This window comes from Streptomyces sp. NPDC005374 (assembly GCF_042872225.1).
In the GTDB taxonomy this organism is placed as follows: Bacteria; Actinomycetota; Actinomycetes; order Streptomycetales; family Streptomycetaceae; genus Streptomyces.
The window spans coordinates 111,890-167,855 of the sequence record NZ_JBIAKA010000010.1; the positions used below are offsets into that span (position 1 = coordinate 111,890).

53 protein-coding genes, 4 pseudogenes and 1 riboswitch (2 of these 58 cut by a window edge) are annotated in these 55,966 nt (G+C 70.9%); of the genes and pseudogenes, 18 read left to right on the forward strand and 39 right to left on the reverse strand.

Annotation, left to right across the window (positions count from 1 at the left end):
* The 4 genes and pseudogenes from ACFYRX_RS25630 to ACFYRX_RS25645 form a co-directional block, all read right to left on the reverse strand.
* A pseudogene (locus ACFYRX_RS25630) lies at positions 1-143 on the reverse strand (Lrp/AsnC family transcriptional regulator); its annotated part reaches 63 nt to the left of the window's first position; the annotation flags it as partial.
* Positions 144-145: 2 nt separating this feature from the next.
* Complete coding sequence (locus ACFYRX_RS25635; protein ID WP_389103976.1) at positions 146-1,525, reverse strand: GNAT family N-acetyltransferase; 1,380 nt, start codon at positions 1,523-1,525, stop codon at positions 146-148.
* Between the two features lie 230 nt (positions 1,526-1,755).
* Positions 1,756-3,342, reverse strand: coding sequence for an alkaline phosphatase D family protein (locus tag ACFYRX_RS25640; RefSeq protein ID WP_389103979.1), 1,587 nt, complete (start codon positions 3,340-3,342; stop codon positions 1,756-1,758).
* A 165-nt stretch (positions 3,343-3,507) separates the two neighbouring features.
* The gene (locus ACFYRX_RS25645) at positions 3,508-4,338 is read right to left on the reverse strand and encodes an alpha/beta fold hydrolase (protein ID WP_389103981.1); all 831 of its coding nucleotides are present in this window, start codon (positions 4,336-4,338) and stop codon (positions 3,508-3,510) included.
* A gap of 155 nt (positions 4,339-4,493) precedes the next feature.
* On the opposite strand from ACFYRX_RS25645, the gene ACFYRX_RS25650 reads away from it, so the two are divergent.
* Together ACFYRX_RS25650 and ACFYRX_RS25655 are read left to right on the forward strand one after the other, a co-directional pair.
* Positions 4,494-5,378, forward strand: a complete 885-nt coding sequence (locus tag ACFYRX_RS25650) for an RNA polymerase sigma-70 factor (RefSeq protein ID WP_389103984.1) — start codon at positions 4,494-4,496, stop codon at positions 5,376-5,378.
* Positions 5,379-5,571: 193 nt separating this feature from the next.
* Complete coding sequence (locus ACFYRX_RS25655) at positions 5,572-6,333, forward strand: GntR family transcriptional regulator (RefSeq protein WP_389103986.1); 762 nt, start codon at positions 5,572-5,574, stop codon at positions 6,331-6,333.
* Positions 6,334-6,387: 54 nt separating this feature from the next.
* Here ACFYRX_RS25655 and ACFYRX_RS25660 read toward each other — a convergent pair whose 3' ends face one another.
* The 3 genes and pseudogenes from ACFYRX_RS25660 to ACFYRX_RS25670 form a co-directional block, all read right to left on the reverse strand.
* Entirely contained in the window at positions 6,388-7,545 is a 1,158-nt protein-coding gene (locus ACFYRX_RS25660) for an ROK family transcriptional regulator (protein WP_389104643.1), read from the reverse strand.
* A gap of 142 nt (positions 7,546-7,687) precedes the next feature.
* Positions 7,688-8,310: pseudogene (locus tag ACFYRX_RS25665) on the reverse strand (response regulator).
* Between the two features lie 14 nt (positions 8,311-8,324).
* Positions 8,325-8,468 (reverse strand): annotated as a pseudogene (locus ACFYRX_RS25670) (two-component sensor histidine kinase); the annotation flags it as partial.
* A gap of 34 nt (positions 8,469-8,502) precedes the next feature.
* Between ACFYRX_RS25670 and ACFYRX_RS25675 the strand changes: the two are divergent.
* The 3 genes and pseudogenes from ACFYRX_RS25675 to ACFYRX_RS25685 form a co-directional block, all read left to right on the forward strand.
* Positions 8,503-8,982 (forward strand): annotated as a pseudogene (locus ACFYRX_RS25675) (ABC transporter ATP-binding protein); the annotation flags it as partial.
* A 1-nt stretch (position 8,983) separates the two neighbouring features.
* On the forward strand, positions 8,984-9,733 hold the full coding sequence (locus ACFYRX_RS25680) for an ABC transporter permease (RefSeq protein ID WP_389103989.1): 750 nt from the start codon (positions 8,984-8,986) through the stop codon (positions 9,731-9,733).
* 58 nt (positions 9,734-9,791) lie between these two features.
* Positions 9,792-10,238 carry a hypothetical protein gene (locus ACFYRX_RS25685; protein ID WP_389103990.1) on the forward strand — a complete coding sequence of 149 codons (447 nt, stop codon included), beginning with the start codon at positions 9,792-9,794 and terminating at the stop codon, positions 10,236-10,238.
* Positions 10,239-10,243: 5 nt separating this feature from the next.
* Here the strand turns inward: ACFYRX_RS25685 and mug are convergent, their stop codons facing one another.
* The 13 genes from mug to ACFYRX_RS25750 form a co-directional block, all read right to left on the reverse strand.
* Positions 10,244-10,789, reverse strand: a complete 546-nt coding sequence (mug, locus tag ACFYRX_RS25690) for a G/U mismatch-specific DNA glycosylase (protein ID WP_389103993.1) — start codon at positions 10,787-10,789, stop codon at positions 10,244-10,246.
* A gap of 13 nt (positions 10,790-10,802) precedes the next feature.
* Positions 10,803-12,245 (reverse strand): adenylosuccinate lyase, encoded by a 1,443-nt coding sequence (gene purB, locus ACFYRX_RS25695; protein ID WP_389103995.1) that lies wholly within the window; start codon positions 12,243-12,245, stop codon positions 10,803-10,805.
* A gap of 237 nt (positions 12,246-12,482) precedes the next feature.
* Positions 12,483-13,256, reverse strand: a complete 774-nt coding sequence (locus ACFYRX_RS25700) for an SGNH/GDSL hydrolase family protein (protein ID WP_389103997.1) — start codon at positions 13,254-13,256, stop codon at positions 12,483-12,485.
* 67 nt (positions 13,257-13,323) lie between these two features.
* Positions 13,324-14,337 carry a hemolysin family protein gene (locus tag ACFYRX_RS25705; RefSeq protein ID WP_389104000.1) on the reverse strand — a complete coding sequence of 338 codons (1,014 nt, stop codon included), beginning with the start codon at positions 14,335-14,337 and terminating at the stop codon, positions 13,324-13,326.
* Positions 14,334-15,668: a hemolysin family protein gene (locus ACFYRX_RS25710; protein ID WP_389104003.1), complete on the reverse strand. Its 1,335-nt coding sequence runs from the start codon at positions 15,666-15,668 to the stop codon at positions 14,334-14,336. The genes ACFYRX_RS25705 and ACFYRX_RS25710 overlap by 4 nt, the downstream gene beginning before the upstream one ends.
* A 160-nt stretch (positions 15,669-15,828) precedes the next feature.
* Complete coding sequence (locus ACFYRX_RS25715; protein WP_389104005.1) at positions 15,829-16,248, reverse strand: GNAT family N-acetyltransferase; 420 nt, start codon at positions 16,246-16,248, stop codon at positions 15,829-15,831.
* Positions 16,249-16,435: 187 nt separating this feature from the next.
* Entirely contained in the window at positions 16,436-17,233 is a 798-nt protein-coding gene (locus tag ACFYRX_RS25720) for an SDR family NAD(P)-dependent oxidoreductase (protein ID WP_389104008.1), read from the reverse strand.
* A 79-nt stretch (positions 17,234-17,312) separates the two neighbouring features.
* Complete coding sequence (locus ACFYRX_RS25725; RefSeq protein WP_389104011.1) at positions 17,313-18,149, reverse strand: GntR family transcriptional regulator; 837 nt, start codon at positions 18,147-18,149, stop codon at positions 17,313-17,315.
* Positions 18,139-19,143 carry a phosphotransferase enzyme family protein gene (locus ACFYRX_RS25730; protein ID WP_389104013.1) on the reverse strand — a complete coding sequence of 335 codons (1,005 nt, stop codon included), beginning with the start codon at positions 19,141-19,143 and terminating at the stop codon, positions 18,139-18,141. The genes ACFYRX_RS25725 and ACFYRX_RS25730 overlap by 11 nt, the downstream gene beginning before the upstream one ends.
* The gene (locus ACFYRX_RS25735) at positions 19,136-20,398 is read right to left on the reverse strand and encodes an aspartate aminotransferase family protein (protein WP_389104016.1); all 1,263 of its coding nucleotides are present in this window, start codon (positions 20,396-20,398) and stop codon (positions 19,136-19,138) included. The genes ACFYRX_RS25730 and ACFYRX_RS25735 overlap by 8 nt, the downstream gene beginning before the upstream one ends.
* A 387-nt stretch (positions 20,399-20,785) precedes the next feature.
* Positions 20,786-21,676, reverse strand: a complete 891-nt coding sequence (locus ACFYRX_RS25740; protein ID WP_389104019.1) for an LLM class F420-dependent oxidoreductase — start codon at positions 21,674-21,676, stop codon at positions 20,786-20,788.
* A gap of 48 nt (positions 21,677-21,724) precedes the next feature.
* Positions 21,725-24,292 carry an FtsX-like permease family protein gene (locus tag ACFYRX_RS25745; protein WP_389104021.1) on the reverse strand — a complete coding sequence of 856 codons (2,568 nt, stop codon included), beginning with the start codon at positions 24,290-24,292 and terminating at the stop codon, positions 21,725-21,727.
* A 4-nt stretch (positions 24,293-24,296) separates the two neighbouring features.
* Positions 24,297-25,166: an ABC transporter ATP-binding protein gene (locus ACFYRX_RS25750; protein WP_389104024.1), complete on the reverse strand. Its 870-nt coding sequence runs from the start codon at positions 25,164-25,166 to the stop codon at positions 24,297-24,299.
* 212 nt (positions 25,167-25,378) lie between these two features.
* Between ACFYRX_RS25750 and ACFYRX_RS25755 the strand changes: the two genes are divergently transcribed.
* Entirely contained in the window at positions 25,379-25,603 is a 225-nt protein-coding gene (locus ACFYRX_RS25755) for an antitoxin (protein ID WP_328745401.1), read from the forward strand.
* Positions 25,600-25,974, forward strand: a complete 375-nt coding sequence (locus ACFYRX_RS25760; RefSeq protein ID WP_389104027.1) for a fic family toxin-antitoxin system, toxin component — start codon at positions 25,600-25,602, stop codon at positions 25,972-25,974. Before ACFYRX_RS25755 ends, ACFYRX_RS25760 begins: the two co-directional genes overlap by 4 nt.
* 8 nt (positions 25,975-25,982) lie before the next feature.
* Here ACFYRX_RS25760 and ACFYRX_RS25765 read toward each other — a convergent pair whose 3' ends face one another.
* A complete protein-coding gene (locus ACFYRX_RS25765) occupies positions 25,983-26,672 on the reverse strand; it encodes a class I SAM-dependent methyltransferase (RefSeq protein WP_389104030.1) in 690 nt (229 codons plus the stop codon).
* A 73-nt stretch (positions 26,673-26,745) separates the two neighbouring features.
* Positions 26,746-27,432 (reverse strand): esterase/lipase family protein, encoded by a 687-nt coding sequence (locus ACFYRX_RS25770; protein ID WP_389104032.1) that lies wholly within the window; start codon positions 27,430-27,432, stop codon positions 26,746-26,748.
* 117 nt (positions 27,433-27,549) lie between these two features.
* On the opposite strand from ACFYRX_RS25770, the gene ACFYRX_RS25775 reads away from it, so the two are divergent.
* The gene (locus ACFYRX_RS25775) at positions 27,550-29,787 is read left to right on the forward strand and encodes a LuxR C-terminal-related transcriptional regulator (RefSeq protein ID WP_389104646.1); all 2,238 of its coding nucleotides are present in this window, start codon (positions 27,550-27,552) and stop codon (positions 29,785-29,787) included.
* A gap of 18 nt (positions 29,788-29,805) precedes the next feature.
* Here ACFYRX_RS25775 and bioD read toward each other — a convergent pair whose 3' ends face one another.
* The 3 genes from bioD to bioB are packed head-to-tail and all read right to left on the reverse strand — an operon-like array spanning position 29,806 to position 32,969.
* Positions 29,806-30,522: a dethiobiotin synthase gene (gene bioD, locus ACFYRX_RS25780; protein WP_389104035.1), complete on the reverse strand. Its 717-nt coding sequence runs from the start codon at positions 30,520-30,522 to the stop codon at positions 29,806-29,808.
* A 1-nt stretch (position 30,523) separates the two neighbouring features.
* On the reverse strand, positions 30,524-31,801 hold the full coding sequence (locus ACFYRX_RS25785; RefSeq protein ID WP_389104038.1) for an adenosylmethionine--8-amino-7-oxononanoate transaminase: 1,278 nt from the start codon (positions 31,799-31,801) through the stop codon (positions 30,524-30,526).
* A complete protein-coding gene (gene bioB / locus ACFYRX_RS25790; protein ID WP_389104041.1) occupies positions 31,794-32,969 on the reverse strand; it encodes a biotin synthase BioB in 1,176 nt (391 codons plus the stop codon). The genes ACFYRX_RS25785 and bioB overlap by 8 nt, the downstream gene beginning before the upstream one ends.
* Positions 32,970-33,117: 148 nt before the next feature.
* Here bioB and ACFYRX_RS25795 point away from each other — a divergent pair, with 148 nt between their 5' ends.
* Entirely contained in the window at positions 33,118-34,245 is a 1,128-nt protein-coding gene (locus ACFYRX_RS25795; protein ID WP_389104044.1) for an 8-amino-7-oxononanoate synthase, read from the forward strand.
* 38 nt (positions 34,246-34,283) lie between these two features.
* Here the strand turns inward: ACFYRX_RS25795 and ACFYRX_RS25800 are convergent, their stop codons facing one another.
* Together ACFYRX_RS25800 and ACFYRX_RS25805 are read right to left on the reverse strand one after the other, a co-directional pair.
* Positions 34,284-34,505: a DUF397 domain-containing protein gene (locus ACFYRX_RS25800; RefSeq protein ID WP_328745392.1), complete on the reverse strand. Its 222-nt coding sequence runs from the start codon at positions 34,503-34,505 to the stop codon at positions 34,284-34,286.
* A gap of 9 nt (positions 34,506-34,514) precedes the next feature.
* Entirely contained in the window at positions 34,515-35,375 is an 861-nt protein-coding gene (locus tag ACFYRX_RS25805; RefSeq protein WP_389104047.1) for a helix-turn-helix domain-containing protein, read from the reverse strand.
* Between the two features lie 215 nt (positions 35,376-35,590).
* On the opposite strand from ACFYRX_RS25805, the gene ACFYRX_RS25810 reads away from it, so the two are divergent.
* On the forward strand, positions 35,591-36,049 hold the full coding sequence (locus ACFYRX_RS25810; RefSeq protein ID WP_389104050.1) for an ATP-binding protein: 459 nt from the start codon (positions 35,591-35,593) through the stop codon (positions 36,047-36,049).
* A gap of 70 nt (positions 36,050-36,119) precedes the next feature.
* Here ACFYRX_RS25810 and ACFYRX_RS25815 read toward each other — a convergent pair whose 3' ends face one another.
* The 5 genes from ACFYRX_RS25815 to ACFYRX_RS25835 form a co-directional block, all read right to left on the reverse strand.
* Positions 36,120-36,722 (reverse strand): DUF6328 family protein, encoded by a 603-nt coding sequence (locus ACFYRX_RS25815; protein ID WP_389104053.1) that lies wholly within the window; start codon positions 36,720-36,722, stop codon positions 36,120-36,122.
* Between the two features lie 94 nt (positions 36,723-36,816).
* Positions 36,817-37,290 (reverse strand): C40 family peptidase, encoded by a 474-nt coding sequence (locus ACFYRX_RS25820; RefSeq protein WP_389104056.1) that lies wholly within the window; start codon positions 37,288-37,290, stop codon positions 36,817-36,819.
* Positions 37,291-37,293: 3 nt separating this feature from the next.
* Positions 37,294-37,505: riboswitch (cyclic di-AMP (ydaO/yuaA leader) on the reverse strand.
* Positions 37,506-37,842: 337 nt separating this feature from the next.
* The gene (locus ACFYRX_RS25825) at positions 37,843-38,148 is read right to left on the reverse strand and encodes a hypothetical protein (protein WP_389104059.1); all 306 of its coding nucleotides are present in this window, start codon (positions 38,146-38,148) and stop codon (positions 37,843-37,845) included.
* A 7-nt stretch (positions 38,149-38,155) separates the two neighbouring features.
* Entirely contained in the window at positions 38,156-38,791 is a 636-nt protein-coding gene (locus tag ACFYRX_RS25830; protein WP_389104061.1) for an ATP-dependent Clp protease proteolytic subunit, read from the reverse strand.
* Between the two features lie 1,173 nt (positions 38,792-39,964).
* Positions 39,965-40,549: a TetR/AcrR family transcriptional regulator gene (locus tag ACFYRX_RS25835; protein ID WP_389104064.1), complete on the reverse strand. Its 585-nt coding sequence runs from the start codon at positions 40,547-40,549 to the stop codon at positions 39,965-39,967.
* 259 nt (positions 40,550-40,808) lie between these two features.
* On the opposite strand from ACFYRX_RS25835, the gene ACFYRX_RS25840 reads away from it, so the two are divergent.
* From ACFYRX_RS25840 to ACFYRX_RS25865, 6 genes are all read left to right on the forward strand, one after another.
* On the forward strand, positions 40,809-41,333 hold the full coding sequence (locus ACFYRX_RS25840) for a (2Fe-2S)-binding protein (protein ID WP_389104066.1): 525 nt from the start codon (positions 40,809-40,811) through the stop codon (positions 41,331-41,333).
* The gene (locus ACFYRX_RS25845) at positions 41,330-42,334 is read left to right on the forward strand and encodes an FAD binding domain-containing protein (RefSeq protein ID WP_389104067.1); all 1,005 of its coding nucleotides are present in this window, start codon (positions 41,330-41,332) and stop codon (positions 42,332-42,334) included. The genes ACFYRX_RS25840 and ACFYRX_RS25845 overlap by 4 nt, the downstream gene beginning before the upstream one ends.
* On the forward strand, positions 42,331-44,574 hold the full coding sequence (locus tag ACFYRX_RS25850) for a xanthine dehydrogenase family protein molybdopterin-binding subunit (RefSeq protein WP_389104070.1): 2,244 nt from the start codon (positions 42,331-42,333) through the stop codon (positions 44,572-44,574). The genes ACFYRX_RS25845 and ACFYRX_RS25850 overlap by 4 nt, the downstream gene beginning before the upstream one ends.
* A 46-nt stretch (positions 44,575-44,620) precedes the next feature.
* Positions 44,621-45,865: an XdhC family protein gene (locus ACFYRX_RS25855; protein WP_389104073.1), complete on the forward strand. Its 1,245-nt coding sequence runs from the start codon at positions 44,621-44,623 to the stop codon at positions 45,863-45,865.
* A 228-nt stretch (positions 45,866-46,093) separates the two neighbouring features.
* Positions 46,094-47,392 carry an SNG1 family protein gene (locus ACFYRX_RS25860; protein ID WP_389104075.1) on the forward strand — a complete coding sequence of 433 codons (1,299 nt, stop codon included), beginning with the start codon at positions 46,094-46,096 and terminating at the stop codon, positions 47,390-47,392.
* A 233-nt stretch (positions 47,393-47,625) separates the two neighbouring features.
* The gene (locus ACFYRX_RS25865) at positions 47,626-48,195 is read left to right on the forward strand and encodes a TetR/AcrR family transcriptional regulator (RefSeq protein ID WP_389104078.1); all 570 of its coding nucleotides are present in this window, start codon (positions 47,626-47,628) and stop codon (positions 48,193-48,195) included.
* A gap of 28 nt (positions 48,196-48,223) precedes the next feature.
* Here ACFYRX_RS25865 and ACFYRX_RS25870 read toward each other — a convergent pair whose 3' ends face one another.
* The 6 genes from ACFYRX_RS25870 to ACFYRX_RS25895 all read right to left on the reverse strand — a co-directional run bounded on the left by ACFYRX_RS25870 (position 48,224) and on the right by ACFYRX_RS25895 (position 53,492).
* Positions 48,224-49,078: a hypothetical protein gene (locus ACFYRX_RS25870; RefSeq protein ID WP_389104081.1), complete on the reverse strand. Its 855-nt coding sequence runs from the start codon at positions 49,076-49,078 to the stop codon at positions 48,224-48,226.
* A gap of 30 nt (positions 49,079-49,108) precedes the next feature.
* Positions 49,109-49,369, reverse strand: coding sequence for a hypothetical protein (locus tag ACFYRX_RS25875; RefSeq protein ID WP_389104083.1), 261 nt, complete (start codon positions 49,367-49,369; stop codon positions 49,109-49,111).
* A gap of 168 nt (positions 49,370-49,537) precedes the next feature.
* Positions 49,538-51,355, reverse strand: coding sequence for a GMC oxidoreductase (locus ACFYRX_RS25880; RefSeq protein WP_389104084.1), 1,818 nt, complete (start codon positions 51,353-51,355; stop codon positions 49,538-49,540).
* A 240-nt stretch (positions 51,356-51,595) separates the two neighbouring features.
* A complete protein-coding gene (locus ACFYRX_RS25885) occupies positions 51,596-52,312 on the reverse strand; it encodes a flavin reductase family protein (protein ID WP_389104087.1) in 717 nt (238 codons plus the stop codon).
* Between the two features lie 41 nt (positions 52,313-52,353).
* Positions 52,354-53,142 (reverse strand): enoyl-CoA hydratase/isomerase family protein, encoded by a 789-nt coding sequence (locus ACFYRX_RS25890; protein WP_389104089.1) that lies wholly within the window; start codon positions 53,140-53,142, stop codon positions 52,354-52,356.
* A 44-nt stretch (positions 53,143-53,186) separates the two neighbouring features.
* Positions 53,187-53,492 carry a hypothetical protein gene (locus tag ACFYRX_RS25895; RefSeq protein ID WP_389104092.1) on the reverse strand — a complete coding sequence of 102 codons (306 nt, stop codon included), beginning with the start codon at positions 53,490-53,492 and terminating at the stop codon, positions 53,187-53,189.
* Between the two features lie 323 nt (positions 53,493-53,815).
* Here ACFYRX_RS25895 and ACFYRX_RS25900 point away from each other — a divergent pair, with 323 nt between their 5' ends.
* The gene (locus tag ACFYRX_RS25900) at positions 53,816-54,427 is read left to right on the forward strand and encodes a CGNR zinc finger domain-containing protein (RefSeq protein WP_389104095.1); all 612 of its coding nucleotides are present in this window, start codon (positions 53,816-53,818) and stop codon (positions 54,425-54,427) included.
* A gap of 257 nt (positions 54,428-54,684) precedes the next feature.
* Positions 54,685-55,629: an alpha/beta fold hydrolase gene (locus tag ACFYRX_RS25905; protein ID WP_389104097.1), complete on the forward strand. Its 945-nt coding sequence runs from the start codon at positions 54,685-54,687 to the stop codon at positions 55,627-55,629.
* A 194-nt stretch (positions 55,630-55,823) separates the two neighbouring features.
* On the opposite strand, the gene ACFYRX_RS25910 is transcribed toward ACFYRX_RS25905, so the two are convergent.
* Positions 55,824-55,966, reverse strand: partial view of a TetR/AcrR family transcriptional regulator gene (locus ACFYRX_RS25910; protein WP_389104100.1) — the final stretch only. Its footprint extends 517 nt past the window's final position; the window shows 143 of its 660 coding nt (coding positions 518-660); the start codon falls outside the window, past its right edge; the stop codon is at positions 55,824-55,826.

The window sequence follows — 55,966 nt, forward strand, 5'->3', positions numbered from 1 at the left end:
GATCCAGCGCCGACCGCCGGAGATCAGGTGGAACACGGTCCGCGACTCCGGCAGCGCCCGGCTCCGCTCCACGAACGGCCCCACCAGCTCCGCCCCCGATGCGGTCTGACCCGTACCGAGAGCAACACCTCAAGGCCAGAACCCCTTACGGCGCTTCGGCCCTCGAAACGCCCAGGGCGTCCTCCTGCTCCGCCTGCGGAGCGAGTCGCGCGGTGATCACCAGGGTCCCCTCCTCGATCTGGTAGTCGAGGGGGAGCCCGAGTCCCCGCATCGCCGCCACCATCCCGGTGTTGGACGACTGCGTCACGGCGTACACGCTCTCGCACCCGGCCTCGCCCGCGAGGGCCACCAGCCGCTGCAACAGCTCCGCACCGATCCCGCGACGCTGCCACGCGTCCTCGACGAGCAGCGCCACCTCGGTCTCGTCCCCGTCCCACAGCAGATGACCGAGCCCGACGATCCGCCCCGACGCGGTCTGCACCGCGAGGGTGCGGCCGAAGCGGGGACTGAGCAGGTGGTTCAGATAGCGGTCGGCATCCCCGACCGGCCCGTGGTACCGCAGGCTCAGGGTCCGCGGTGAGCACCGGTCGTGCATCGCCCGCGCGGCCTCCACATCATCGGTGTCGGCCCGCCGCACGGTGATGTCGTTGCCCTCCGGCAGCGTCAGCACGTCATGACTGCGCGGAATCCGCGGTCCGAGCCGGGCGTCCAGCTCGACCAGGGCCCGGGCCCTGGCGAACTCCGTCGGCGTGAACGGCAGATACGGCCGCTCCACGGTGATCACTCCGCCTTCCGGTGCCCGCAACCGCATCACGGTGTCCTCGAGAGCCCCTTCCACGGGCACGCCCTCCGGGCCGCGGCCGCCTCCCACCGGAACGGCGGGCAGGGACTTGATGGTGCACCGGCCCAGCAACTGCCGTAGAGCCAGGGGCAGTTCCGCCGCGTCCAGCGCGGTGCGGGTGGCCAGGCCCAGCACCCGGGTCGGGGCGTCCACCAGGTCATGGGTGTCGCCGCGCTCGATCCAGGTGTCGGTTCCGCCGGCCAGGGCCACGGCCCGGGTGAGCTCGGAGCCCTCCAGCGTGCCGGGCGCGCGCAGCAGGAACTCGTCGACCGTGCCCTCGGCCAGCGGATGCGTCTGGAGGCTGAGGATGTCGACCCGCTGTCCGGCGAGGGCCGTGCAGAGGGCTGCCAGGGAACCCGGTGCGTCCTTCACCGTGGTCCGCATCCGCCACAGCGTGCTCTCCGCTGCCATGGGGCCCTCGGTCCCCGACGGCTGCTCGGACGGCCCGGTCCGCTCGCCCTGGGGCAGCGGCCGGGCACCGGTATCGCCTGTCGGGGGTGCGTGGCCGTGGCGGCGTGCCCACCATGTGTGGAATCCGGCGGTGGCGGCCAGGGCCACCGCCGAGATCACCAGCAGTGCCGTGCCGTCGGGGCCGTGCCCGATCAGGTTCGCCACGGTGTCCGCCACCGCGACGGCCGTGAACAGGGCCGCGAGCTCGATCACGTCGCGTCGCCAGTGGTGCACGGGGCGACCGTGTTTCGCACGCGTCACGTCAGTCATGTCTCGAGTCATGCAGTCACTGTGGAGGAACGGTGTTGCGTGATCACGAACGCATTGTGACTGATCGGTAAAGCCATGTTCTATGCTTTTGTACCTTTTTCAACTGTTCGGTCGTGAGTGAGCCGTGCGGGCCGCACACCGGGGGTCACCGGAGGGTGACGTCGGCCTGCGACCCGCCCGCGAGGATGACGCCGTTACTGGCCCACCCGGCCCGGCTGGAGCACCTGCGTGAACAGCACGGTGCCGTCCACCTCGCGCAGCCGTACCGTCAGCTCGCCGCTGTGGCCGTCGATGTCGACCTCGCCGAAGAACTGGTAGCCGCCCGCGGGGGAGACGTTCGCGGCGGTCGGTGCCTTCACGAACACCCGCTCCGGACCGAAGGTGCCGTCGAGCGCGCTGGCCGGGAAGGCGCCCGCGTTCAGCGGGCCCGAGACGAACTCCCAGAACGGCTCGAAGTCGGTGAACGAGGCCCGCGACGGCTGGTAGTGCTGGGCCGACGTGTGGTGGACGTCCGCAGTGAGCCACACCGTGCCGGTGATCCTGCGCTGCTTGACGTACCGCAGCAGTTCGGCGATCTGCAGCTCGCGTCCGAGCGGGGCACCCGGGTCGCCCTGTGCCACCGCCTCGATGTTCGCCCTGCCCTCCGTGGCGTCGGGCACGACCAGGCCGAGCGGCATGTCGGAGGCGATCACCTTCCACACCGCGCGCGAGCGCGACAGCTCCCGCTTGAGCCAGTCCAGTTGCTCCCGGCCGAGGATGCCCTGCGGGTCGACGGTCTGGTCGTCGGGCGAGTTGGCGTTGCGGTACGTGCGCATGTCCAGGACGAACACGTCGAGCAACGGGCCCTGCCGCAGCACCCGGTACACCCGGCCGTCCCGCGCCCCGGGCCGGAGCGTGGAGACCGGGAAGTACTCGCTGAACGCGCGCCGGGCCCGGCCCGCCAGCACGTCGACGCTCTTCTCCGTGTAGCGGGTGTCGGAGTCCAGGATCGTCTGGCCCGGGTACCAGTTGTTGCGGACCTCGTGGTCGTCCCACTGGATGACGGACGGCACCCGGGCGTTGAAGTCCCGGAGGTTGTGGTCGAGCAGGTTGTAGCGGAAGTTGCCGCGGAACTCGGCCAGCGTCTCGGCGACCTTGGACTTCTCCTCGGTGACGATGTTCCGCCAGGTGCTGCCGTCGGGCAGGGCGGCGGTCTCCGAGAGGGGGCCGTCGGCGTAGATGTTGTCGCCGCTGCACAGGAAGAAGTCCGGGTCGAGCTTGGCCATCGCCTGGTAGATCGTGTAGCCGCCGAAGCCGGGGTTGATCCCCCAGCCCTGCCCGGCGAGGTCGCCGGACCACAGGAAGCGCACCCCGTCCCGGCGCTTGCCGGACACGGTGCGGAAGGTGCCCGTGACCGGCTCGCCGGTGCGGCGCGGGTCGTCCGGGTCGGCCAGCCGCACGCGGTAGTGGATCTGCTCGCCCGAGGGCAGGCCGTGCAGCCGGGTCGTACCGGTGAAGTCGGTGCCGGCGTCGAGCAGCGGGCCGTGCCACCGGCACGGGTTGCGGAACGACTCGGTCGCGGACGTCTCCACGATCATCCGGGCCGGGCGGTCCGAACGCACCCACACCAGGCCGGAGTCGGAGGTCACGTCTCCCGTCTGCACGCCCCAGCCCGCCTCGGGACGCCCGGACAGGGCGAAGGCCGGTGCGGCTCCGGACGCCGCGGGCAGGGTGAGGGCCGCCGACGCGGCAAGGGATCCGCGCAGAACGCTGCGACGACCGGGGAACGGACGATGGGACATGGGTGCGCCTCCAGGGACGGGATCCGGCCAGTGTGCGATGCCACACCTACGGGGGTCCCGCAGCGCGTACGGAAACCACGAGTGAACAACTGGCCGCGGGAGCAAGGGAACCCGTGTGCGAAGGAAGCGCCCGGCTTGTGGTCCCCGGGCGTGCGGCGTGAGGGCTCAGCGGCTGCCGTCGAGGATCACGCGGGCGACCAGGGCCGGGTCGTCGTTCATCGGGCAGTGGCCGCAGCCGGGCAGCCGTACCAGCCGGGCGCGGGGAATGGTCTGCTTGGCGCGCACGCCCTGCCGGCGTACGAGCAGCATGTCCCTGGTGCCCCAGGCCACCGTCACCGGGAGTCTCGGGATGTCGTCGGTGAACCGGACCGCGGTGCCGGCCCGCAGGGTCTCGTCGAACCCCGTGGCCTGCGCGAGGGCGAGCGTCTCGGCGACCACGGCCTCGGGTGCGCGCAGGCCCGGGCGGGCGTAGATCGTGCTCGTCAGCATCGTGCGGCCCGCCGCGCTGCGTGACAACCGCTCGACCAGCGGGAGCGGCAGCCGCCGGGCGATGTGCCGCATCGTGAGCAGGACGCCGAACGCGTAGCGGCGCTCGGCCTGCGACCAGAACCCCGCCGGGGACAGTGTGGTGACGGACCGTACGAGCTTCTCGCGGCCCAGTTCCAGGGCCAGCAGACCGCCGAGGGAGTTGCCCGCCACATGGGGGCGGTCCAGCTCCAGCGCCTCGCAGAACGCCCCGAACACGGCCGTCGTGGTGGCCAGGTCGTACGCGAGCCCCCGCGGCAGCCCCGGTGACGCGCCGAACCCCGGCAGGTCCACGGCGATCACGTCCCGCTCGGTCGCCAGGATGTCCACCACCGGGTCCCAGGCCTGCCGGTGGTGGCCTATGCCGTGCAGCAGGAGCAGCGGCTCACCGCGGCCCGCGCGCGTGTAGGAGACGGTCACGGGCAGCGGCCCCTGCGCGGAGGGGACTTCGAAGGAGACGGTGGCGGGCATGAGGGCTCCTTGGCGGCGGCTCACGGGCCGAGACGGGAACGCACGACGGACACGCTGTAGACAGCTTGTCAGCAATTGCTACTCACGGGTAGACCCATGGTGCGCCGCAGAGATATCGCCTGGACACGGACCGGCGGCTGGGCTGGGATGGACCCGTGGCCACCGACACCGAGACCGACCTCTTCGAGGAACACCGTCCCGTCCTCACGGGCGTCGCCTACCGCATGCTCGGACGAGTCGCCGACGCCGAGGACGTCGTGCAGGAAGCCTGGCTGCGCTGGTCCGCCGCCGACCGGAGCGAGGTGCGCGAACCGCGCGCCTATCTGGTCCGCGTCACCACACGCCTGGCCATCGACCGGCTGCGCCAGGTCAAGGCGCGCGGTGAGACGTACGTCGGCCCGTGGCTGCCCGAGCCGTACGTCACCGACTTCGGGGACACCGTCCCCGACACCGCCGAGCGGGCCGTCCTCGCCGACTCGGTCTCCCTCGCCGTCATGATCGTCCTGGAATCCCTGTCACCGCTGGAGCGGGCGGTGTTCGTCCTCAGGGAGGCCTTCGGCTACCCCTTCGCCGACATCGCCGCCATGCTCGACCGCGCCGAACCGGCCGTACGGCAGCTTGCCGGGCGGGCCCGCAGACACGTCGACGAACGGCGGACGCGCTACGAGGTCGACCCGGCCCGGCGCCGGGATCTGACCGAACGTTTCCTCGCCGCGGCCGCCGGGGGCGACCTGGAGGGGCTGATGTCGTTGCTGGCCCCGGACGTCCGCCTGGTGGGCGACAGTGGCGGCAAGTCCAAGGCGCCGCTGCGCGTGCTGGAGTCCGCCGACAAGGTCGGCCGCTTCCTGGTCGGTGTGGCCGAGAGGGGCGTCGAGGACCTCTCGTGGCGCTTCCTGGAACTCAACGGGGGCCCGGCGCTGCTCGTGCTGTCCGCGGGACAGCCCGACTCGGTGTTCCAACTGGACGTCGTGGACGGGCGTATCCAGGCCGTCTACATCATCCGCAACCCCGACAAGCTGCGGTCACTGCCGGTCGCCTGACGTCCGGCGGACACGGCGCCGTACGAACGCCTCATGAACGCTGTACGGCGTCACGCGCGCGTGCTGCCCAGGGGATCGAGGATTGGTCTTGACCAAGGGTGGGGGCCGCCCTATGGTCGCAGATAAGTGCAACAACCTTTAATAAACAAGGGCGCCAAAACGCCGCCGGACCACGGCGATTGCGGAGGACAGGGTGGGGACCACGCAACTGGAATCGGTACCGGAACCGAAGTACTGGCATCTCAGGACCGTGCTCAGTGAGGCACTGGACTCCGAATTCTCCGTGGGCGAGATCCTGCCCAACGAGCGCGACCTCGCCGCCCGCTTCGGCGTCGCCCGCGCGACGCTCCGGCAGGCGCTGGAGCAGCTGGAGCTGGAAGGCAGGCTCCAGCGCCGCCGCGGAGTCGGTACGACCGTCGCACCGCCCCGCGTGGGCGTCGCCGTCGGCAGCGAGCAGCACGCATGGCCCGGTGCGGCCGGCGACGACTGGCAACCCGTCGACTGTGTCGAGGCGGTGCCGCCCGCGTCCGTCGCCGACGCCCTGGAGACCGCACGCGATCAGCCCGTGCACGTCGTGCGCCGCTCCCGTACGACCCACGGCCAGCCCGTCGCCGCCGAACTGCTCTACATCCCGAGGGAGTCGGTGCCGGAGCTCTCCGCCATAGACGCGCCGTCGGGGGCGGCACGCGTGCGTGCCGTGCTGCGCGAGCTGCATCGCCTGGAGCTGGAGAGCCGGGAGAACGCCGTCGAGCTCGGCTCGGCCCGCGCGGACGACGCCAGGGAACTGGACCGTCTCCCTGGGGCCCCGGTGCTCGTCGTCACCACCCGCTACCTGGCGGGAGGCCGCACCGCCGCGATCTCGGTGGCCACCTACCGCGCGGACACCTGCCGGCTGACCTTCGGGGACTCCGGCGCGGTGGAGATCCACGAGGGGCCGGAGCGCCGGGCTTCCTGAGCCCTGCGGCGGAGCCCCGGACCCGCGTCCGGGGCACCGCACCCCAACCGCACCTCAGCGTCGCGCCGTCACCGTGCCCTCCACCGCGAACAGCTGCTCCTCCACCTGGTCCAGGGCGAGCCGCAGCGCACCCGTGGCCACGGCCGCCTCACCGAGGAGCGAGAGGGTGACCTTCGGTGGGCGCAGACAGTAGCGGGCCAACTCGCGCCGCAGCGGCTCCAGGACACCGTCCAGGCCGGCCGCCCAGCCGCCGATCACCACGAGTTCGGGGTCGACGGCCAGGACGAGTGCCGCCACGTCGTGGACGAGCCGCTGGATGAAACGGTCCACGGCCTCACGCGCCCGCTGGTCGCCGTCACGGGCCTGCGCGAAGACCTTGGCCACCGCCTGCTCGTCGAGCGGGTGCAGGGGCTCGTCCGTGGTGGACAGCAGCGTCTCCGGAGTGACCCCACGACCCAGCAGGTGCAGCGCGCCGATCTCCCCGGCCGCGCCGCCGTAGCCCCGGTGCAGCCGCCCGCCGATCAGCGAGCCCGCCCCCGGGCTCAGCCCGGCCAGCACGAACACCATGTCGTCGGACTCGGTGGCCGCACCCTTCCAGTGTTCGGCGACGGCGGCGGCGTTGGCGTCGTTCTCGACCAGGACCGGGCACTTGAAGGAGCGGCTGAGCCGCTCGCCCAGGCGCAGTCCGGTCCACTCGGGCAGCGCCGCACACAGCCGGATCGTGCCGTCCGCCTCCACGATGCCCGGCGAGGCGGCCCCCACCGCCCACAGGGAGCCGCGTGCGACCCCGGCCCGGCGCAGCAGTTCGGCCACCGTGGTGCGCAGCCGCTCCAGTCGTTCGTCGGCGGACGCCGTCTCGTCCACGTCCTTGGCCACCGCGCCGAGGACCCGGCCGTCCAGGTCGGACAGGAGCGCGGCGACCCGGTGCGGTCCGATGTCGAGGCCCAGCAGATGCCCGGCCTCGGCCCGGAACCGGAACCGCCGTGCGGGCCGTCCCTGCCGTCGGGCGACGCTCTCGTCCGCCGCCTTCTCGACCACCAGGCCGCCCTCGATGAGCCCCTCGACGACCCCCTCGACGGTCGGCCGTGAGAGGCCCGTGACCCGGGTGATCTCGGTCAGCGTCGCGCAGTCCGTGGCGCGCAGCGCGTGCAGCACCACCGCGGAATTGATCCTTCGCAGCAGCGAGGGGTCCCCGCCGGTCAGCCGCCCCAACGTCCGTCCTCCCAGCTCGTGCGCGTGTTTGGGCGGATCGTACTCGGCGCGGCGGGCCCCGGCGAGTGCCGGGAGCCGCGAGATCTCCCGCCACACCCACCGACCGGATCAGGACACCCCGGCAGCCACCCGCCCGGCCGGGTCAGCCCGGAGCGACGAACCCCGACTCGTACGCCGCTATCACTGCCTGGGTGCGATCGCGCGCCGCCAGCTTGGCCAGGACCGCGCTCACATGCGACTTGACGGTCTCCGTGCCGACGATCAGCCGCCCGGCGATCTCCGCGTTCGACAGACCGCGGGCCATCAGCCGCAGCACCTCGGCCTCCCGCTCGGTCAGCTGGGCCCGCTCCATCGCCGCGCGGGCCGCCGCACCGAAGCGGGGAACAGCAGCGACTCGCCCTCGGCGACCAGCCGCACGGCGTGCACGATCTCGGCCGGCCGCGCCCGTTTCAGCAGGAACCCGTCGGCGCCCGCCCGCAGGGCCTCGTACACGTACTCGTCGTTCTCGAACGTCGTCACCACGAGGATCTTCGGCGGGTCGTCGACCGTCCGCAGCACCGCGCGCGTGGCCTCGATGCCGTCCAGCAGAGGCATCCGTACGTCCATGGCGACCACGTCGGGCCGCAGTTGCCGCACGAGGGGGATCACGGCCGCCCCGTCGGCCGCCTCGCCGACGACCTCGATGTCGGGCTGCGCCCCCAGCACCGCCCGCAGACCGGCGCGTACGAGGGGCTCGTCGTCGACGAGGAGAACGGTCACCGGTATCGGGTCAGCGTATGTCAACGCAGCGGGAGCTCGACATGGACCTGCCAGTCGCCCTGGTCCGGGCCGGTGCGCGCGCGGCCACCGAGCAGGGCAGCGCGCTCCCGAATGCCGCGCAGGCCGCTGCCCCGGCCGGGTCCGGATACGGCGACCGTCAGCGGTCCAGGGCGCGGTCGGTGAAGGCGGGGTCGCCCGCCCGGGGTGGTCATGCTCGACGAACCCTCCAACGGCCTCGACCCCGAAGGCATCATCTGGATCCGCGAGTTGCTGCGCCGACTGGCCGGGGAGGGCCGCACGGTCCTGGTCTGCAGGCACCTCATGAACGAGACCGCGTCCTTCGCCGACCACCTCGTCGTCCTGGGCAGGGGCCGCCTCCTCGCCGACACCCCGATGCGGGGGTTCATCCACGCACGCGTGCAGCCCGGCGTCCGCATCCGTACGACGGACCCGGCCACCCTCGTGGACGCCCTCGCCCGGCACGGCCACCAGGCCGTCCCGCACGAGGACGGGCACTGGACGGTGCGTGACGCGCGCGTGGACGAGATCGGCGTCCTCGCGTCGGCCGCGGGCGTACCGATCCTGGAACTGACCGCGGAGGAGGGCACCTTGGAGCAGGCCTATCTCGATCTCACCGCCGCCGAAACCGAGTTCACCGCACAGCCGCAGGAGGCCTGACATGTCGTCCCTGACCACTCCCCACCCCTTCGTGCCCGTCCTCCACTCCGAATGGCTGAAGATCCGCACGCTGCGCTCGCTCCTCGGCGCACTGTTCGCCCTGTTCGCCGTGACCACCGCGTTCTCCGCCATGGCCGGGGTCTCCGAGACGTCCTACCCCGAGTTCGACCCGCTGTTCTCCGCGTTGTCCGGGGTGACGCCGGGCCAGATCGCGGCCATCTCGTTCGGCGCCATGGCGGTGTCCTCGGAGTTCCACGGGGGTGGGCTCCGGCTGACGCCGGCAGGGGTGCCGAGGCGTGGGCGGTGGTTCGCGGCGAAGCTCCTTGCGATCGCCGTGCCGACCCTGGCCGTAGGCCTGGTCGCCGCGTTCGCCGCGCTCGTCGCGGCCCGCGCCGGCCTTGGTGCCGCGGCGAGTGGACTGTCCGCGGGTGAGCAGGTGCGCGGTGTCGTGGGCTGCGCGGTCTACCTCACGCTGATGGCGTTGTTCGCGGCGGGGATCGCGGCCCTGCTGCGCAGCGGTGTGGGCGCGCTCTCCCTCCTCATCCCGTTCGTCCTCGTCGTGTCGTTCGTGATCGGGGACGCGGCCGGGGGCGGTGTCGCCGACTTCCTGCCCGACAGGGCGGGGCAGACCGTCCTGTACGAGAACCCCGACCGCGCCTTCGGGCCCTGGGCGGGACTCGGCGTCACCACGCTGTGGACGGCGGCGGCACTCGCCGCGGGAGCGTGGAGTGTGCGGCGGCGGGACGCCTGAGCCCGCACGTCGTCTGACACCCCGCCAAATGTCAGTGCCGCCCGGTTTACTGGATCACATGGACAGTGCGAAGTACCTCGACGCGATCGACTCGCTGTGCGCCCGCGATCTGACCGCGGCGGACAGCGAGCCGGACGCCTACAGGTCGGGGCCGGGATACCGCATCGAGTCGTTAGTGGTGAGCCATGGGATGCGGGACGGCGACGCGGCGCCGCGCATGGCGGCCGTCGAGGACTTCTACGCCCTCAGGAGCCGGATAGCCCAGCAGCTGGACGACCGCTGGGGCAGGCAGCAGCCGCTGTGGGGGATGGGCACGCTCAAACTGCGCCTCGACCGGGGCGAGGACATACCCGAGCCCTGGCTCACCACGAGCATCGTGACGGACGACCTCGACCTCTGGCAGCCCCCTGGCTCACCCCGCTGGATCGCCCTCGGCGTGGGCCACCGGGACGGGACCGACGAGATCCATGTCCTCGCCGTGGCCTCGGACATCGACCCGGTGTGACCCCGCTAGGAGTCCGCCGCCACCCGCAGCCGGGCGAACTCCTCCGCCATCGTCGCCGCCGTCCAGTGCGCGTTCAGACCGCTCGGATTGGGCAGCACCCACACGCGCGAGTCCCCGATGATCCGTTCCTGTGGCCCGACTTGAGCCTTGCGGTCGTCGAAGGCCGCACGGTACGCGGTGACCCCGACCACGGCCAGCCACCGCGGCCCGAGCCGGCTCACCTTCGCCGCCAGCAGCCGCCCGCCCTCGCGGTACTCCTCCGCGCTCAGCTCGTCCGCCCGTGCGGTCGCCCGGGCCACGACATTGGTGATTCCGAGCCCGTACGACAGCAACTCCCGCTGCTCCGACGGCTTCATGAGCCTCGGGGTGAAGCCGGACAGATGCAGCACCGGCCAGAACCGGTTGCCGGGCCGGGCGAAGTGATGGCCCGTCGCCGCCGTCATCAGACCGGGGTTGATACCGCAGAACAGCACATGGAGACCGTCCGCGACCACGTCCGGTACCAGACGGTCGCGGGCGGCCTCCAACTCCTCGGGGGTGAAGCGCGTCATCGGGTGAGGAGCGTCAGAGGATCGCCCCGGGCGCGTAGCCCGCGGCAGCCGGGTGCTGCTTGACGATCTCCTCGATCCGGCCGACGACGACGGCGACCTGGTCGGCCGCGGCGCCCGTGAAGGACAGCTTGTCGGCCATCAGCTCGTCCAACTGGCCGCGGTCCAGCGGGATGCGCTCGTCGGCGGCCAGCTTGTCCAGGAGCTCGTTGCGCTCGGCACCCTGCTCGCGCATCGCGAGTGCGGAGGCGACGGCGTTCTCCTTGATCGCCTCGTGGGCGACCTCGCGGCCCACGCCCGCGCGCACCGCGCCCATCAGCACCTTGGTGGTGGCGAGGAAGGGCAGGTAGCGGTCCAGCTCACGGGCCACGACCGCAGGGAACGCACCGAACTCGTCGAGCACGGTGAGGAAGGTCTCCAGCAGACCGTCGAGTGCGAAGAACGCGTCCGGCAGCGCGACCCGGCGCACCACCGAGCAGGACACGTCGCCCTCGTTCCACTGGTCGCCCGCCAGCTCGCCGGTCATCGAGGCGTAGCCGCGCAGGATGACCATGAGGCCGTTGACGCGCTCGCAGGACCGCGTGTTCATCTTGTGCGGCATCGCGGACGAGCCGACCTGGCCCGGCTTGAAGCCCTCGGTGACCAGCTCGAGCCCGGCCATCAGACGGATCGTCTTCGCCAGCGAGGACGGGGCCGCCGCCACCTGCACCAGGGCGGTGACGACCTCGTAGTCCAGGGAACGCGGATAGACCTGGCCGACCGAGGTGAACGCCTGCGAGAAGCCCAGGTGCCCGGCGATCCGGTGCTCCAGGTCCGCCAGCTTCGCCGCGTCCCCGCCCAGCAGGTCCAGCATGTCCTGTGCCGTGCCGACCGGACCCTTGATGCCGCGCAGCGGATAGCGGGCGAGGAGCTCCTCGACCCGGCCGTACGCGACGAGCAGCTCGTCGGCGGCCGTCGCGAAGCGCTTGCCGAGGGTGGTGGCCTGCGCGGCCACGTTGTGCGAACGGCCCGCCATGACCAGCTCGCCGTACTCGCCCGCGAGCTTGCCGAGCCGCGCCAGTACGGCCACGCTGCGGTCGCGGATCAGCTCCAGGGAGAGCCGGATCTGGAGCTGCTCGACATTCTCGGTGAGGTCGCGGGACGTCATGCCCTTGTGGACCTGCTCGTGGCCGGCGAGGTCGTTGAACTCCTCGATCCGTGCCTTGACGTCGTGCCGCGTGATCTTCTCGCGCTCGGCGATGGACGCCAGGTCGACGGTGTCCAGGACCTGCTCGTAGTCGGCGAGCGCCTCCTCGGGCACCTCGATCCCGAGGTCCTTCTGGGCCCGCAGCACGGCGAGCCAGAGCTGACGCTCCAGCCTCACCTTCTGCTCGGGCGACCAGAGCGTGGCGAGCTCGGCGGAGGCGTAGCGTCCGGCGAGGACGTTCGGGATGCGGGGCTTGGCGGGAGCGGAAGTCACGTGGAGGGATTCTACTGGCGGTTCGTGCAGGCCAGCGACCCGGTCCCGTTCGTCGGAACCTACGAGAGCGGCTCCGCGGGCTCCGTCAGGACAGTGGGCCCGGCCGACTCCGGAGCGCACCAGCAGGCCAGGGCCCTCGCGCGGAGTTCCGCGACCGATGCGGGTCGGTGCGGCAGCGGGTGCCTCGGACGGGGTGCGGCCGGCTCTGCCGTCGGCCACGCGCGTGCCGACCCGGACCTACTTCTCGTACGGCTGCAGATCCGGCCGCTTCGGGGGTCGGCCGTCGCCCGACGAGCGGCCCGTCAGCCGCCGTCCGATCCACGGCAGCAGGTACTGCCGGGCGAAGCGGGCGTCCGCGATCCGCCGCGCGGCCCACCTCGGGGGGACCGTCGCCGGCACCGGTGTGCGCCACTCCGTGTCCTCGGGGTCGTAGCCGAGCCCCTGCCAGACGGCCTCGGCGACACGGCGATGCCCCTCGCCCGTCAGGTGCAGCCGGTCCACGTCCCACAGCCGCGGGTCGGAGAGCGAGGGAGCGCCGTACAGATCGACCACCAGGGCGCCGTGCCGTGCGGCCAGCTCGTCGACGACCTCGAACAGCTCCTCCATGCGGGGCCGGAAACGCTCCAGGACGGGGCCCTGGCGGCCGGGGCTGCGCATCAGCACCAGTTGCTTGCAGGACGGGGCGAGCCGCTCCACGGCCTCCGTCAGCAGCGCGCGGACCTGGCCCATGTCGCACTTGGGACGCAGGGTGTCGTTCAACCCGCCGACCAGGGTGATCACGTCGGGCTGCATCGCCGCCGCCACGTCCACCTGCTCGTCGACGATCTGCCGGATCAGCTTGCCGCGCACCGCGAGGTTGGCGTACCGGAAACCGGGCGTCACCGCGGCCATCCTCCCGGCGAGGAGGTCGGCCCAGCCCCGGTAGGTGCCGTCCGGCAGCAGGTCCGACATGCCCTCGGTGAAGGAGTCGCCGACGGCGACCAGGCTGGTGTGTGTGGGATTCGTCTGCATGGCGGAAGAAATGGTAACCGGTACACATACCCGCCGGTCGGTCACCCTCGCACGAGGAAACCGGTCCTCACGTCCGGCGCCCGAACAGTTCCCGCAGGACGTCCTCCATCGTCACCAGTCCTTCCAGCCGGCCGTCCTCGCCCAGTGCCGCCGCCAGATGCGTCCGGCTGCGCCGCATCGCCGTCAGCACGTCGTCCAGCGGTGTGGCCGCCCGGATCCGTGCGATCGGCCGCATGTCCCGCACCGGGAACGCGAGATCCCGGGGCGAGGCGTCCAGTGCGTCCTTGACGTGCAGATAGCCGACGATCCGCCGTCCCTCGTCCACCACCGGGAACCGTGAGAAACCGGTCTCCGTCGACAGCGTCTCCAGCTGTTCCGGTGTGACACCCACGCGCGCGTAGACGACGCGTTCCAGCGGCAGCACCACGTCCCGCACGGGCCGCCGCCCCAGTTCCAGCGCGTCGTGCAGCCGTTCCCGCGCCCGCTCGTCGATGAGGCCCGCCTCGCCGGAGTCCCGCACGATCCGGGCCAGCTCGGCGTCCGAGAAGGTGGCGGTGACCTCGTCCTTGGTCTCCACACGCAGCAGCTTCAGCAGGGCGTTCGCGAACGCGTTGACCGCGAAGATCACCGGGCGCAGTCCACGTGCCAGCGCGACCAGCGGCGGTCCCAGCAGCAGCGCGGTGCGCACCGGTTCCGCGAGCGCGATGTTCTTCGGGACCATCTCGCCGAACAGCATGTGCAGATAGGTCGCCAGCGTCAGTGCGATCACGAAGGACACCGCGTGTCCCGCGCTCTTCGGCACGCCCACTGCGTGGAACACCGGCTCCAGCAGATGCGCGATCGCCGGCTCCGCGACCACACCGAGAACCAGCGTGCACAGCGTGATCCCGAGCTGCGCGGCCGCCATCAGCGCGGAGACGTGCTCCAGCCCCCAGAGCACGCTCTTCGCACGCCGGTCACCCTGCTCGGCGTGCGGCTCGATCTGGCTGCGGCGCACGGAGATCAGCGCGAACTCGGCGCCCACGAAGAAGGCGTTGACGACGAGGGTCGCCAGACCGATCAGCAGCTGCAGCGCGGTCATGACCCGGCCTCCTGCCCCGAACCGACGTCCAGAGGCGCGTGCAGCAGCACCCGCGCCGCCCTGCGCCCCTGCGCGTCCTCCACGTCGAGCCGCCAGCCGACGACGTCCACCGAGTCGCCGACGGCCGGAATGCGGCCGAGCCGAGTCGCGACCAGGCCGGCCAGTGTCTCGTACGGCCCCTCGGGCGCCCGCAGCCCCACACGCGCGAGCTGGTCCATCCGCGCCGCGCCGTCGGCCCGGAAGAGTCCCCTGCCCTCGTCGTCGGTGCCCGCGGGGGCCAGGTCGGACGTCTCGTGCGGATCGTGCTCGTCCCGCACCTCGCCGACGACCTCCTCGACGATGTCCTCCAGAGTCGCCACACCCGCCGTGCCGCCGTACTCGTCGATGACGACCGCCATCGTCCGCTTGCCGGACAACCGGTCCAGGAGCCGGTCCACGGTGAGCGACTCGGGCACCAGGAGCGGCTCGCGCAGCAGCTCCGCGACCGAGGCCCGGGGCCGCCGTTCGGCCGGCACCGCCAGGACGTCCTTGATGTGCACGATGCCCACCACCGAGTCCAGGCTGCCGCGGTAGACCGGGAACCGGGACAGCCCGGTCGCACGCGTCGCGTTCGCCACGTCCTCACAGGTCGCCTGCACGTCCAGAGCCATCACCTGCACCCGCGGGGTCATCACGTTCTCCGCGGTCAGGTCGGCCAGATTGAGCGTCCGCACGAACAGTTCGGCGGTGTCCGCCTCCAGTGCGCCCGCGCGCGCGGAGTGCCGGGCCAGCGCGGCCAGTTCCTGCGGTCCGCGCGCGGAGGCCAGTTCCTCGGCGGGCTCCAGGCCGAAGCGTCGTACCACCCGGTTGGCGGTGTTGTTGAGGTGCGTGATGAAGGGCCGGAAGGCCGCGCTGAACCAGCTCTGCGCGGTGCCCACCCGCTTGGCCACCGCCAGCGGCGAGGAGATCGCCCAGTTCTTGGGCACCAGCTCGCCGACCACCATCAGGAAGACGGTCGACAGCGCGGTGCCGAGGACCAGCGCCAGCGACCGGGCCGTGGACCGCGATGCCCCGAGCGACTCCAGCGGCCCCGCGATCAGCGCCGCGACGGACGGCTCGGCGAGCATGCCGACGACCAGGTTGGTCACGGTGATCCCGAGCTGCGCCCCGGACAGCTGGAACGTCAGATTCCGTACGGCCTTCAGGGCACCGGGCGCGCCCCGTTCACCGCGCTCCACCGCGCGTTCGAGCTGCCCGCGCTCCACCGTGGTCAGCGAGAACTCCGCGGCCACGAAAGCACCGCAGGCCAGCGAGAGCAGGATCGCCACCAGCAGGAGGAGCACTTCGGTCATCGGGTCACCTCCGTCCCATGATCGGACAGGGCTCCGAGGATCGCCTGTCCTGAGCGGCGACGGCCGGGCTCACCCGACATCGCCGCTTTTTCCTCGGGCGCATACCCCGTCGCGCGCCGTGCGTGCCGCCGACTCTCGCCGCGTACCTGACGACCGTCCCCTACAGCGACTTGATCCAGCGGCGCCAGTGGTCCTCGCGGTGGTAGCCGGCGGCGGCCCACGCGTGGTGGGCCTGTTCGTTGGCTTCCAGGACCATGGCGTCGACGCGTCGCCCGCCCAGGGCGGTGAAACGCTGTTCGGCCGCTTCCAGCAGGGCGGTGGCGATGCCCTGCCGACGGTGGCCGGGGTGCACGGCGAGCCGGTAGGCGGAGCATCGCCAGCCGTCGAAACCGGCGATCACGGTGCCCGTGAGGAGGCCGTCGCGTTCCGCCAGGATCAGGGCCTCGGGGTCGCGTGTGATGAGCCGGGCCACTCCGTCGTGGTCGTCGGTGATGCTCGTTCCTTCGGCGGCGTCGCGCCAGAACCGCAGCACGGTGTCGATGTCGGCGAGGGTGGCGTGGCGGATGTGGAGATCACTCATGGGGGTGAGCCAAGCAGAGTGCCGGGCCGGCTGGCGAGCGGTTTCCGCGAGCGGCCCCGGGGCGGTGATGTGATGCGGGCGACGGCGGCCGCGTGCCCCGGGACATAGGCCCGGCCGATGGTGCCGGACAGCCGTCGGCGGAGTCCGCCCGGTGGCGGCCGTCCCGTCGGCCGTCCCGTCGGCCGGATCAGCCCGACGCGGTCGCCCTGCTCGGCAGCACCGCCTCCGGTGACTCCGGCAGGGTCTGTCCGCCGTCGACGATGATGACCTGCCCGGTGACGAACGACGCCCGCTCGCTCGCCAGGAACTCGACCGCGTCGGCGATCTCCTGGGGCCGGGCGAGGCGGCCGAGCGGGATCGTCGCCGTCATCTGCGCGAGGTAGGCGTCCCCCATGCCGTCGAGGCCCTCGGTCGCGACGTTGCCGGGGGCCACCGCGTTCACGGTGATCCCGAACGGGGCGAGTTCCAGCGCTGCCGTACGCATGAACCCGAGCTGGGCCGCCTTGCTCGCCGCGTAGTGGCTCCAGCCCGGGAACCCGGTGACCGGGCCGGTGATGGACGAGGTGAGCACCACCCGCCCGGCCGCCGACTCCCGCAGCAGGGGCAGACAGGCCGAGACGGCGAGCATCTGGCTCTCCACGTTCACCGCGAACACCTCACGGATGTCGGTGTACGTCAGTTCGGCGAGCGGCTTGTTCGGGAACACGCCCGCGTTGAGGCACAGCACGTCGAGGCCGCCGAGCAGCGACGACACCGCCTCGGCCAGCCGTCCCGCGGAGTCCGGCGCGGCGGAGTCGAGGGAGATCCCCTCGACGGTCTGCTCCGCCCGCGCGGCCTCGGCGCGGAACTTCTCCACGGTGGCGTCCGGGACGTCCCGTCCGGTCAGTACGACGTCGTGTCCGCCGCGCACGAAGGTCGAGGTGATGGCGGCGCCGATACCGCGCGTACCACCGACGACGGCTACTTTCCTGGTCCGGTGACTCATGGCGTTCCTCGTTCTCCGGTATCCCTGCTCGGGTGCTGGCTGTTCTCGGGCGTTCTCGGTGCGAGCGCGGTCTCCGGCGTCACGGGGGTGCCTCCGGGGTGTACCGCGCCCCGGGCATGGCGGGGCGGTTCGACGAAGTGACGTGGAGTTCGGTGCGGTCGGCGCGGAAGAGGTCGCGGGAGAACTCCATGGGCGCGCCGTGCTGGTCGTACGACGTCCGGGTGATCGCCAGCAGGGGCTGGCCGACCGACACGTCGAGGTGGTCCGCGTGATGGCGCTCGGCCAGGCGCACACGGATGTGCTCCGAGACCGTGCGGGCCGTGACGCCGTAGACCTCGCGGAAAAGCTGCGACAGGGAGCCGGTGAGATCCAGGTCGAGGATGCCGGGGAAGCGCCGCGCCGGCACGAACAGCCGCTCCCACGACAGCGGCACCCGGTCCGCGAGGCGCACCCGCTCGATCGCCACCGTCCCGGCGCCGTCCGGCAGACCGAGCGCGGCACGGACCTCGGGGTCGCCCCGCCTGAGCTCCGTGGACACGACCCGCGTCGAGACCTCGAAACGCTGGTGCGCCAGGAGGGCGGGCACGTTCACGTCGACCGCCGGCTGCCGTGCCACCACGCGGTCGTGCCCGTGCGCGAGCCGACTCCAGCCGTAGACGGGCCAGTTCGGGTTGGGGTGCAGGGCGAAGGTGCCGCCCGCCTTGCCCCGGGTCCGGCGTACCTCGCCGTCCGCCTCGAGCCGGGCCAGGGCGCTGCGGACGGCCTCCCGGCCGGCGCCGAAGATCTCCGCGAGCTGCCGCTCCGGGGGCAGCCGCCCGCCCATGCGGACCTCCCCGCGCCCGATCATCCCCAGGACGCCCTCCGCGATCCGGGAGGCGGCCGGACCGAGCGGGGCGCGGCCCGCGTCAGTGCTCATGACGTACGGCGGTGAGGTAGCCGTCGGCCAGGTAGCGTCCGGCGAGTTCCACGGACCGGTCCGCGAACTCCGGCCGCAGCGAGGCGGCGAAGGGCGTGTCGCCGCGCTTGTGGACCCAGGCGACGAGCATCAGCCGGCGCAGCATCACCAGGGCGGGGACGGCCCGTATGTCCTCGTCGCGCAGCGGGCGCCGCGTCTCGTAGCCCCGCAGCCAGGCCGCGACCCAGTCGTCGACGCGCGGGTCGTGCTCGACGAACGACAGCGAGCACGCCAGGTCGTAGAGGAACCAGCCGGTGCCGCAGTCGTCGAAGTCGATCAGGCGCACCCCGTCGGGTGCGACCAGCAGGTTGGCGGCCCTCAGATCGCCGTGGATGAGCCCGAAGACGGCCTCGCCCCTGCCGTACGCGCCGAGTTCGCGGGCCAGCTTGGCCTCCGCCCGGGCCAGGACGGCGGCACCGCCGGGCGTGCGGTCCACGTCCGGGTTGTCCCGCCACCGCCCCCACAGCGAGGCCGTCCCGATCAGGTTGTCGAGGTCCCATTCGGGCCGGGTGAAGGTGTCCGGCCGTCGCCACCGGCGCGCGTGCTCGTGCAGTGCGGCGGCCTCCCGGCCGACGACCTCCATCACCTCCGCGAAGTCCGTGGCGTCCGGCTCGGCGCCGGGCGCGAACGCGAACAGCGCCGCGTGCTGGGGCGTCCCGTCCGCGCCGGGGAAGGACGCGACCGGCTCACCGGACGGGGTCGGCACGACGGCGGGCGTGTCGACCGCGCCGTCGGCGCGCAGCCGCTCGATCCACGCCAGCTCGCTGCGGATCTGCGCCGGAGTGCGGAAGCCGGGCCGGTGCAGGCGCAGGACGAGAGGGGCAGGGGAGTCGGCGAAGGTGCACAGATAGGTCGCGTTCTCGGACAGGCTCAGCAGCCGGGCGTCGGCGAGGACCCGGTCCCGGCCGTACGCCCGCAGCGCCGGGGTGACCTGCTGGTCCCAGGTGTCAGCCATGTGCGGCCACCTTCCGTACGGCGGTCCGCAGCCGGGCGAGGATCTCCGCGGTCTCCGGCTCGGTGAGCAGCAGGCCCGGCTTGAACTGGAGGACCGCCGGGTCGAGAGTGGAGAAGATCGCCCAGACGCCCTGCCGGTAGAGCTCGGCCATGACGGGCTTCGCCCCGCGGGCGCCGAACTCCAGCCCGATGACCAGGCCCTTCTGCCGGATCCCGGTGAGGGTGTGCGGAAGCTCGGCCCGCAGCTCGGCGAGTCCGGCGGCGACCTGCGCGATGCGCTCGCGGACGTTGTCGCGGGTCTCGGACCGCTGGGTGATCTCCAGGACCTTGGCGGCAACCGCGCAGCCGAGTTCGGCGCCCCCGAAGGTGGCCATGTGGGCGAAGCCGTCCTGCTCCAGCCAGCCGCTCGCCGCCGGGCCCAGCAGGGCGGCGCTCACCGGGTACAGGCCACCGCCGAGCCCCTTGCCGGTCACGAGGATGTCGGGGACGACGCCTTCCGCGTACACGCCCCACAGCTCGCCGGTCCGGCCGAGGCCGGTCTGCACCTCGTCGGCGATGTACAGGGCGCCGGTCTCCTCGCACGCCCGCTTGACTCCGGCGAGATAGCCGGGCTCGGGGACGGGGAAGCCGTAGGTGGCCGGAACGGTCTCCATGATCACGGCGGCGACGTCCTGTGCGGCGAGCGCGGTGGTCATCGCGTCGAGGTCGTTGAACGGCACCTGCGTGAACTCGGCCGGGTTGTCCGAACGGAACAGCTGCGAGAACCGTGTGTCCCCCGTGGCCACGGCCAGCCCGGTGTGCCCGTGGTAGGCCTTCACCACCGACACGATCCGTCGCCGGCCGGTCGCGTACCGCGCGCTCTTGAGCGCCACGTCGACCGCCTCGCCGCCGCTGGAACCGAAGACGGCCTTGTCGGCACCGGGTGTCGCCTCGACGAGTCGCCGTGCCAGCGCGGTGCGACCCGGAGTCGGGAAGTGGTGGTTGCCGATGTCCACGTGCTGGACCGCGTCGGTCAGCGTGCGCACCAGCTCGGGATTGCGGTGGCCCAGGTTGTAGGTGCCGCCGTTGAGGTGCACGTCGATGACCTCGTGCCCGTCGACGTCGGTCAGCCGGTAGCCGCTGCGCTCACCGATGACCAGCGGAACGCCTTCCGCCTGCCAGAACCCGGTCTTGTCCGGGTTCCAGTACCGCCGCGCGTCCGCGAGGACCTCCGCCTTCGACGCGTACCCGTACATGGACAGCTGCTCGATCCCCAACGCCCGGCCTCCTCGTGTCCCCGGCGGAAGATCCCACCGGCGGCTCCGTGAACGGCTCCACCGTCGGACGGGCGTTTTGCGTACCCGTGAGGTCGTTGGATCGGATGCGTAACGCTTGTGGTCCGGTTGTGGTCCGGTGGCCGAAGGCCCGCCCCCGAACCGGTCGCTCTCGGCGAGGGCCCGATGCCTCGGTCCCGCCACTTCCCGTCGGCCCGGATCCGGGGGCTCCGGGCTCGACCGGCCACCGCGTTCGCAGTCGGCAGGACGCCGGTGAAGAGCGCCGGGATCGTCGTACGTCTCGCGACTCCTCACGCGAACGGTCCGACGGGAACCTTCAGCACCAGACCGGGGAAGTGCCCTGCTAGTGGCCCCGGAGGGGCCCGACGGTCACCGACCGCGCAGTTCCGCCATCACCGGCGCGAACGCCTCCATGGAGGCCTCCAGCACCGTCAGATACGTGAATCCGTACCGATCGCGCTGCGCCAGCACCTGCGTGACGATCTCCTCGACCGTGCCGATCAGCATGATGGGCAGGTCCAGCGCCTGCTGGAGGGTCAGGTCCGGCACCCGGTGCAGGAACGGTGTGGCCTCGGCCTCGCGGTCGTCGGTGACGACCACCGTCTGGATGAGCAGGTTGAGCTCGGCCGGTTCCTTGCGGCCCTCGGCGAGCCGCCGGTAGCGCGCGACACGCTCGTCGAGTTGTTCGGCCGTGGTCGGGATCAGCTTGCCGGTCGTGTTGCCCGGCACCAGGGTCGCGCCCGTGAAGGCCGCGATGTCGGCGTGGTCGGCGGACAGCTTCAGCATCCGGTTGCCGATGCCGCCGATCAGCAGGGGCACCCGGGGCCGCTGGACGGGCTGCGGCACATGGTCCGCCGAGGACAGCAGCCGCTCCAACTCCTCGACGGTGCGCCGGAGATGGTCTACCCGCTCGGCCGCCGAACCGAAGGGCAGCCCCGCCCGGTCGTGCTCGGACTGCACATAGCCCGTGCCCAGGCCGAGTTCGAGGCGGCCGCCGGTGAGGGCGTCCACCGTGGCCACCTCGCGGGCGAGCAGCGTCGGGTTCCAGAAGCCCGCGTTGAGGACGAAGGTGCCCAGGCGTGGCCTCTCGGTGACGGCCGCCGCCGCGACCAGCGCCGGGAACGGCGCGACCTTGCCGAGATGGTCGGGGACAAGGATCACGTCGTACCCGAGCTCCTCGGCTCGGCGACATTTGGTGCGCCAGTCCTCGTCGGTGGAGGCGGTGGTCAGGTTGACGGCAAAGCGGAAGGGGCGAGGCATGAACTCTCCTCAGTGATAGGCGACTTGAGTTGTATGCCCGCCCCTGCCTCACTCGTGCGCGATCGCGGCCAATACATTCATGCGCGATGCACGCAGTGCCGGCAGCAGTGCCGCCACGATGCCCACCACCGCCGATCCGACGACGACCGCGACGATCGTGCCCCAGGGGATCGCCAGCGCGTTCAAGCCCTGCAACGCCAGCACCTGCTGGGTGCACACGCCCCACACCAGCCCCAGCGCGAGTCCGAGGACCGCGCCGAACACCGCGATCACCACCGACTCCAGACGGATCATCCGGCGCAGCTGACGCCGGGCCAGCCCGATCGCGCGCAGCAGCCCGATCTCCCGGGTGCGTTCCACGACCGACAGGGCAAGGGTGTTGACCACGCCGAGCACCGCGATGACGATCGCGAGTCCGAGCAGCGCGTACACGAGATAGAGCAGGACCGCGATCTGGTCGTGGACGAGGTCCTTGTAGTCGGCGAGGTCACGCACCTGGACCTGCGGATACGGGTCGAGCGTCTTCTCCAGGCCCGCCCGCAGCCGGTCCGCGCCGGTCCCGGAGGCGGCGTTCACGTACAGCGCGGAGTCCTGGCCGCCGGGGGCGAACCGCTCCAGCGTGCCCAGGCCGAAGTAGATGCCGCCCTGGGTCCCGAACCCGCCCGAGGAGCCCTGGTCGGTGAGGGCACCCACCGTCAGGTCCGTCCTGCGTCCGCCCTGGAACTCGACGGGGATCCGGCTGCCGACCTTCACGTCGTGGTCGCGGGCGAAGCCCAGGTCCATGGCCAGGTGCCCGGAGGCGAGCGCGGCCGCGGTGTCGCCCTGCGCGTAGGTGATGTGGGCGACGTCGTCGAGCTGCGGGTCGTAGCCCGCGGCGGTCGTCTCGACGCGCTTGCCGTCCGGCAGCCGTACGGCGATCGGCGCGAACCGCGACCGTACGACGAGCCCGGCGCCCTCGGTGTCGCGCACCGCGTCCGTGACCTCCTGCGGGAACGGCAGGAAGTTGCCGTTCTGCACGACGAAGTCGGCGCCCAGCGTCTTGTCGATCTGCTCGTCGAAGGACTTGGACATGGACGCGCTCGCCACGGACATCCCGCCGACCAGGGCGAGGCCGACCATCAGGGCGGCCGCGGTGGCGCCGGTGCGGCGGGGATTGCGCAGGGCGTTGCGCTGGCTCATCCGTCCGACCGGGCCGAACAGGGCCGGGAAGGCGCCGCCCAGTACCCGGATCACCGGGCGCACCAGCAGCGGGCCCGCGATCACGGTCGCCAGGAGGGTCAGCACGACGCCGAGGCCCAGCAGCGAGGCTGCCGTAGCCGTCTTCGACGCGAGCGCGCACCCGACGAGCGCGGCCGTGCCCGCCGCCCCCACCAGGCCGCCCACGATCGCGCGGACCTTCAGCGGCCGTCCGATGTCGGCGATCTCGGCGTCCGCGAGGGCGGCCATCGGCGAGACGCCGGCCGCCCGCCTCGCCGGGAGATAGGCCGCCACGAAGGTGACGCCCACGCCGACCACGTAGGCCGCGACCGGTGTTCCCCAGCCGATGACCATCTCGCCGGTGCGGATGTTCATGCCGAAGGCGTTCATCAGCGCGATGAGTCCGACGGCCAGCCCGATGCCCGTGCCGAGCCCGACCGTGGAGCCGACCAGGCCGAGCAGGAGGGCCTCGGTGAGCACCGAGCGGCGGACCTGGCGCCGGTCGGCGCCGAGTGCGCGCAGCAGGCCCAGCTCACGGGTGCGCTGGGCGATTAGCATCGAGAAGGTGTTGACGATGAGGAAGACGCCGACCAGGACGGCGATGCCCGCGAAGCCGAGCATCACATACTTGATGACGTCGAGGAATCCGCCCAGTTGGTCGACGTCCGACTTCGCCTGCTCCTCCGCCGTCCGGTACTCGTAGGTGCCCGTGCCGAGCGCAGCGGCCACCCGCTGCTTGAGCTGGTCGTTGCTGACGCCCTTGGCGGCGTCCACGGAGATGCTGGTGGCGGCCGTCGACGAGCCGAGCAGCTTGGTCTGCGCGGTCGGCGGGTCGAGGAACAGCAGCGTGGCACCGGGGTTGGTGGTGGTGAAGGTGGCGATGCCGACGATCCGCACCTTGAACGAGCCCGGTCCCGCGATCACGGTGAGCGGGTCACCGATGCCCAGGTCCTTGCGGTCGGCGGTCTCCGAGTCGAGCAGCGCCTCGGACGGCCCGTGCGGGGCGTGCCCGGAGGTGAGCTTGAGGGGGCTGCGCTCGGTGGGGTTCCAGTCGGTGCCGATGGTGGGGGCGCCGGTGGTCGAGCCGATCGACTCGTTGTGGGAGTCGGCGACGGTGATGCCGTCGTCCTCGGCGTCGAAGCGCGCGGCGGCGACCCCGTCGACCTTGGCCAGGCGCTCGGCGAGCGCGGCCGGCAGGGTGGCCGTCGTCCCGGACGGGATGGCCTCCTTCAGGTCCTCCTTGGGGCTGACCGTGAGGTCGGGGGCGGTCGAGGCGAAGAGCCGGTCGAAGGTGCGGCTCAGCGTGTCGGAGAAGATCAGGCTTCCCGACACGAAGGCCACGGACAGGACGACGGCCAGCGCGGAGAGCAGCAGCCGTCCCTTGTGCGCGAGAAAGCTCCGCAGTGTCGCCTTCAGCACGGGCTCAGTCCTTGTCGAGGGTCACGTCACCGGAGCCGCTGTCGTCCGAGGAGCCGGGGGAGCCCGAGCCGGAAGAATCCGGTGAGCCCTCGAACTGGCCGCGGATCACGTCGAAACGCTTCATGCGCTCCAGCACCGCCTCCGCCGTCGGCCGCTCCATGCTGTCCACGATCCGCCCGTCCCCGAGGAAGAGCACCAGGTCGGAGTGGGTCGCCGCGCCCGGGTCGTGGGTGACCATGACGACGGTCTGTCCGAGCTGGTCGACGGCCTCACGCAGAAAACCGAGGACCTCAAGACCCGCCCGCGAGTCGAGGTTTCCGGTCGGCTCATCCGCGAAGATCAGCTCGGGCCGGGAGGCGAGCGCCCGCGCGCACGCGACCCGCTGCTGCTGACCGCCCGAGAGCTGCGAGGGCCGGTGCTTGAGCCGGTCCCGCAGGCCCAGCGTGTCGATGACCTGGTCCAGCCACTTCTCGTCGGGCTTCTTGCCCGCGATGTCCATGGGCAGCGTGATGTTCTCCGCCGCGTTCAGCGTCGGGATCAGGTTGAACGACTGGAACATGAACCCGATCCGGTCCCGGCGCAGCCGGGTCAGCTCGCGCTCCTTCAGCCCCGTGATCTCGGTGTCGCCGAGCCACACCTGGCCGGCCGACACGGTGTCGAGCCCCGCCAGGCAGTGCATCATCGTGGACTTCCCGGAGCCCGAGGGGCCCATGATCGCGGTGAACCGCCCGCGTGCGATGTCCACGTCCACCGAGTCCAGGGCGAGCACGGCCGTCTCGCCCGAGCCGTACGCCTTGGTCAGACCGCGGGCGCGGGCCGCGGTCCCGTCGGCCGGAACGGCACCGGGGGCGTGCTCGGCAGCAGCTGTGGACAAGGCTCTCTCCTCGCTCGTGGACGGCGTGACTTCCCCGTCCGGACTTCCCCATCCGGCCGAGCGTAGTGTGATCCACCCCACACCCGGTATCCCCCGTGCGGCCGAGACGTTCTCCATCCCAGGTCGGGTCCCCGATACCGGTGTAAGGGGCATATTCCACCCGGGGGAGGACCCTCTTGCGCACGCTAGCGTTTCGGCGCTAGCTTCGAGGTATGGCGAAGACTCAGTTGAACGTGCGGGTGGACGAGGGCACCGCCCGCGCCGCCCGTGATCGTGCCCTCGCCCGTGGCGTGAGCGTCAACCGCTACATCGAGGAGTTGGTCATGAAGGACACCGGCGAGGCGGGCCAGGCCTTCGTGGAGGCCGCGGCCGACTTCATGAAGCAGTACGAATCCGTCTTCGTGGAGGAATTCGGCAAGGAACACGAGGCTCGTTGAGCGATCTGCACATCGATCTCGCCTGGCTTCTGATGCTCGCCGAGCAGAAGACCCCGGGCGACCCCCAGGTCACCGACTGGGGTGCCCTGGTCGCCGCCGTGGCACGGCACCAGGCGGAGATCTTCGACATCCCGGTCTACGACAGTCCGCACATGCGCGCCGCCGCCCTGCTGCAACTCCTCATCCACGTCCCGGCGTTGGAGCGCACCAACGCGCTCTTCGCGTGTGCCGTCGGGTACGCCTACCTCGTCGCGAGCGGGCTCAGGGTCGTCACCTCGCCCGAACTCGTCCGTGACCTCGCCAAGGTGGCCAAGAAGGGTGACGCCTCGGTGCTCGACATCGCGCGCGAGCTGAGGAAGTGGACCTTGTGACCCTGTGATCAGCGCTCCGCCGACGGCGGGCGCCACGCGGTGCCGAGCACGCAGAAGGACGTAGGCAGCTTCGGTCCCTTCTCGGGCATCAACACCCGCCGGTAGGGGCCGAGTTCGAAACCGGCGTCCCGCAGTGCGCCGACCGGGTCGCGGCCCAGATGGCAGCCGCCGTTCAGCGGGGGCCACAGCGTGCGGTCCAGGGCGCGCTGGGTGAAGCGCATCGCCGGGCCGCCGCCCCTGCCGTGCTCGAAGAACCGCACGACCCCGCCGGGCCGCAGCACCCGCCGCACCTCGCCGAGCGCACGCGGCACATCGCGCACACTGCACAGCACCAGCGAGAGCACCACGGCGTCGAAGGCCTCGCTCTTGACCGGGAGCGCCTCCGCGGCCCCGGGCGCCACGTCGACCGGTACCTGCGAGCGCAGGGCGGACTCCACCGCCAACTGCCGCAGACCGCGCTCCGGTTCGATCGCCACGACCTCGGAGACCGTGCCCGGATAGTGCGAGAAGTTCAGGCCGTTGCCCGCGCCGATCTCGATCACCCGCCCGGACAGTCCGGCGAGCAGCCGCTCACGCACACCCGCCATGCCCATCCGGGTCTCGGCGGCGACACTGACCCGGGCGTAGTACCGGGCGAACAGCGGATGGTGGACGGGATCCCGGGACACCTTACCGGTGTGGGCGGACCGTAGCGGCATGACAGCCTCCCTCACAGGACTGGTCCTGCTGTGAGTGTCCCCCGCGGGACCCCGTCGCACCCCCGCCGAGGGCTCACTCCACGAAGTCGCGCACCTGCTCGTAGACGCCGTGGTCGTTGTTCATGTCGGTGTGCGAGATGCACCCGACCTCGACGTTGGTCGCGCCGCTCAGGATCGCCGTGGTGTCCGGGGTCAGGGCGTCGTCGCAGTTGGACCAGTAACTGGCGTACGCGACGCCGCCCGGTGTCTCGTCGCCTGAGTTGAGGGCGGTGAGGAAGGAACTGCCGGTGTACATCTCCGCGCACGAGGTGTACAGCCACGAGCACCACGAGGCGGTCGTCGTCCCGTGGTTGACGCCGGCGGCCGACACGAAGTCGTCCACGTACGCCGTCCCGCCGAGGTTCTTCAGGTAGTAGCGGGCGCTCAGCGCGCCCATCGAGTGGGTGACCAGGTCGACCTTCGAGGCGCCGGTCGCCTTGAGCACCCGCTGGACCTCCGTGGCCAGCTGCTGGGCGGTGGTGACGTTCGACTGCGACCAGCTGTACGACCAGGCGTCCAGCTGGGACGCGGTGTAGCCGTCGGCCTTGAAGTCGGCGATCCAGTCGTCCCAGCTGCTCGCGTCACTGCTGATGCCGTGCACGAAGACGACCGGGTTGGGGGTGGCCGCGTGAGCGGGGGTCGCGGAGAGGGAGAGGGACAGAAGGAGCGGTGCCGTGACGGCCGATACGACCGTGGCGATGCGACGCGTGAAGCGCCTCATGATGCCTCCTGAAACGGGTGGGGTTGCCAGGAGTGTCCGGCGGGTCTACGCGCGCCGCATCGGCGAAATCGCCGGTCTTTACGGGTCAATTAACTCGCCAGTAACGTGAATGGCGTGGTGACTCCGGTGAACCCTCCGCTTCAGACCCGCACTTCGCCACCGCGGCGCGTGATCTCGGCGCTTCCCGAGGGCGTCAGGGTGCGGCTGCTGCATTCCGCATATGGCGATCCCCGCGCCGCCGCCGAACTCGTGACGCTGCTGACCGACCGTCAGGCGGCCGGTCTGGACCCGCTTCCGGCCGAGCCCGCCGACCTCGCCCCCGCACTGCTGCGCGCACTGCGTGCGGAGATCCGGGCCCTGCCCGACGACACCCGTCTCCTGCTCCTCCTCGCGGCGGCCGACCAGTACCCGGTCGCCACCCATGCCTTCCTCCGCGCCGTCACCGCCGCCCGGCTCGACACCCGCCCCCTGGAGACGGCCGAGGCGCTCGGCGTGGCGCACTCGGGGGCCGGCGGCGTGGTCTTCCGGGACGCCTGGACGCGGATCGCCGCCTACGAGGCCGGCTCCCCGGCCGACCGCCGTGACGTCCACCGGCTGCTGGCCCGTGTGCTGCACGGCGAGGGTGAGGCCCCCCGACGGTCCTGGCACCGCGGGGCGGCCGCGCTCGGACCCAGCGGACGGCTCGCGGCGGAGCTCCGGGGCTCCGCGGACCGGGCCCGCCGCACCGGCGGACTCGTCCTGGCACGGGCCCTGTCGGAGCGCGCCGCCGCGCTGTGCCCGGATTCGCCGGAACGCTCCCGCCTGGTGACACGTGCCGCCTCGGACGCCTGGCAGGCGGGTGACGGCGACCGGGCCCGCCGCCTCGCGGCCGACGGCGCGGCGGACGACGCCCTCACGGGCCTGTTCGCGCTGCGCACGGGCAACGCCACGGAGGCGTTCGACGCGCTCCTGGGGGCAGCGGCACAACGCGCGAGACCCCAGCGAGGGAACGATTCTCCAGGGTCGGGTGGGACACCGGGCGGCCGTGCGGCGCCGCGCGGTGAGGCGTCCTCCGACCCGGCCGCGCTGCTTCTCGCCCGCGCGACCGAAGCCGCCGTCTACACCGGTGACCTGCGCCGCTGCCGGGACGCAGCCCGGGTCGCCGGCCGGCTGGGGATCACCTCGCCCGGCACGCTCGGGGGACTGGCGGCCGCCTTCGAGGGGCGTTACGAGGACGCGCGCGACCTCCTGGAGGCGGCGGCCGGGCGCTGCGGCCCCGGCGGCGACCCCACCCTCCTCATCCACTCGGGCATCGCCGCCCTGATGCTCGGCGACCACACCCGCGCCGCCACGGCGACCCTGCGGGCCACCGCTTCCGCCCGGACCCGGGGCGCGACCGGACTCATGGCGCAGGCCATGGAGTTCCGCGCCTATGCCGACTTCTGGACCGGCCGCCCGGGGGCCGGACAGGCCGCCGCGACCGAGGCGCTGCACCAGGCGTACGCCACCGGCCAGGACAACGGGGCCTGCCATCTCCAGGCGGCCCTCGCCATGTTCGCGGCGATCACGGGCGACGCCGACGTCTGCCGCGAACGCGCCGCCGCCGCACGGTCCTACGCCCTCGCCCGGGGTCTCGGCCTGCCCGCCGCCCTCGCCCAGTGGGCGCTCGCCTTCCTCGACCTCACCGGCGGCCGGTTCGCCGGAGCGGCCGCCCGGCTGCGGGCCCTCGCCGGGTTCGGTCCCGGCCACGGCCACCGCGCCATCCGGCACCTGGCCACCCCGCACTACGTCGAGGCCGCCGTCCGCACCGACGACACGAGGATCGCCCGCGGTGCGCACGCCGACTACCACCGCTGGGCCACGGTCGTACGCAGCCCCGACGACCTCGCCCTCAGCGCCCGTTGCCGCGCCCTGCTGGCGCCCGGTCAGGAAGCGGTCGAGCACTACCGCGCGGCCCTCGACCTCCATGCCCGCGGCACCCGCGACTTCGAACGCGCCCGCACGGAGTTCCTGTTCGGCAGCGCCCTGCGCCGTCTGCGCCACCGCACGGAGGCCCGCGACCGTCTCCACAGTGCCCTGGAGGCCTTCGACCACTTCGGCGCACCGCACTGCGCGGCCCAGGCCCGGGCCGAACTCCGCGCCCTGGGCGCCCCGGCGGCCCCGACACACGCCGTGAATCCCACCGCACGCCTCACCGCCCAGCAGTTGCTGGTCGCCCGCATGGTCGCCGAGGGTGCCACCAACCGTGAGATCGGGGCGCGCCTGGCCCTCAGCCCCCGCACGATCGACCACCATCTGCGTGGCGTCTTCACCCGCCTGGGCATCCGCTCACGTGTCGAACTGGTGCGGCTCATCGCGGAGAGCGAGACCTCGTAGCGGGGGCGAGGAGATGTCTCAGGGCGCCTCGCGCACCCCGAAAGCCTCCGCGTCCCACGTCCCGTCGAGCCGCGGTGCCAGCCAACCCGGCGCCGCGGTACGGAAGTCGGCCGGCGCGAGCCCACCGGCTCCGGCGGGCAGGGCGCCGAGCAGCGGGGCCCCGGACACGTCCGGCAGATCCGCGAGGTTGCAACGCGAGGCGAGATCGGGGGAGTCGGGCCAGCTGCCGATCACCACACCCGCCAAGTCCAGCCCGCGACGCCGGAGTTCACGAGCCGTCAGCTCCGTGGTGTTGAGGGTTCCCAGGCCCGCCGACGCCACGACCAGGACCGGCGCCCGGAGCAGCTCCGCAGCGTCGGCCAGTGTCCCGCCCATGTCGTCGAAGCGGACGAGCAGCCCGCCCGCGCCCTCGACCAGCACCAGGTCGTGCTCGGCGGCCAGTTCGGCGGCGGCCTTGGCCACTTCGGGAGGGCTTACCGGTGCGAGAAGAGCCCGCCGTGCGGCCGTCGCCGGAGCCAACGGCTCGGGATAGCGGGCGACTTCGGCCTTGGTCACCGCACCCGCGAGCCGGGCCACCTCGTCGGCGTCCCCCGCCTCGTCAGGCCGTACGCCGGTCTGCGCGGCCTTCAGGACGGCGACCGTCCGCCCGGCGGCGAGCGCGGCGGCGGCGACGGCAGCCGTCGCGATGGTCTTGCCGACCTCCGTGCCCGTCCCCGTGATCACCAGTACCGGCATGTCATCCCTCTCCGGCGGCGGCGCACACCGCACGCGCGATCCGTGCCACGTCCTCGTCGCCCGTGACGTACGGCGGCATCGTGTAGACGAGGTCGCGGAACGGCCGCAGCCACACGCCCTCCCGTACGGCAGCGGCCGTGGCGGCCCTCATGTCGACCTCGTGGTCCAGCTGGACGATCCCGATGGCTCCGAGGACGCGTACGTCCTTCACACCCGGCAGCGAAGCGGCCTCCGCGAGCCCCTCCCGCAGCCCCGTCCCGATCCGCCGCACCTCCGCCTGCCAGTCCTGCCCGAGCAGCAGCCCGATCGAGGCGCAGGCGACCGACGCGGCGAGCGGGTTGCCCATGAAGGTGGGCCCGTGCGCGAGCACCGGGACCTCGCCGCGTGAGATCCCGTCGGCCACCCGAGGCGTGCACAGGGTCGCCGCCATCGTCATATAGCCGCCGGTCAGCGCCTTGCCCACACACATCACGTCCGGCGTCACGCCCGCGTGCTCCGCGGCGAACAGGGCGCCCGTACGCCCGAACCCGGTCGCGATCTCGTCGAACACCAGCAGCACGTCGTGCGCGTCGCACGCCTCGCGCAGCACCCGCAGATACGCGGGGGAGTGGAACCGCATCCCGCCCGCACCCTGCACCACCGGCTCCACGATCACCGCGGCCAGTTCGTCCGCGTGCCGCTCGATCGCCGCACGCAGCAGCTCGGCGTACGACTCCTCGTACTCGGCCGGTGGCGCGTCCACGAACACCTGGCGGGGCAGGATCCCGGACCACAGCTCGTGCATCCCGCCCTCGGGATCGCACACCGACATCGGCTGCCAGGTGTCGCCGTGGTAGCCGCCGCGCCAGGTCAGCAGCCGCTGCTTGCCCGTGCGGCCCAGCGAGCGCCAGTACTGGAGGCACATCTTCACCGCGACCTCGACCGACACCGACCCCGAGTCGGCGAGGAAGACATGCTCCAGGCCGTCGGGAGACATGTCGACAAGGAGCTTCGCGAGCCGGACGGCGGGCTCATGGGTGAGCCCGCCGAACATCACATGGCTCATCCGCCCGAGCTGCTCGCGCGCGGCCTCGTTCAGCACCGGGTGGTTGTAGCCGTGGATCGCCGACCACCAGGACGACATCCCGTCGACCAGTTCCGGGCCCTCGGCGAGCTTCAACCGCACCCCGCTCGCCGACTCCACGACGAGCGGATCGACCCGGCCGGGCATCGGACCGTACGGATGCCACACGTGCCGCCGGTCGAGCTCCAGCAGCTCCGGGACGGACAGATCAGGCATTGGGTGCGAGATCCGTTCCGGCACCTCGACGGCGTACGGCGACGAGATCGGTCCGCGCCTCGTTGGCCGGCGTGGCGGGGGCCGTCGTACCGCAGACCCCTCCGCCCTCGTGCGAGCCGCACCCGGCGGATTCATGGGACCCGCATCCGCCGCCCCCGGCCGTCGCCCGGTGTTCGGGCAGCGTCACCTCGCCCGCGCCCTCCACCTCGAACCCGGCGTCGGCGATCATCTCCAGGTCGGCCTGGCCGGCCTGGCCCTCGGTGGTGAGGTAGTCGCCGAGGAAGATCGAGTTGGCGAGGTTCAGGGCGAGGGGCTGCATGGTGCGCAGATGGACCTCGCGGCCGCCCGCGATGCGTACCTCGACGTCCGGGCAGACGAAACGGACCATGGCCAGAATGCGCAGACAGCGCTGCGGGGTGAGGTTCCACTCCTTGGCCAGCGGGGTGCCCTCGACCGGGATCAGGAAGTTCACCGGAACCGAGTCGGGGTCCAGCTCGCGCAGCGAGTAGACGACGTCGACCAGGTCCTCGTCGCTCTCGCCCATGCCGGCGATCAGACCCGAGCAGGCGGACAGGCCGGCCGCGTGCGCCTTGGTCACGGTGTCGACCCGGTCGGCGTAGGTGTGCGTGGTCGTGATGTCGCCGTAGGTCGACTCGGACGTGTTGAGGTTGTGGTTGTAGGCGTCCGCGCCCGCCTCGCGCAGCCGCTCCGCCTGGCCGTCGGAGAGCAGACCGAGACAGGCGCACACCTCGACGCCCTCGTTCTGGTCCTTGATCGCCTTGATGGTGCCCGCGACCCGGTCCACGTCACGATCGGTGGGACCGCGTCCGCTGGCCACCAGGCAGACCCGCTTGGCGCCGCCCGCGAGGCCTGCCGCCGCGGCCTTGGAGGCCTCGTCCGGCTTGAGCCAGGTGTACTTCAGGATGCCGGTGGTGGAGCCGAGCCGCTGCGAGCAGTACGAGCAGTCCTCGGGGCACAGCCCGGACTTCAGGTTGACGAGATAGTTGAGTTTCACCCGTCGCCCGAACCAGTGACGGCGCACCTTGCCGGCTGCGGCCACCACGTCGAGCAGGTCGTCGTCGGACGTGGCCAGTACGGCCAGCGCTTCCTCGCGGGTCGGCAGCTCGCGCCGAAGCCCCTTGTCCACCAGCGTGTTCAGCAGGTCCATGAGAGCCGATCCTGTCCTAAGGACCCGCTCCGGGCCAAGGTAGGGATCACACAACAGACCCGGATCGACGTGTGGGTATTGCCACACCGTGGGTAGCGAATGCTGCCGCTAGGGTCTGTCCGTTACCTACAAAAGCCCCGGAGGACCCATGGCGTTCGGCTGGATCGACGAGCAGGCCGAGGCACGCCGCCGGGCCGGCCTCGTACGGACCCTGCGGCCCCGTCCGGCCGACTCGCCGCTCCTCGATCTCGCGAGCAACGACTACCTGGGCCTGGCCCGCCACCCCGAGGTCGTGGCGGGGGCCGAGGCGGCCGCGCGGGCCTGGGGCGGCGGTGCGACCGGTTCCCGGCTCGTCACCGGAACCACCGAGCTGCACACCGAACTCGAACGCGAGCTGGCCGGCTTCTGCGGCTTCGAGGCGGCGCTCGTCTTCTCCTCCGGCTACGCGGCCAACCTCGCCGCCGTCACCGCGCTCGCACCGCACGGCTCGCTGATCGTCTCCGACGCGGGCAACCACGCCTCGCTCATCGACGGCTGCCGGCTGGCCCGCGGTACCACCCAGGTGGTCGCGCACGCCGACCCGGAAGCCGTCCGCAAGGCGCTCGGCACCCACGACGGGCCCGCGGTCGCGGTGTCCGACACGGTCTTCTCGGTCGACGGCGACGCGGCGCCCCTGGCCGGCCTCGCGCAGGCATGCCGGACGTACGGCGCGGGCCTGGTCGTCGACGACGCCCATGGCCTGGGTGTGCTCGGCGACGGCGGCCGCGGTGCCCCGCACGCGGCGGGTCTCGCGGGCGCCGACGACGTGGTCGTCACGGTCACGCTGTCCAAGTCGCTCGGCAGCCAGGGCGGTGCCGTGCTCGGCCCCGCACGAGTGATCGAGCACCTCGTCAACGCGGCACGGACGTTCATCTTCGACACCGGCCTGGCCCCCGCGGCGGCGGGAGCCGCCCTCGCGGCCCTGCGGCTGCTCGGCCGTGAGCCCGAGCGGGCCACGCGTGCGCGCGAGGTGGCCACCGAACTGCACGCACGCCTGACCGCCACGGGTCTGGAAGCGGTACGTCCCGACGCCGCGGTGGTCTCGGTGCGCGCGCCCTCCCCGGAGGAGGCCGTGCAGTGGGCGGCCGACTGCCGTGCCGCCGGGCTCCTCGTGGGCTGTTTCCGGCCCCCTTCGGTGCCCGACGGCATTTCACGGCTCAGACTGACCGCCCGCGGAGACCTCTCCGAGGAGCAGATCGAACGCGCTGTACATGTGATCGGCGGAACACGACCATGAGTCGGCGTGACACGGCCGTGCGCCTGGTGGGCTGACGGTCAGAACGCGGCTGTGAAGCCCGCCCAGCTCTCGGGGGAGAAGAGCAGCGCGGGCCCGTCCGGGTCCTTGGAGTCTCGTACGGCGAGCAGCCCGGCCCATGGCCCGGCCGACGGCCTCGCCGTCTCGACGCAGTTGTTCGCTCCGGTGCTGTAGCTGCTGCGCAGCCAGCGCACTTCGGGCAGTTCCGTACTGGCAGATACGTTCCGAGGCAGTGCAGACATGGTGCCTCCTTACGCGCCGTCACCTATCCCGGCGATGTAGTCCAACGAGTCCTCGGGCGAGAGGGCGTGGAACCGAAGGGAGTTGAAGGCCTCGGTGTAGGCCTGGAGGTCTTCTTTCCGCTCGAGGTAGAGGCTACTCGTCAAGTGGTCGAGAACAACCACATCCAGATCAGATGTGCGCGAAAATGAGAAGATTACGAAAGGCCCGGTGATCCCCACATGCGCCCCGGCCGTGAACGGCAGTACCTGTAGCCGCACTTGAGGCAGCCGGGCGGCCTCCAGGAGTCTCTTCAACTGCCGGGCCATCACTTCGGGGCCACCGATCTCCCGGCGCAGGACCGCCTCGTCCAGGACGGCGCTCAGCTCCAGCGGGGGCTCGCCGCGCAGCACGTCCTGCCGTGCCAGCCGCACCTCCACGAGCGTGTCGAGACGTTCGTCGTCGAGGCCGCCCACCGAGGCCCGGGTCACCGCGCGGGCGTACTCGGGCGTCTGGAGCAGCCCGGGCACCACCGAGGTCTCCAGTGTGCGCATCGCGCTCGCCTGGGACTCCAGACTGATGAAGTCCCGGTAGGTCGGCGGCAGGACACCCCGGTACGCGTGCCACCAGTGGTGCCGGCCGCCGCCCTCGTCGGAGCCCGCCAGCACCAGGAGCAGCTCCCGCAGATCCGTGTCCAGCACGCCGTAGGCATCGAGGAGTAACCGCACATCGGCCGGTTTCACACCGCTGGCGCCGGTCTCGATGCGGCTCACCTTCGACTGGTGCCAGCCCACGAGCCGGGCCGCCTCACCGCTGGTGAGCGCCGCACTCGTGCGTAACGCACGCAGTTCGGCGCCCAGTTTCCGGCGGCGCACCGCGGGACCGTGCTGCATGGTGCTACTCCCTTACTCCTTACGAGCCGCCCAAATACGGTCTCGCGTCGCAGAGTTCACCGCTTCGAGCGACAGATATATGCATATCTTGGTGGATCGGCACCCGTCACCGCCTCGGTAATGGCACTCTGACGATGAACCACCAGTCCGGGACCGTACTCGAACCATCCGCACCGTGTCGGACTACGGTTCCGTGGGAAAGGGACGACGTCGCCATGGCAGACCACCTGGAAGCATCCGTCACTCTGCCGAGCGAACCCGCCTCGGTCTCCGCGGCCCGCACCTATGTCCTGAGCGCGCTCGCGGAGTGGGGGCTGCCACCGGCCACGGACATCGCGGAGACCGTCCGGCTCATCGTCTCCGAACTCGCCACCAACGCCGTACAGCACACCTTCGGACAGTCACCCACCTTCACGGTGGACATCGAGCTGGACCGTGACGAACAACTGCGCATCGGGGTCACCGACAGCCATCCCCGCTTCCCCAAGCGCCTCCCGGCCGCGGTCCAGCAGGACAACGGGCGGGGAATGGTGATCATCCGCTGGCTCGCGGCCGAGTACGGCGGCAAGCTGAGAGTCAGGCCCACCCGGGAAGGCGGCAAGACCGTTTCGATCGAACTCCCGTGGTCGGTACCGGCACAGCCGGTCACCGCCGCGGGGCAGCAGGAGCCGTGACCCACTCCGTAGGCCGGGAACGCGGAGACAGGACGCCCCCTTCAGCGGCCGAGCCCGGGCCGTCCCGGGGTCACCGCAGACGCGCCGACGGTTCTCGGGGAGCAACTCCCGGACGAGCCGTGGCGCGCGGCCTGAGCGGCTCGCGGTGCGGCCGCCGAGGCGCCGCGTGGGGTTCCTGCGTGACGTGCTCCTCGGCGCGGCCCGCCCGCCACACCAGTCGGGGGAGCAGCCACCACAGGCCCAGGCACACCAGCAGGGTCGCCGTACCCGCGGCCACTCCGCCGGTCCGGCCGGTCGTCACGTCCACGACGAGCAGGACGGATCCGGTGAACGCGAGCACCAGAACGCCCATGCCGACCGTGGCGAGCCGGGAGGAGACCTGCACGATGCGGGCCTTGGCGCCCCGCTGGAAGAGCGAGCGGTGCAGGGCCGCCGGTGCGGTGAACAGCGCCGCCGCGACGACCGCGAGGAGCAGCGTGGTGACGTAGGTGGCGCGCTGGAAGGAGTCCAGCGAAGGGAAGCGCTGGGTGAAGGCCAGGGTCAGCAGGAAGGCGAAGAGGATCTGCACCCCGGTCTGGGTGACGCGCAGTTCCTGGAGCAGCTCGCCGAAGTTGCGGTCGGCGCGCTCCAGCGGGGTCTCGTTGCGGGCGGTGCACGGGCGGTGGTCGGCCATGACGGTACGGGTAACCATCCGGGCCCGTGTCACGCGTCCCGGGAGACCCGAGGGGGTGACGTCCGGTCAGGGCGCCGTCACCCCCTCGGGGGTGCTACTTGACCCGGCCGTACCAGACGCTCTTCGTCCAGATCTTCTGCAGTCGCACCACGTCCCCGGTCTTGGGGGCGTGCCAGATCTTCCCCTTCCCGGCGTAGAGACCGACGTGGTAGACGTTCGAACCCGAGTGGAAGAACACGAGGTCACCGGCCTTGCGGCTGCCCGCGGAGATGTGCCGGGTCTTGTTGTACTGCTGGGCCGCCGTGCGCGGGAGCTTCTTGCCCGCCTTCTTGAACGAGTACAGCGTGAGCCCTGAGCAGTCGAAGCGGGACGGCCCCGTGGCGCCGTACCTGTACGGCGAGCCCTTCTTGGAGGCCGCGACCTTGAGTGCCTTCGTCGCCGGCGTGGCGGCCGCGGCGTCGGCGGCGACGCCCGGGATCACGACAGAGCCGCCCACAGCGGCAAGTGTCAGTGCCGAAGCCGTACCGGCTCGGACCATCAGCGACGGAACACGATTGAGCGCAGACATGCGCAACCCTTCGTCAGCCGCCTGTGAAGGATGACCTGTCGGATTCGGGCTGACAAAGTTGCCCGGCCGCTGACGCGGCTTCACCCCAAGGGCTGCTCGGCCCGGTCATGGCGTGACCGTCCCGGCGACCCGTCGTGCCTGGGTCCTCCACTCCTGCCGATGCACCTCTGTCGACCGGTCATCCGGGCGGCGGCAGGACTCGGCGTCCGCCCGGATCGCCCCGCCACTGCGGCGGGGGCTTGTCGTCAGACAGGGATCTTGACGCAAAGAAGTCCGAAAAACCCAACGGAACCGGGGATTTGTGTCGTTACTCACCACTCACTCGTTCGGGTGGACACCCGAACGACGGAAGGGGTGTCGAGGGCTCCGCGGGCCCCCGGACCAGCACAGAGAGTCCTCATTGTGCTCACACACCACGCGTGTTGCGCGGCCTTGACGGTCGTGAAAGAGGAGCCGCCTCTCGTCCAACAGGGGGTACGTCTTCTGGTCCGTTTCAACCGTGCTCCGGACGCTCCGTCAGACCGGCGGGGCGCCCGGGGCGCTGCGGATGCGTCAGTTGTCGGGGTCGGGCGGCACGACGACCCGGGCCGAGCGCCGCTCGCCGTCCAGGACCCGCAGGGCCCGCGCCAGCGTCGCGGCGTGCATCTCGCGCTCGCCCCGGCGGTGCATCAGCGCGAGCGCGTCACGCAGCTCTGCCGCCCTGCTCACCAGCGCCTGCGCCGCCCGCAGTCCGCCGTAGGTGTCCTCGTGCCGGGCGGGGTTGATCCGGCCCAGCAGATCGACCACGTCGAGATAACGGTCGATCAGCTCGCCCTCGGCGCGCGTGAGCGCGGGCAGCGGTGGAAGATCCGGCAGCATCCGCGGCTCACCTCGCGCCCGGCGTGGTGCGGGATGTCTTGCGGCTCGGGACGATCGCGTCCGCGAGGCCGTAGTCCAGCGCGCCCCGCGCGTCCAGGATCTTGTCCCGCTCGATGTCCGCGCTCACCTGCTCGGCGCTGCGCCCGGTGTGCCGGACCAGCATCTCCTCCAGGCGGGCCCGCGCACGGAGCAGTTCGTCGGCCTGGATCGCCAGATCGCTTGCCTGCCCCTGCACCGGTTCGTTCAGCGCCGGCTGGTGGATCACGACCCGCGCGCCCGGCAGCACGGAGCGCTTGCCCGGGGTGCCCGCCGCCAGCAGCACCGCCGCGGAGGAGCCGGCCTGCCCGAGGCACGTCGTCTCCACGTCACAACTGACGAACTGCATCGTGTCGTAGATCGCCGACATCGCGCTGAACGAGCCGCCGGGGGAGTTGATGTACAGCGAGATGTCCCGGTCCGGGTCCTGGTACTCGAGGTACATGAACTGCGCCATCAGATCGTTCGCCGAGGTGTCGTCGATCCGCGTCCCGAGGAAGACGATCCGCTCCTCCAGCAGCTTCGAGTACGGATCCATCGTCCTGTGCCCGGAGCTCGTGCGCTCGTGGAACTCGGGCAGGACGTAACGGGCGGTCGGTCGGGTCATGGAGTACCCCTCACTCATGGCTGAGCCGTCTGTAGAAAATGTACAGGACGTACGTGACGTTATGATGGGGGCGGATTCTAGTGATCAAGTTAAATGCCCAGGGCAGAGGCGCTTTTTTGCTCCTTCGGGGGATCGGGTCTCACATTCCTGTCACTGTTTACCGGGGGGTGCCGTCGCCCTCACCTCCGGGACCTCCCCGGCCGGCCCAGATCTGCGAGACTGTCGCGGCTCGCCGCGGTATGAGCGTCCGTCAACGGGCGCGGGCGGCTCGGCTCTTCACTGTGCTCGTCCCGCCACGACGGCATCGTCGAGCCCGGCGGCGGACACAGCCAGGGCCTCGACCAGCTCTCCTTCAGCACACCGCGCGGCTTCCTCCCGCAGACCATCCACCCCCATGCCGGTGACGGCGCCGGACTACCAGCGGATTCTTCGTCTGCTGGTGGTACACCGTCTGTGTGTTCTGGCCAGCGCCGGTGCGGGATGCGGAGCTTGGGCGGCGGACGCCGGCCCGTCTATGGTCCGTCTCTTGGTTCACGGCGAGGGTGGAGACGTGTCAGCTCGTGCCGTGCCCGACATGGCCGCCGCCTCATCCGCTGACTTGACCCGTGATTCGCGACATCCCGCGGTGCCTGGCATTGGAGTGCGTCTCGGATTGAACCCGGCGTATAGCCCTGCTCGTCTGCCACTCTTGGTTTTCGCAGGTCAGAGGCCGTGTTTACTCGCTGAACAAACCGTCCGGGTCGAATCCGGGGCGAAGCCGAGCTGTGGGTTTCGTCGTTTCTGTCTGCCGTCCGTGTTGCATATTCGGGCATTCCGGGCGGCAAGGGCGGTCCCGTGCCGCTCAGCGGCAGACATCTCGGACTCTGAAGCACTCTGGAGTACATGTACGAGCTGTCCCCTTGCTGACGCCGCGGTTGGGATGCGACGCGCGGATGGCTGCCCGGCAGTGCGGCGTGTCGAGACGGCCCTCGACCGCAGCGGAACGATCAACACCAGGCACTCCGCCCCCGGGGTCCGATCGCAGGTGTGCCGCACCCGTCCGTGATCGTGCGGGTGGGCTCGGGCGACCACGACGGCGCTACGACGAACTCCTCGCGGCCGCCGTGCCCACGGCCGTCCCGCTGTCCGATGAGCGGTGGCGGAGGGCAGGACGGGAGCTGCCTGCCGGGCGGTTCAGCCGTGGGGACCCGTCCCGCGCAGAAACGTGTCGACGACGAGTGTTGCCAGTGCGTCCGCGTTCTGCCGGACCTGGTCCGGGTCGAGATCTGCGCCGCCTCCGTGCTGGGCCTCGTCGACGAGGGCGTAGTAGACCCGCCGCGCCCACATGAGGTCCGTGTCCGGAGAGAGGAGCCCTTCGCGCTGGGCTCGGGCGAAGAACTCGAGGGCGCCAGCGTTGACCTCGGACCAGATCGCCGCCGCGAGGGGGGAGTCGGCGAGGGGGTGGCCGAGGGTGAACGGCCAGGCGCTCTTGATCCGCAGCACGTTCGCCGTGACGCGGTGGAGTGCCACGAGCGGTGGGGCGGTGTCCATGTGGGCGTCCGCTACGCCTTCAATGAGCTGTCGCTTCGCCGAGGCGGCGAGTGCCTCGATGAGGGACTGGCGGTTGGCGAACCGCCGGTGCACGGTTGTTCTGGCCACTCCTGCCTCCTCCGCGATCTGCTCCATGGAGGCCCCGGAGTCTTTGGCGAGGACCTGCTCGGCCGCCCCCAGGATCGCGCGCACCGTGCGCGCGGCATCGGCCCGCAGGGGTCGGCCCATGACTTATCCACTCCCGTTGTTGATTCGTGATGCACGGAAGACCCTACGCCTGACCTGCGGATTTGTACTGATTTGCATCAGTGCTGATGCATGGGAAAGTAAAGTTGCGACAAGAGTGATGCGAGTAAGAGGTCGAACTGCTACGTTCCTGTTTTAGATCATGGACCTCCTCTCATGATTCGGCTCCCCGGTCGGCGGTTTCCGAAGTCCGCGGAGCGGAGTCCCTCTGGTCCTGGCCCTATGTGCCTGATGGCCCCCCATGAAAACGAGCCCTCGGGCGAACCGGAGGAATGACACGGTGGAGATCGAGCTGCGGATCAACGGATCCGCCCAGAGGCTGGACATCGCGCCACAGGTGAGCCTGCTCGACGCGCTGCGCGAGTACCTGGGCCTGACCGGCACCAAGAAGGGCTGCGACCAAGGTGCGTGCGGTGCCTGCACGGTGCTGGTCGACGGCCGGCGGATCAACGCCTGCCTGGCGCTGGCGGTGCAGTACCAGGGCCGTGACATCACCACCATCGAAGGCGTCGACCACCCGCTGCAGGCGGCGTTCGTCCGCACGGACGGATTCCAGTGCGGCTACTGCACGCCGGGCCAGATCTGCTCGGCGATCGGCATGCTCGCCGAGCACAAGGACGGCGCGCCAAGTGCGGCGACCGAGCACCCTGCCGACAGTGGCGGGGAGCTGGACGAGGCGGAGATCCGGGAGCGGATGAGCGGCAATCTGTGCCGCTGCGGCGCCTACAACGGCATCGTCTCGGCGATCAAGGAGGTCGCGAAGTGAAGTCGTTCTCCTACCTCAGCGCACCCGACGTGGGCACGGCGCTGCGCACGATCGCGGACCGCGCGGACACCGCGGACGTGAAGTTCCTTGCGGGCGGGACGAACCTCGTCGACTTGATGCGTGAGGGCATCGAACACCCGGCGACGCTCGTGGACATCACTCGCCTGCCGCTCACCGGGATCGATGAACTCCCCGACGGCACCATCCGCGTCGGCGCACTGGTGAGCAACAGCCGGCTCGCCGCGGACCCCCTCATCAGGACCCGCTATCCGGTCCTGGCCAAGGCGATCCTGCTGGGAGCCTCGGCCCAGTTGCGGAACATGGCGACCGTGGGAGGCAACCTGCTGCAGCGCACCCGCTGCATGTACTTCTACGACGAGGCCTCCGCGTGCAACAAACGCGCACCCGGCAGCGGTTGTGACGCGATCGGCGGGTTCTCCCGCGGCAGCGCGGTACTGGGCACCAGCGAGCACTGCATCGCGACGCATCCCTCGGACATGGCGGTGGCGCTGGTGATGCTCGACGCCGTCGTCGAGGTGGAGAGCGTGCGCGGCAGTCGGCGTATCCCGGTCGCCGACTTCCATACGCTGCCCGGCGACACCCCGCACATCGAGACGGTGCTGGCCGCCGACGAGCTGATCACGGCCGTCGAGCTGCCGCCGGTGCCGGTCGCGGCACATTCGCGCTACCGCAAGGTCCGCGACCGCGCGTCGTACGCCTTCGCCCTGGTCTCCGTCGCCGCCGCGCTGGCCGTCGAGGACGGCCGGATCACCGAGGTCCGCCTCGCACTCGGCGGCGTCGCGACCAAGCCGTGGCGGGCACGCATCGCGGAAGAGCTGCTGCTCGGCGCCGAAGCCACCGACGAGAGCTTCGCCCGCGCCGCCGCCGCCGAACTCGCCCCCGCCCTGCCCCTGCCCGACAACGCCTTCAAGATCGACCTGGCCCAGCGGACGGTCGTGGCCGTGCTGCGGACACTCAACGCTGAGCGGAGCGCATCGTGACCACACACACCTGGACAGGCTCCGAGCCCGGCACAGGCGCTTCCGTGCCCGTCGGGGGAGCGGTCGGACGGTCGGTGGACCGCCGGGACGGCCACGCGAAGGTGACCGGGGCGGTGCGGTTCTCCGCCGAGCACCACTACCCGAACCTCACGTACGCGACGCTGGTCCACGCCACCGTCGCCCGGGGCACGATCACCGGCATCGACACGACCGCGGCGGCCGCGGTGCCCGGCGTCGTTGCGGTCCTCACCCACCTCAACGCGCCGAGGATCCGCTCGGTACGCAACCACAACATCGTGCGGGACCTGGGACCGAGTGTGTCGGGGACCAGCCTCGACTACCTCAACACGGATCAGGTCTTCTGGGACGGCCAGCCGATCGCCGTCGTGGTCGCCACGACCTCGGCCGCGGCGAACGAGGCCGCCTCCCTCGTCGAAGTGACCTACGACCCGCTGCCCGCACGGGTGGACTTCACCGTCGAGCAGAAGAACGCCACCCCGGCGAAGGGCGACCTCACCTTCGCCGGGCACACGAAGAAGGGTGATGCGGAGGCGGCGCTGGCCGCTGCGGAGGTGTCGGTCGACCTGCGCTACACCACGCCCGGCCTGCAGCACAACGCGATCGAGCCGCACGCGACGGTCGCCGTCTGGGACGGTGACCACCTCACCGTGCACGACACCACCCAGGCGACGGACCAGAGCCGCCGCTACCTGGCCTGGCGGTTCGGTGTGCCGGTGTCCCACGTCCGCGTCCGTGCCGAGTTCCTGGGGGGCGGCTTCGGGGGTAAGTTCGCCGTCTGGCCCGGCACGGTCATCGCGGCGATGGCGGCCAAGGCGGTCGGGCGGCCCGTGCGCCTGGCGCTGAGCCGCACGGCCGTCAACCGCGCCACCGGTGGGCGTACCGCCTCGACCAACCGGATCGCGCTCGGTGCGACCCGCGACGGCCGGCTCACCTCGTTGATCCAGGACAGCGTCACCCGCACCGGCTCGGCCGGCGGCCTGCTCGAGGCGACCAGCTCGCCGGCCCGGCACCTCTACGGCGCCCAGAACATGCTGACCCGGCAGAACCTCGTCGCGATGGATCTGATGCCCAACACCTGGCTGCGCGCCCCCGGCGAGGCGATCGGCAGCTTCGTGCTGGAATCGGCGATGGACGAACTCTCCTACGAGCTGTCCATGGACCCGATCGCCCTGCGGCTGCGCAACGAGCCCACGAAGGACCCGACGGGCGGCAAGAAGTTCTCCCAGCGGAATCAGCGTGAAGCCTTCGAGAGGGGCGCCGAACGCTTCGGCTGGGCGGACCGCGACCCCGAACCCCGCTCCATGCGGGACGGCGAGTGGCTCGTCGGGATGGGCACGGCCACCGCCTACCACCCGGTCCTGCGCCTGGTCGCCGACGTCAAAGTGCGTCTGAGTGACGACGGCAGCGCGCTCGTGCAGTGCGGTTTCCACGAGATGGGCATGGGCGCCGCGACCGTACAGGCACAGATCGCTGCCGACGCGCTCGGCATCGCGTACGAGAAGGTCCGCGTCGAGTACGGCGATACGGCCCTGCCGACCGGCCCGATGGCCGGCAACTCCAACCAGACGGCGACGGTCGCCACCAGCCTCCTCGCCGCATGCGCCGAGCTGACCCGGAAGGTGACCGCTCTGGCCCGGCGAACGGGCACGACCGGCCAGGAACCGGCGGCCGCCCTGCGCGCAGCGGGGCGACCGTTCCTCGAGGCCTCGGTCGGGTCGGACACCCGGCGGGGTCTGCTGGGCAGTCAGGGCCGGTTCCTTACCACCTTCCTGAAGGACCAGCGCTGGTCCAAGGCCGCCCGCGGCGCTCAGTTCTGTGAGGTGCGGGTGAACGCCGACACTGGCGAACTGCGGATCTCGCGCTGGCTCGGCATGTTCGACGTCGGCCGCATCATCAACCCCAAGACCACGGCCAGCCAGCTCCGCGGGGCCGTGGTCATGGGCATCGGCATGGCGCTGTCGGAGCAGAGCCTGGTCGACCCGCGCAACGGGCGCACGATGAGCGCCGGCCTCGACTCCTACTACGTGCCGGTGCACGCCGACATCCCCTCGATCGATGTCGCCTGGCTCGACGAACCGGACAAGACCATGCCCCTGGGCATCATCGGACTGGGCGAGGTCGGCACGACCGGCGTGGCGGCAGCGATCGCGAACGCCGTCTACCACGCGACCGGCAAGCGGGTCCGGGACCTGCCGATCACGTTGGACAAGCTGCTCTGACGACGGCCCGGTCCGCGCACCACGACACGACGAGAAAGCAACTCCCATGCTGGACATCGCCGGCGAGCTGAACCGATGGCTCGAGGAAGGGCGGGACTTCGCCGTGGCCACCGTCGTGGCCGTCAGCGGCAGCGCGCCGCGAGGTCCGGGCGCCGCGCTCGCCGTCGACGCCGACGGCACCGCCATCGGGTCGGTCTCCGGCGGCTGCGTGGAGGGCGCGGTCTACGACCTGTGCACCCAGGCGCTCACCGACGGCGAGACGGTGCGTGAGCGGTTCGGCTACAGCGACGAGGACGCCTTCGCCGTCGGCCTGACCTGCGGTGGCGTCCTCGACATCCTGGTCACCCCGGTGCCCGCCGACGCGCCCGGCAGGAAGACATTCCAGACGGCGATCTCGGCCGCCGCCCGAGGCGAGGCGGCGGCACTGGCCCGCGTGGTCCGCGGCCCGGCAGGGCTCCTCGGACGGGCGCTGGCGGTCCGTCACGACGGCTCCTACGAAGGCGGACTCGGCGGACGCCCGGACCTGGACCGCGCCGTCGCCGGCGAAACCCGCTCCCTGCTTGACGTCGGCCGCACGGGCACCTTCGACATCGCGCGGGACGGCTCCCACTGCGAGCCGGACTTGACGCTGTTCGTCGAGTCGAGCGTGCCGCCGCCCCGCATGCTCGTCTTCGGCGCCATCGACTTCGCCGCGGCACTGGTACGCGTGGGCAAGTTCCTCGGCTACCACGTCACTGTGTGCGACGCCCGGCCCGTCTTCGCCACCCGGGCACGCTTCCCCGAGGCCGACGACATCGTGGTCGACTGGCCACACCGCTACCTCAACCGGACCTGGACCGACGAGCGCACCGTGGTGTGCGTCCTGACCCACGACGCCAAGTTCGACGTACCCCTCCTGGAAGCAGCCCTGCGGCTGCCCGCCGCCTACATCGGCGCGATGGGCTCCCGCCGCACCCACGAGGACCGCGACCGCAGACTGCGCGAAGTCGGCCTCACCGAAGCCGAACTGGCCCGCCTGCACTCACCGATCGGCCTCGATCTCGGCGCCCGTACGCCTGAGGAGACAGCCCTGTCCATTGCGGCCGAGATCGTCGCCGCCCGCCACGGCGGTACAGGCCTGCCCCTGAGCGAGTCACACAGGCCGATCCATCACGACACCGAAGCGCGCCGGCCGGGGGCGATCAGCGCAAGTGGCCGTGTGACACGACCGCGAGCCGACCGTCACGAGCACCAGAACAGCCTGAGCCCGGTCCGGGTCGGCGTGGCTCACCTCGATGCCGACAGCCCGTGATCAAGACGGGCCTTCCCCCGGGAAGGCGGCGGTCGATTTGAATAACGAAAAGGATCAGTTTAGTATTAACGTGAAACTGGTCGGTTTCCTCGTGGGGGGCGGCCGAGACCGTGATCCACGGTTGCCTTCGTGTGCTGAAGGGTTTTGAAGTCCGCAGGTTCCCGGTCCGGCGATGGTGCCGTCCGGTCATCTCCCGATGTAACTGTGTTGTCCAGGCCGGAGTAAGTCATGAATGGAATTCACCCCTTCCGCGTGCTGCGCGCCAGACCTCTGTGGATCGCCAGCGGCGTGATCACGGGTGTTCTCGCGCTGCTGTTCGCCGTGCTGTACGTCGGCGCCAACATCGACCCAGCCGGCCACATGAAGAACCTGCCCGTCGGCCTGGTCAACGCCGACAAGGGAGCCGCCGTCGGCGGGAAGCAGGTCAACCTGGGCGCCCAGATCACCGAGTCGATCAGTAAGTCCACCGCGGGAGGGGACAAGATCGACTGGAAGGTGATGGACGAGCGGGAGGTGAAGGAGGAACTCGGCAAGGGCAAGCTGTACGGCGCGCTCGTCGTGCCCGCCGACTTCACGTCCTCGGTCACCGCCCTGACCGGCACCACGGCCGCCGGGGCCCCGGCCCGCCCGACGCTGACCGTGCTCACCAACCAGTCCGCCGGCAGCCTGGGCTCCAGCCTGGCGCGGGTCGCGACGACGCAGGCCGCCGAGAACGCCTCGCTCCACATCGGCAAGGAGCTGACCGCCCGGATCGGACCCGCGCAGGAGAAGCTGCCCGCTGCGGCCCGTGTCCTGCTCGCCGATCCGGCCGCCGTCACGGTGAAGGACGGCCATCCCCTCGATTCGCACAGCGGCCTGGGTCTGACGGCGTTCTACTACGCGCTCGCCCTCGTGGTCGTCGGCATGCTCTCCGCCAACGTCATCAGCGGCCAGGTCGACCACACCCTCGGCTACACCCACAACGACCTGGGCCCGCTGCGCCTGCACCGCCCGCTGATCCGGGCCACCCGCGTGCAGACCCTCGCCATCAGCAGCACCCTCATGGCGGCCCTGTCCCTGCTGATGGGCACCCTGGTCATGGTCGGAGCGGTCGGCATCATGGGCATGGACGCCTCCCACCTGCCGCTGCTCTGGCTGTACTCGGTGTGTGCCGTCGCGGTCTCCGGGATCGGCGCGCTCACCCTCCTCGCGGTGTTCGGCACCCCCGGCATGCTGGTGGCCACGCTGGTCTTCATCGGGATGGCGGTGCCGACGGCCAACGCCACCACGCCGATCCAGGCGCTGCCCGGCTTCTACCGCTTCCTCGCGGAGTTCGAGCCCCTGCGGCAGATCGCCGGGGGCGTCCGCGCGATCCTCTACTACGACGCGCAGGGCGACGCGGGTCTGACCCGGGGCTGGGTCATGATGGCCGTCGGTCTTGTGGCAGCCGCCCTGTTCGGCTTCGGCGTGCTGGGGTGGTACGACCGCAAGGGGCTGCACCGCATCCCGGTCGAGACGGAGCCCGAGAAGAACACCACCGCGGTGTAGCGAAACTCCTTCCGCAACTCCCAGGACGGGGCCGTTGAGTGGAGTGGCCCCGTGTGCCGCCCCCGTGGGGACGAGGGGCGTGCACACCCTCAGGGCTCGGCGACGGTCCTCCTTCTCCGAGGCCGTCGCCGAGCCTCTGAGCGGACGTCAGTGCCCGGACGGCGCCGGTCGTCTCCCGACGTCACTGTAAACCGACCAGTTTTCAATATGCCCGATTCGAGTGAGCTCACGACATGACCACTGAAACGAAGTCAACTTCCAGAGAGCGCCTGCTGGAGGCGGCGGTCACGCTCACCTATCAGGACGGCGTCGATGTCGGCGTCGACGCGCTGTGCAAGGCGGCGGGAGTGTCGAAGCGCTCCATGTACCAGCTGTTCCACAGCAAGGACGACCTGCTGGCGGCATGTGTGGAGGAGCGCACCGCCCCCTTCGTGGCCACTCTCCTGCCCCCGGCGGACGACGGCCGCTCCGCCCGCGAGCGGATCCTGCACGTCTTCGGGCAACTGGAGTCGCAGGCGGGCGCGCCCGCCTTCCGAGGCTGCCGGCACCTGGCTGCGCAGATCGAGCTCAAGGACCAGAATCACCCTGCAAGCCAGGTGGCACACCGGATCAGGGCGAGACTGACCGCCTTCTTCCGCACCGAGGCCGAGCATGGCGGCGCGAGCGACCCCGAGCTGCTGGGTCGACAGCTGATCCTGGTCTTCGATGGCGCCGGCGCCCGTGCCGGGATCGGAGCCGACACCATGACGGGACTCATCGCCCCCACGGTGGTCACCTTGCTGGATGCGGCAGGCGTGCGCTGACGCCGTCTCCTTACTGAAGGCGTCCTGGCTACTTCGCCTCAGAGGGAAGTCCGATGCCGGTGAGCGAGCCGCAGGCGAAGAAGCGTGCGGTCCGGTCGGCATCGGCGCCCAGCGTCAGGTGCACGGTTTCCCGGGTCCTCATCCAGCCCGCCCGGACGGCCTCGCTGATCAGGTCGTTGCCGTGTGTCCCGACAGCCACCACGACGGCGTATCCCTGCATCTGCATGAGAACCGTTTCGAGGTGCGTCGTCAGCCTCGGGTAAGCGTTCGCCATTGCTCGAAGGGCTGGCGGCTTCGCGTCCTCATTGTCGGCCGCCCGCTTCGGAGTTGGGCGTGTGTCCTGCGCGGTCCGCGTCAATGCGGCGATGAAGACCGCACCGATTCGCGTCGTGGAGCGGCGGAGACGCTCCCGGCCTCGGCGGCCTTCGTGGCGGCATGTCACGTTCTTGCCCGGGGACGAGTCGAAGAGGCCGTCCGGTGGCAGTCTGCTCGCTCGTCTATGGCGCTGTGAAGAGCATCGGGAGGCGAGGGCCCAGACACGGTTTGCGGCCCCAGACGACGACCTTGGCGCGGCCATGGGGGTGGGGCCGGTCCAGCGTCCCAGGGCCAGGAGGAGGAAGACGACGAGGTTGATGGCAATCGTGCAGTCAGGGCGCCGGGGTGGGGCGTCGGCGACCGTGGGTACGCCGTCCGCGAAGGTGACGGCGAAGCGATCGCGGCCGATCCGCAACAGGTAGCACGCGTGGTGGTCGGCCGCACCGGCGTTCACTTCCGCGTCTTGCGTGCCAGACCCCTCCGGATAGCAAGCGGCACCATTACAGGCGCCCTCGCGATCCTGCTTGGCATCTTCTACGTCGGCAACAACATCGACCCGGCCGGCCATACGAGGCATCTGCCGGTGAGCCTGGTCACCTCAGACAAGGGGGGCCAGTGTCGGCGGCAAGCAGGTCAACCTCGGGGTGCAGATCACTGTGTCGATCAAGGCATCCACCGCGAGCGGCGGCGAGATCGACTGGAAGATGGGGAATGAGAAGGAAGTGAAGGAGGAGTTCGGCAAGGGCAAGCTGTTCGGTGCGCTGGTCGTCCCCGCTGACTTCACCTCCTCCATCACCGCACTGACCGGATCCTCGGCGACCGGCAATCCGGTTCGCCCGCAGCTGATGGTGCTGACCAACCAATCCGCCGTATCCGACTCAGCCCCTGCTCAGGACCGTCCGCCGGCTCCTCGAATGGGGTCAACGAGACCTTGGGGGCCGGCTCGATCTCGAACAGCGCGGCGGGTACACCATCGAAGGCGTCGGCGTCCGTCGGGCCTTCGCCAACAGTGCGTTGTGTGGCGCGGCTACTTCTTCGGCGGCACGGTGGGCATCCCCAGGAACGGCAACTTCAGGGCGCCGAAAGCATCGGACGGGACTGCCGGGCGGCGGGGCTCCACGGGTGTCAGGCGCTGGTAGGCCGCTCCCTGCGCTGGACGAGGGTCCTCCTCGCCCTTGTTGGGCCAGGCCGACATCGCGCGCTCGGCCTGAGCCGTGATCGTGAGGGACGGGTTGACTCCGAGGTTGGCGGAGATGGCCGCTCCATCGACGATCGAGATGCCAGGGTGTCCGTAGAGCCGGTGGTACGGGTCGATCACGCCGGTCTCAGGAGTGTCGCCGATGGGGCAGCCGCCCAGGAAGTGTGCGGTGACCGGCATGCCCATCAGCTCGCCCACGTTACTGCCCGCGAAGCCGTCGACCTCGGCGGCGATGACCGAGGCGGCTTCCGAAGCCGCCTTGATCTGTTTGGGGTTGGGCGACCCATGGCCCTGACGGGCCAGCAGCAGTCCCTTCCCCACGCCCTTCGGTTTCAGATAGGTCGTGAGGGAGTTGTCCAGCGACTGCATGACCAGGCCGATGATCGTCCGCTCGGACCAACGGCGGTTGGAGAGCGAGCGGGCCATGAGCACCGGGTGCTTCGCCACATTGACCAGCCAGCCCAGGAACCTCGACGAGCCCTCCGCGTACGGGACTTGCAGGACGAACCCGGCACCCATCGCGTTCGATCCCTTGCCATAGCGGACAGGCTCGATGTGGGTGTTCTCGTCGGGGTGGATCGAGGACGTGATCGCCACACCGCGCGTGAAGTCGACGCTCTGCCCTCCCACGACCTTCCGGTGGCGCCGGACGTCTGCGTGCGCGCTCACCAGGGCTTCCGAGTTGGTGCGGGTCAGATCACCCAGTCGCTCGGATATGTGCGGAAGTTGGCCGCCCGTCCTCATCCGGTGCAGCAACGTCTGCGTACCGTACGTGCCGGCCGCGATGACGACGTTCTGCGCCCGGAAAGTACGGCCGGCGCCTTTGCGTTTCCGGTCCGTCGGCCGGGTCCTGACCGTGTACCCGTCCGGCGAGTCGTCCGTGATCGAGACAACGGTCGTCATGGCGTGGACGACGGCGCCCGCCTGCTCGGCGAGGTAGAGGTAGTTCTCGTTGAGGCTGTTCTTCCCGCCGCGGCGACAGCCCGTCATGCACTCACCGCACTCGACACAGGCCTTGCGGGCCGGGCCGACGCCGCCGAAGTACGGGTCGGCCACCTCCTCGCCCGGCTTGGCCTTCGTCGTCCCGTCGGCGTCCTGGCCGTCGCCGAAGAAAACCCCCACGGGGGCCATGTGGAAGGTGTCGCCCACGCCCATCCGTTCGGCGACCGCGTGCAGGTGTACGTCGGCCGGGGTCGTCGTCGGGTTGAGCCGCACCCCGAGCATGCGCCGGGCCTGGTCGTAGTACGGCTTCAGCTCCCCTTCCCAGTCGGTGATGTCCTTCCACTGCGGGTCCTCGAAGAACTGCTTCGGCGGTTCGTACAGGGTGTTGGCGTAGTTGAGGGAGCCGCCCCCGACCCCGGCCCCGGCCAGCACCATCACGTTGCCCAGCGGATGAATGCGCTGGATGCCGTACAGGCCGAGCCTGGGTGCCCAGAGATAGTTCCTGACGTCCCAGGAGTTCTTGGGCAGCGAGTCGGCGGTGAACCTGCGGCCCGCTTCCAACACGCCTACGCGGTAGCCCTTTTCGGTGAGCCGAAGGGCGGTGACGGATCCGCCGAAACCGGAGCCGACGACGATTACGTCGAAGTCGTACGCGGAGTCGTCTCTGGGCTCGTCTGGCTTCGTGGACGAATTCTTCCGTGACACGTGCTCTCCTCATTGAGAACGGGTGACTTGGAGCCGTTCTGATGGGCGGCTGCGCGGTCGGGCGGGGGAAGAAGGCAGTACAGGCTTTCTGAACCAAACGCTCATGACGGCACAGGCAATTGAGCGGACGGGCGCGAGGTGACACACCGGCGGGTCGGCGCGGTCCGCACCGGACTCGAAGTGCCGGACAGGCGGTCAGCCAGAACCCTGAGGGGTGTCACCCCGTCACGTCCTGGCGGTCTAGTCGAGTGTCGTTGTGGAGCCGGACGGCGACCAGGCGGGTGTGTCGATCGGCGAGTAGTGCGTGTCCTTGCGGTCCAGCCGCACCATACGGCGGCCGGCGCGCTCCTGGACCACCTCGGCGTCGAGCGGCGCCTCGAACGCGTTGTCCACGACGGTGTATTCGGCGGCGAGTCGTCCCACCGGGGCGATGGCACCGAAGTCGATCCGGCCGCCCACATAGAGGTCATCACGGACGTAGAAGCGCTCCACGTTGCCCCAGACGACGTTGTTGAGCCCGTCGGGCGCCGAGAAGATGTGCTCGACGGTGCACTCGAAGGCGATGGGCGCCCCCTTGATACGCGGCGGACGAACGGCTTCGGACGGCACCTTCTCGAGCCCGACCGCGTCGAACTCGTCGACGTCGGGCTCGAACTCGAAGGCGCTGAGGTTGAGCCCGTTGATCTGCGGCAGGGTGGCCATGTTGGTGACGAACTCGCCGGTGTCCCGGATGTTGACGAAGCTGTCCTTGAGCGTGGCCCCGTCCGAGCGTGGCTGAATCGACAGCGAGATCCGGGGCGGCTTGCGCCCGACGACCGTGAAGAAGGAGATGGGAGCCAGGTTGCCCACGCCTTCGGTGGACAGGGTGCTCACCCAGGCGATGGGGCGGGGGATGACGCTGCCGATGAGCAGCTTGTAGGCGGACTTCGCGTCCAGGTCGGCCGAGTCGATGATCATGTGGTGTCCCTTGGCGGTGAGTGTGGGGGGAGAGTTGCGGGTCAGCGGCCCTTGAAGGGCAGTACGGGGCGGGGGTGGCCCTCCTTGAGGGCCTTGGCGGCGGAGTCCAGGCCGTCCTTGACGTCCTCGGTCTCGTAGAGGGGGACGGCGAGGTCGAACAGTTGCTGGTCGGCGGACGGGATGCCGCCGGTGGCCCAGGCGCGCAGCAGCGCCTTGTGCACGACGTGCGCCCGAGTGGGTCCCGCGGCGATCTTTTGGGTGAAGGCCTCGGCTTCGGCGCGCAGTTGGTCGTCGGGGACGACGCGGTTGATGACGCCGGCCTCGGCCATGACCGTGGCGGGTACCTGCTCGGAGGTCAGGGCCCATTCGTAGGCGCGGGCCCGGCCGGCCCGTTCGGCCACGCGGTGGATTCCGCCGAGGAGGGTGACGATGCCGAGCGACTGCTCGGGATGGCCGAAGCGGGCGCTCTCGCCGGCGAGGATGATGTCGGCGCGCAGCGCGAGTTCGAAGCCGCCGCCGAAGCACAGCCCCTGGACGGCGGCCACGACCGGGAGCCGGAGCTGTTCGAACCGGTTGATCACGCTCATGATCTGGTCGAAGTCGGCTCGCAGGCTGGTGCGTTCGGCGTCGAGCCAGGGCCGGAAGTCGCCGCCGTAGCTGAAGTCGGGTCCCTCGGCCCGCAGTAGGACGGCGCGGGCCGGGCTGCGGGTGATGGCGTCGACGGCTTCGCTGAGTTCCTGGGTGAACTCGGGTGCCAAGCGGTTCTGCGGGGGGTTGTCGAGGACGATCGTGGCGACGTCGCCGTCGAGGGAGTGGGTGAGAACGGACATGGGACTTCCTTGGCTCGGGACAGTGCGGACGGGGTCGCCGTCGGTCAGGTGAGGTGCTTGCCGGACCAGTCCAGGGCGGACTGCGCGGCTATGGGGGACTGCGTGCTGCACGGGGCGAAGTGGCCACCGCCGATGAACGTCAGCCGCTCGGGTTCCAGGGCTCGTTCGTGGGCCGTCAGCGCGAGGTCGGTGGGGATGAGGTGCTCGTTGTGGCCGACGAGCATGAGGGCAGAAGTCGACCGCGGCCTGCGTGCGGCGTGGGTGCCTGGGACACGGCGCGCTGCGGCGATCGGCGTCGCCGACTCGCCGGAGGGGTCGGCGAACAGCAGAACGCGGGCTTCGCGGACCACGCCGCCGTACCCGTGGGTCGGGGTGACGGCCGGGTGCGATGCGGGGGTCTGCGGGATGTACGGCAGAGCCGCAGGGGCAGACCTCGGCCTGTCCTGCCGCCCGGTCCCGCGGTGGCAGGGGGAGCCTCCTGGGGGCGCTGGGGGGCCGGACGAGCTCATGAGCGACACCCTTCCTGTGGCTGCGTCACCAATCAAGATGAAAGGACCTTACTCCTTTAGCTCCTTTCACTTCAAGGGGGAGGGAGTGTCGTACCCTGAGCCAGTGGCCAAACGTCACGGTCATGTCGGTAGAGCCGGACGGTCAGCGAAAGGGAGGCGGGGTCATGGTGTGGTCCGCGTCCACGCGGTACGAGGTCGAACCGGCGCCGGTCGGGCTGGCGCTCGTGCACGACCTGCTCAACACCATTTCCGCCGGCCGACCCCGGGCGGCCGATCTCCTGGACGACCTCTCCGACGCACAGGCCTGGGTCGATCAGGCGCTGGACTGCTGGGCGCATGAGAGGGGGCAGGTCGCCGCACAGGTCTCTCTGGCTGAGAGTGATCTCGAGGAACTGCGCGGCCTGCGTGCAGAGTTGCGGCGGCTTCTCGCCTCACGAAACGAAGACGGTACGGACGCCGACGACCAGACTGTTGCGCCAGCCGTTCATGTCGCGGCCGCGGCCGTGCGGATGGACCGCAATGGACGGGCCGTCCTGGAGCCTCGCGGCCAGGGCTGGAGGTATGTGGCCGCCCTGATGCTCCTCGAGGTGTTCCAGGCTCAGCAGGCAGACACCTGGCGCCGACTCAAGATCTGCCGCAATGCGCGCTGCACAACGGCGTTCTTCGACCGCTCCCGCAACAACAGCGGTGTATGGCACTCCACCAAGACCTGCGGCAACCCTGAGAACCTGCGTGCCCACCGGGCCCGTCAGCGTGTCCGTACCGGCGAGCTGTAGAAGCCGTCCGGCTCGGTCGCCAGGCGGGGGCCTCCAGTGAAATCGGCACGGTGAGTCTGCCCCTTGCGATGGCGAGCACAGCTTTCGCTTGCGCTGAAATAAGTAAAAGTCATACGGTTGTTGCCTCCTGGGAGGGCTCCGGCGAAAGGCCGACGCGTATGACGTCGTCGTGGCCCCGCTCGATGACGTCAGGACTCACTACTCGGTCCGGGCCTGTCGGCCCGTGACGCCGCGACAGCGGCCTGGAGGTTGAACACATGGCATCCGAGACGCAGCGACCGCCCACCCATTCGTCCGGCGAGGACTCGACGACAGGTGGGTCCTCCGCCGGTGACGGTATCCGTCGCCGGACGATTCAGGCGGGCGGTCGGGAGGTTCCGATCCTGGAGGCAGGCAGTGGGCCCCTCGTCCTGTGCCTCCACGGTTTTCCCGACCATGCAGGCTCCTGGGCAGGGATGCTCGACCGCCTCGCACAGGACGGCTACTGGGCGGTCGCTCCCGCGCAGCGCGGGTACTGGCCGGACGGCGCGGCGCCCGACGGCTCCTATCGCGCATCAGCGACCGGGCAGGACGTCCTGGATCTGATCGAAGCACTTGGGCGCGATCGGGCGGATCTCATCGGTCACGATCTCGGCGCCCGGGCGGCGTACGCGGCAGCGAGCCTTGACGCGACACGGGTCCGCAAGCTTGTCGGCATGGCGGTTCCGTACGGGCCGCAACTGCGAACCGCCTGGCTCACCGACGGCGAACAGCAGCGACGCAGCTGGTACATGTTCTTCTTCCAGACAGCCCTGGCGGAGCCGGCCGTCGAGTTCGACGACTTCGCCTTCATCGACCGGCTCTGGCGGGAGTGGTCGCCCGGCTACGAGCTGCCGGATGCGGAACGTGCCGCGCTCAAGGAAACCCTCCGTGCGCCAGGAGTCCTGACCGAGATCCTCGGCTACTACCGCCAGCTGTTCGCACCCCCCGCCGATGAGGCGTCGCGAGCCATGGAGGGCCGGGCGAGCAGGGCCATCACCGTCCCGTCGCTGTACCTCCACGGGGCCGACGACCACTGCTTTTCCGTGCGGGTGAGCGACGGCATGGACGCCGTCTTCAAGAACGGCCTCGAACGCGTCGTCGTACCCCGTGCCGGACACTTCCTCCACCTTGAGCAGCCCAAGCAGGTCGCCGATTACATCCTGAGCTTTCTGAACAACTGACCCATCACTCTTGCTTCTCTGTCGGCCTGTTGGTCTTCGCCGACATCTCCGCGTACGAGCAGACGTACATGATCTTCGAAGGTGACCGCAGTCGGCAACGCCGCGGGAGCTGACCGCCGAGCACGCCCGGCTGATGGACCGCGCCCGCCGGTGCCAGTCGACTTCACGGGCCGCTGACCTGGCGGGCGTGCGCGTCACTCGTCCAATGCGTCCGCCGACCGGTTCTCTCCTGGCGCTCCTCCTGGACCCTGGTGTCCGAAGGCGCGCAGAAGGAAGGGCAGTACTCGGTCGGCGGTCTCCGCCGCGGTGGCGGGGTCGACCTGGTTCGGCGGCAGAG

Coding starts and splice junctions, on each gene's coding strand:
- ACFYRX_RS25640 (WP_389103979.1), bottom strand. CDS start 3,342: ATGTCCCATCGTCCGTTCCCCGGTCGTCGCAGCGTTCTGCGCGGATCC.
- ACFYRX_RS25645 (WP_389103981.1), bottom strand. CDS start 4,338: ATGCCCGCCACCGTCTCCTTCGAAGTCCCCTCCGCGCAGGGGCCGCTG.
- ACFYRX_RS25680 (WP_389103989.1), top strand. CDS start 8,984: ATGTCGTCCCTGACCACTCCCCACCCCTTCGTGCCCGTCCTCCACTCC.
- ACFYRX_RS25685 (WP_389103990.1), top strand. CDS start 9,792: ATGGACAGTGCGAAGTACCTCGACGCGATCGACTCGCTGTGCGCCCGC.
- mug (WP_389103993.1), bottom strand. CDS start 10,789: ATGACGCGCTTCACCCCCGAGGAGTTGGAGGCCGCCCGCGACCGTCTG.
- ACFYRX_RS25700 (WP_389103997.1), bottom strand. CDS start 13,256: ATGCAGACGAATCCCACACACACCAGCCTGGTCGCCGTCGGCGACTCC.
- ACFYRX_RS25705 (WP_389104000.1), bottom strand. CDS start 14,337: ATGACCGCGCTGCAGCTGCTGATCGGTCTGGCGACCCTCGTCGTCAAC.
- ACFYRX_RS25710 (WP_389104003.1), bottom strand. CDS start 15,668: ATGACCGAAGTGCTCCTCCTGCTGGTGGCGATCCTGCTCTCGCTGGCC.
- ACFYRX_RS25715 (WP_389104005.1), bottom strand. CDS start 16,248: ATGAGTGATCTCCACATCCGCCACGCCACCCTCGCCGACATCGACACC.
- ACFYRX_RS25720 (WP_389104008.1), bottom strand. CDS start 17,233: ATGAGTCACCGGACCAGGAAAGTAGCCGTCGTCGGTGGTACGCGCGGT.
- ACFYRX_RS25725 (WP_389104011.1), bottom strand. CDS start 18,149: ATGAGCACTGACGCGGGCCGCGCCCCGCTCGGTCCGGCCGCCTCCCGG.
- ACFYRX_RS25730 (WP_389104013.1), bottom strand. CDS start 19,143: ATGGCTGACACCTGGGACCAGCAGGTCACCCCGGCGCTGCGGGCGTAC.
- ACFYRX_RS25740 (WP_389104019.1), bottom strand. CDS start 21,676: ATGCCTCGCCCCTTCCGCTTTGCCGTCAACCTGACCACCGCCTCCACC.
- ACFYRX_RS25755 (WP_328745401.1), top strand. CDS start 25,379: ATGGCGAAGACTCAGTTGAACGTGCGGGTGGACGAGGGCACCGCCCGC.
- ACFYRX_RS25765 (WP_389104030.1), bottom strand. CDS start 26,672: ATGCCGCTACGGTCCGCCCACACCGGTAAGGTGTCCCGGGATCCCGTC.
- ACFYRX_RS25770 (WP_389104032.1), bottom strand. CDS start 27,432: ATGAGGCGCTTCACGCGTCGCATCGCCACGGTCGTATCGGCCGTCACG.
- bioD (WP_389104035.1), bottom strand. CDS start 30,522: ATGCCGGTACTGGTGATCACGGGGACGGGCACGGAGGTCGGCAAGACC.
- ACFYRX_RS25785 (WP_389104038.1), bottom strand. CDS start 31,801: ATGCCTGATCTGTCCGTCCCGGAGCTGCTGGAGCTCGACCGGCGGCAC.
- bioB (WP_389104041.1), bottom strand. CDS start 32,969: ATGGACCTGCTGAACACGCTGGTGGACAAGGGGCTTCGGCGCGAGCTG.
- ACFYRX_RS25795 (WP_389104044.1), top strand. CDS start 33,118: ATGGCGTTCGGCTGGATCGACGAGCAGGCCGAGGCACGCCGCCGGGCC.
- ACFYRX_RS25800 (WP_328745392.1), bottom strand. CDS start 34,505: ATGTCTGCACTGCCTCGGAACGTATCTGCCAGTACGGAACTGCCCGAA.
- ACFYRX_RS25805 (WP_389104047.1), bottom strand. CDS start 35,375: ATGCAGCACGGTCCCGCGGTGCGCCGCCGGAAACTGGGCGCCGAACTG.
- ACFYRX_RS25810 (WP_389104050.1), top strand. CDS start 35,591: ATGGCAGACCACCTGGAAGCATCCGTCACTCTGCCGAGCGAACCCGCC.
- ACFYRX_RS25815 (WP_389104053.1), bottom strand. CDS start 36,722: ATGGCCGACCACCGCCCGTGCACCGCCCGCAACGAGACCCCGCTGGAG.
- ACFYRX_RS25820 (WP_389104056.1), bottom strand. CDS start 37,290: ATGTCTGCGCTCAATCGTGTTCCGTCGCTGATGGTCCGAGCCGGTACG.
- ACFYRX_RS25825 (WP_389104059.1), bottom strand. CDS start 38,148: ATGCTGCCGGATCTTCCACCGCTGCCCGCGCTCACGCGCGCCGAGGGC.
- ACFYRX_RS25830 (WP_389104061.1), bottom strand. CDS start 38,791: ATGACCCGACCGACCGCCCGTTACGTCCTGCCCGAGTTCCACGAGCGC.
- ACFYRX_RS25835 (WP_389104064.1), bottom strand. CDS start 40,549: ATGGGCCGACCCCTGCGGGCCGATGCCGCGCGCACGGTGCGCGCGATC.
- ACFYRX_RS25840 (WP_389104066.1), top strand. CDS start 40,809: ATGAAAACGAGCCCTCGGGCGAACCGGAGGAATGACACGGTGGAGATC.
- ACFYRX_RS25855 (WP_389104073.1), top strand. CDS start 44,621: ATGCTGGACATCGCCGGCGAGCTGAACCGATGGCTCGAGGAAGGGCGG.
- ACFYRX_RS25860 (WP_389104075.1), top strand. CDS start 46,094: ATGAATGGAATTCACCCCTTCCGCGTGCTGCGCGCCAGACCTCTGTGG.
- ACFYRX_RS25865 (WP_389104078.1), top strand. CDS start 47,626: ATGACCACTGAAACGAAGTCAACTTCCAGAGAGCGCCTGCTGGAGGCG.
- ACFYRX_RS25870 (WP_389104081.1), bottom strand. CDS start 49,078: ATGGCCGGCCGGGTCGATGTTGTTGCCGACGTAGAAGATGCCAAGCAG.
- ACFYRX_RS25885 (WP_389104087.1), bottom strand. CDS start 52,312: ATGATCATCGACTCGGCCGACCTGGACGCGAAGTCCGCCTACAAGCTG.
- ACFYRX_RS25890 (WP_389104089.1), bottom strand. CDS start 53,142: ATGTCCGTTCTCACCCACTCCCTCGACGGCGACGTCGCCACGATCGTC.
- ACFYRX_RS25900 (WP_389104095.1), top strand. CDS start 53,816: ATGGTGTGGTCCGCGTCCACGCGGTACGAGGTCGAACCGGCGCCGGTC.
- ACFYRX_RS25905 (WP_389104097.1), top strand. CDS start 54,685: ATGGCATCCGAGACGCAGCGACCGCCCACCCATTCGTCCGGCGAGGAC.